Source organism: Streptomyces sp. 378, from assembly GCF_030124145.1.
In the GTDB taxonomy this organism is placed as follows: domain Bacteria; phylum Actinomycetota; class Actinomycetes; order Streptomycetales; family Streptomycetaceae; genus Streptomyces.
Genome location: NZ_JASKMS010000034.1, coordinates 55,745 through 96,226 on the forward strand (window position 1 = coordinate 55,745; position 40,482 = coordinate 96,226).

General features: G+C 71.0%; 38 protein-coding genes, 1 tRNA gene and 3 pseudogenes (1 of these 42 running past the window's edge). 25 read left to right on the plus strand and 17 right to left on the minus strand.

The genetic code is table 11. The annotated features are described in order from the left end of the window. From QNO09_RS33295 to QNO09_RS33310, 4 genes are all read right to left on the minus strand, one after another. Window positions 1–399, minus strand: partial view of an S-methyl-5'-thioadenosine phosphorylase gene (locus tag QNO09_RS33295; RefSeq protein WP_283973954.1) — the 5' portion only. It extends 462 nt beyond the left edge of the window; the window shows 399 of its 861 coding nt (coding positions 1–399); it begins with the start codon at window positions 397–399; the stop codon falls past the left edge of the window. A 78-nt stretch (window positions 400–477) separates the two neighbouring features. Next, window positions 478–798 carry an FmdB family zinc ribbon protein gene (locus QNO09_RS33300; RefSeq protein ID WP_283973955.1) on the minus strand — a complete coding sequence of 107 codons (321 nt, stop codon included), beginning with the start codon at window positions 796–798 and terminating at the stop codon, window positions 478–480. 67 nt (window positions 799–865) lie between these two features. Beyond that, window positions 866–2,158: an MFS transporter gene (locus QNO09_RS33305; RefSeq protein WP_283973956.1), complete on the minus strand. Its 1,293-nt coding sequence runs from the start codon at window positions 2,156–2,158 to the stop codon at window positions 866–868. A 278-nt stretch (window positions 2,159–2,436) separates the two neighbouring features. Further along, window positions 2,437–3,966: a potassium/proton antiporter gene (locus QNO09_RS33310; RefSeq protein WP_283973957.1), complete on the minus strand. Its 1,530-nt coding sequence runs from the start codon at window positions 3,964–3,966 to the stop codon at window positions 2,437–2,439. A gap of 238 nt (window positions 3,967–4,204) precedes the next feature. Between QNO09_RS33310 and QNO09_RS33315 the strand changes: the two genes are divergently transcribed. Continuing rightward, window positions 4,205–7,042 carry a penicillin acylase family protein gene (locus QNO09_RS33315; RefSeq protein ID WP_283973958.1) on the plus strand — a complete coding sequence of 946 codons (2,838 nt, stop codon included), beginning with the start codon at window positions 4,205–4,207 and terminating at the stop codon, window positions 7,040–7,042. 57 nt (window positions 7,043–7,099) lie between these two features. Here the strand turns inward: QNO09_RS33315 and QNO09_RS33320 are convergent, their stop codons facing one another. After that, a complete protein-coding gene (locus QNO09_RS33320; protein ID WP_283973959.1) occupies window positions 7,100–7,723 on the minus strand; it encodes a 5-formyltetrahydrofolate cyclo-ligase in 624 nt (207 codons plus the stop codon). Window positions 7,724–7,816: 93 nt separating this feature from the next. On the opposite strand from QNO09_RS33320, the gene galU reads away from it, so the two are divergent. The 7 genes from galU to QNO09_RS33355 all read left to right on the plus strand — a co-directional run bounded on the left by galU (window position 7,817) and on the right by QNO09_RS33355 (window position 13,344). After that, entirely contained in the window at window positions 7,817–8,719 is a 903-nt protein-coding gene (gene galU, locus QNO09_RS33325; RefSeq protein ID WP_283973960.1) for a UTP--glucose-1-phosphate uridylyltransferase GalU, read from the plus strand. Between the two features lie 4 nt (window positions 8,720–8,723). Beyond that, window positions 8,724–10,061, plus strand: coding sequence for a molybdotransferase-like divisome protein Glp (gene glp / locus QNO09_RS33330; protein ID WP_283973961.1), 1,338 nt, complete (start codon window positions 8,724–8,726; stop codon window positions 10,059–10,061). Window positions 10,062–10,146: 85 nt separating this feature from the next. Continuing rightward, on the plus strand, window positions 10,147–10,656 hold the full coding sequence (gene moaC, locus QNO09_RS33335; protein WP_283973962.1) for a cyclic pyranopterin monophosphate synthase MoaC: 510 nt from the start codon (window positions 10,147–10,149) through the stop codon (window positions 10,654–10,656). Further along, on the plus strand, window positions 10,653–11,153 hold the full coding sequence (locus QNO09_RS33340; protein WP_283973963.1) for a MogA/MoaB family molybdenum cofactor biosynthesis protein: 501 nt from the start codon (window positions 10,653–10,655) through the stop codon (window positions 11,151–11,153). The genes moaC and QNO09_RS33340 overlap by 4 nt, the downstream gene beginning before the upstream one ends. A 26-nt stretch (window positions 11,154–11,179) precedes the next feature. Beyond that, a complete protein-coding gene (locus QNO09_RS33345) occupies window positions 11,180–11,797 on the plus strand; it encodes a GNAT family N-acetyltransferase (protein ID WP_283973992.1) in 618 nt (205 codons plus the stop codon). A 172-nt stretch (window positions 11,798–11,969) separates the two neighbouring features. Next, complete coding sequence (sepX, locus tag QNO09_RS33350; protein ID WP_283973964.1) at window positions 11,970–13,187, plus strand: divisome protein SepX/GlpR; 1,218 nt, start codon at window positions 11,970–11,972, stop codon at window positions 13,185–13,187. Window positions 13,188–13,270: 83 nt separating this feature from the next. Further along, window positions 13,271–13,344: transfer RNA gene (locus QNO09_RS33355), tRNA-Ala, on the plus strand. Window positions 13,345–13,573: 229 nt separating this feature from the next. Here the strand turns inward: QNO09_RS33355 and QNO09_RS33360 are convergent. Next, a complete protein-coding gene (locus tag QNO09_RS33360) occupies window positions 13,574–15,394 on the minus strand; it encodes a hypothetical protein (RefSeq protein WP_283973965.1) in 1,821 nt (606 codons plus the stop codon). Next, a complete protein-coding gene (locus QNO09_RS33365) occupies window positions 15,394–16,317 on the minus strand; it encodes a hypothetical protein (protein WP_283973966.1) in 924 nt (307 codons plus the stop codon). The genes QNO09_RS33360 and QNO09_RS33365 overlap by 1 nt, the downstream gene beginning before the upstream one ends. A gap of 87 nt (window positions 16,318–16,404) precedes the next feature. Here QNO09_RS33365 and QNO09_RS33370 point away from each other — a divergent pair, with 87 nt between their 5' ends. Next, window positions 16,405–16,704 (plus strand): helix-turn-helix domain-containing protein, encoded by a 300-nt coding sequence (locus QNO09_RS33370; RefSeq protein WP_283973967.1) that lies wholly within the window; start codon window positions 16,405–16,407, stop codon window positions 16,702–16,704. 220 nt (window positions 16,705–16,924) lie between these two features. Here the strand turns inward: QNO09_RS33370 and QNO09_RS33375 are convergent, their stop codons facing one another. After that, complete coding sequence (locus tag QNO09_RS33375; protein ID WP_283973968.1) at window positions 16,925–17,563, minus strand: hypothetical protein; 639 nt, start codon at window positions 17,561–17,563, stop codon at window positions 16,925–16,927. Between the two features lie 137 nt (window positions 17,564–17,700). After that, a complete protein-coding gene (locus tag QNO09_RS33380; RefSeq protein ID WP_283973993.1) occupies window positions 17,701–18,669 on the minus strand; it encodes a LysR family transcriptional regulator in 969 nt (322 codons plus the stop codon). 95 nt (window positions 18,670–18,764) lie between these two features. On the opposite strand from QNO09_RS33380, the gene QNO09_RS33385 reads away from it, so the two are divergent. Continuing rightward, complete coding sequence (locus QNO09_RS33385; protein WP_283973969.1) at window positions 18,765–19,922, plus strand: nuclear transport factor 2 family protein; 1,158 nt, start codon at window positions 18,765–18,767, stop codon at window positions 19,920–19,922. Window positions 19,923–19,941: 19 nt separating this feature from the next. Here QNO09_RS33385 and QNO09_RS33390 read toward each other — a convergent pair whose 3' ends face one another. From QNO09_RS33390 to QNO09_RS33400, 3 genes are all read right to left on the minus strand, one after another. Beyond that, on the minus strand, window positions 19,942–20,301 hold the full coding sequence (locus QNO09_RS33390) for a hypothetical protein (protein WP_283973970.1): 360 nt from the start codon (window positions 20,299–20,301) through the stop codon (window positions 19,942–19,944). Next, window positions 20,298–20,777: a hypothetical protein gene (locus QNO09_RS33395; RefSeq protein WP_283973971.1), complete on the minus strand. Its 480-nt coding sequence runs from the start codon at window positions 20,775–20,777 to the stop codon at window positions 20,298–20,300. Before QNO09_RS33395 ends, QNO09_RS33390 begins: the two co-directional genes overlap by 4 nt. A gap of 347 nt (window positions 20,778–21,124) precedes the next feature. Further along, the gene (locus QNO09_RS33400) at window positions 21,125–21,601 is read right to left on the minus strand and encodes a GNAT family N-acetyltransferase (protein ID WP_283973972.1); all 477 of its coding nucleotides are present in this window, start codon (window positions 21,599–21,601) and stop codon (window positions 21,125–21,127) included. A gap of 60 nt (window positions 21,602–21,661) precedes the next feature. Between QNO09_RS33400 and QNO09_RS33405 the strand changes: the two genes are divergently transcribed. Beyond that, window positions 21,662–22,465 carry an exodeoxyribonuclease III gene (locus QNO09_RS33405; RefSeq protein WP_283973973.1) on the plus strand — a complete coding sequence of 268 codons (804 nt, stop codon included), beginning with the start codon at window positions 21,662–21,664 and terminating at the stop codon, window positions 22,463–22,465. Here QNO09_RS33405 and QNO09_RS33410 read toward each other — a convergent pair. After that, on the minus strand, window positions 22,462–23,103 hold the full coding sequence (locus tag QNO09_RS33410) for a MerR family transcriptional regulator (RefSeq protein WP_283973974.1): 642 nt from the start codon (window positions 23,101–23,103) through the stop codon (window positions 22,462–22,464). The genes QNO09_RS33405 and QNO09_RS33410 overlap by 4 nt on opposite strands. Window positions 23,104–23,236: 133 nt before the next feature. Between QNO09_RS33410 and QNO09_RS33415 the strand changes: the two genes are divergently transcribed. From QNO09_RS33415 to QNO09_RS33430, 4 genes are all read left to right on the plus strand, one after another. Further along, entirely contained in the window at window positions 23,237–24,790 is a 1,554-nt protein-coding gene (locus QNO09_RS33415) for a flavin-containing monooxygenase (RefSeq protein WP_283973975.1), read from the plus strand. Further along, entirely contained in the window at window positions 24,787–25,710 is a 924-nt protein-coding gene (locus tag QNO09_RS33420; RefSeq protein ID WP_283973976.1) for an alpha/beta fold hydrolase, read from the plus strand. The genes QNO09_RS33415 and QNO09_RS33420 overlap by 4 nt, the downstream gene beginning before the upstream one ends. Beyond that, complete coding sequence (locus QNO09_RS33425) at window positions 25,707–26,591, plus strand: SDR family oxidoreductase (RefSeq protein WP_283973977.1); 885 nt, start codon at window positions 25,707–25,709, stop codon at window positions 26,589–26,591. The genes QNO09_RS33420 and QNO09_RS33425 overlap by 4 nt, the downstream gene beginning before the upstream one ends. A gap of 76 nt (window positions 26,592–26,667) precedes the next feature. Beyond that, window positions 26,668–26,886, plus strand: a complete 219-nt coding sequence (locus QNO09_RS33430) for a hypothetical protein (protein WP_283973978.1) — start codon at window positions 26,668–26,670, stop codon at window positions 26,884–26,886. A 69-nt stretch (window positions 26,887–26,955) separates the two neighbouring features. Here the strand turns inward: QNO09_RS33430 and QNO09_RS33435 are convergent, their stop codons facing one another. After that, on the minus strand, window positions 26,956–30,186 hold the full coding sequence (locus QNO09_RS33435) for a S41 family peptidase (RefSeq protein ID WP_283973979.1): 3,231 nt from the start codon (window positions 30,184–30,186) through the stop codon (window positions 26,956–26,958). Between the two features lie 154 nt (window positions 30,187–30,340). Between QNO09_RS33435 and QNO09_RS33440 the strand changes: the two genes are divergently transcribed. From QNO09_RS33440 to QNO09_RS33450, 3 genes and pseudogenes are all read left to right on the plus strand, one after another. Next, window positions 30,341–30,943, plus strand: coding sequence for a TetR/AcrR family transcriptional regulator (locus QNO09_RS33440; RefSeq protein WP_283973980.1), 603 nt, complete (start codon window positions 30,341–30,343; stop codon window positions 30,941–30,943). 95 nt (window positions 30,944–31,038) lie between these two features. Next, window positions 31,039–33,240 (plus strand): MMPL family transporter, encoded by a 2,202-nt coding sequence (locus QNO09_RS33445; RefSeq protein ID WP_283973981.1) that lies wholly within the window; start codon window positions 31,039–31,041, stop codon window positions 33,238–33,240. A 131-nt stretch (window positions 33,241–33,371) separates the two neighbouring features. Further along, window positions 33,372–33,729 (plus strand): annotated as a pseudogene (locus QNO09_RS33450) (Scr1 family TA system antitoxin-like transcriptional regulator); the annotation flags it as partial. Here the strand turns inward: QNO09_RS33450 and QNO09_RS33455 are convergent. Further along, complete coding sequence (locus QNO09_RS33455; protein WP_283973982.1) at window positions 33,693–34,835, minus strand: glutathione-independent formaldehyde dehydrogenase; 1,143 nt, start codon at window positions 34,833–34,835, stop codon at window positions 33,693–33,695. The pseudogene QNO09_RS33450 and the gene QNO09_RS33455 sit on opposite strands and share 37 nt — an antisense overlap. An 89-nt stretch (window positions 34,836–34,924) precedes the next feature. Here QNO09_RS33455 and QNO09_RS33460 point away from each other — a divergent pair, with 89 nt between their 5' ends. The 3 genes and pseudogenes from QNO09_RS33460 to QNO09_RS33470 form a co-directional block, all read left to right on the plus strand. Continuing rightward, complete coding sequence (locus tag QNO09_RS33460) at window positions 34,925–35,110, plus strand: hypothetical protein (protein ID WP_107457033.1); 186 nt, start codon at window positions 34,925–34,927, stop codon at window positions 35,108–35,110. A 44-nt stretch (window positions 35,111–35,154) separates the two neighbouring features. After that, window positions 35,155–35,667 (plus strand): YbaK/EbsC family protein, encoded by a 513-nt coding sequence (locus tag QNO09_RS33465; protein WP_283973983.1) that lies wholly within the window; start codon window positions 35,155–35,157, stop codon window positions 35,665–35,667. Then, a pseudogene (locus tag QNO09_RS33470) lies at window positions 35,664–35,874 on the plus strand (EamA family transporter); the annotation flags it as partial. The gene QNO09_RS33465 and the pseudogene QNO09_RS33470, both read left to right, overlap by 4 nt. Window positions 35,875–35,943: 69 nt before the next feature. Here QNO09_RS33470 and QNO09_RS33475 read toward each other — a convergent pair. After that, entirely contained in the window at window positions 35,944–36,087 is a 144-nt protein-coding gene (locus QNO09_RS33475; RefSeq protein WP_283973984.1) for a hypothetical protein, read from the minus strand. A 227-nt stretch (window positions 36,088–36,314) separates the two neighbouring features. Between QNO09_RS33475 and QNO09_RS33480 the strand changes: the two genes are divergently transcribed. The 4 genes and pseudogenes from QNO09_RS33480 to QNO09_RS33495 all read left to right on the plus strand — a co-directional run bounded on the left by QNO09_RS33480 (window position 36,315) and on the right by QNO09_RS33495 (window position 39,198). Then, complete coding sequence (locus QNO09_RS33480; protein ID WP_283973985.1) at window positions 36,315–37,655, plus strand: TrkH family potassium uptake protein; 1,341 nt, start codon at window positions 36,315–36,317, stop codon at window positions 37,653–37,655. After that, entirely contained in the window at window positions 37,648–38,337 is a 690-nt protein-coding gene (locus QNO09_RS33485; protein ID WP_283973986.1) for a potassium channel family protein, read from the plus strand. Before QNO09_RS33480 ends, QNO09_RS33485 begins: the two co-directional genes overlap by 8 nt. A 390-nt stretch (window positions 38,338–38,727) precedes the next feature. Continuing rightward, a pseudogene (locus QNO09_RS33490) lies at window positions 38,728–38,850 on the plus strand (EamA family transporter); the annotation flags it as partial. Between the two features lie 72 nt (window positions 38,851–38,922). Next, complete coding sequence (locus tag QNO09_RS33495) at window positions 38,923–39,198, plus strand: DUF1876 domain-containing protein (RefSeq protein WP_283973987.1); 276 nt, start codon at window positions 38,923–38,925, stop codon at window positions 39,196–39,198. 6 nt (window positions 39,199–39,204) lie between these two features. Here QNO09_RS33495 and QNO09_RS33500 read toward each other — a convergent pair whose 3' ends face one another. Next, window positions 39,205–40,368, minus strand: a complete 1,164-nt coding sequence (locus QNO09_RS33500) for a serine hydrolase domain-containing protein (RefSeq protein WP_283973994.1) — start codon at window positions 40,366–40,368, stop codon at window positions 39,205–39,207. Window positions 40,369–40,482: the final 114 nt, after the last annotated feature.

Genomic DNA, 40,482 nt, shown 5'->3' on the forward strand with positions numbered 1-40,482 from the left:
GTCGGGCAGCGGCAGACCGTCGAAATAGGTGCCCGCGCGGGACTTGGTGCGGTCGACCAGCTGGTCCGGCACGAGCAGCGTGCCCGGCCCGTACTCGGGGCGCAGACCGCCCACGGCGCAGGGGGCGAGGACCTGGCGCACGCCGACCGAGCGCAGCGCCCACAGGTTGGCCCGGTAGTTGATCCGGTGCGGCGGCAGGTGGTGGCCGCGTCCGTGCCGCGGCAGGAAGGCGACCCGCCGACCGGCGACCTCACCGAGGAACAGCGAGTCGCTCGGCGGCCCGTACGGGGTGTCGACCTGGATCTCGGTCACGTCGTCGAGGAAGGAGTAGAACCCCGAGCCGCCGATGACGCCGATCCCGGCGCCACCCCTGTCCGTCACGTTCGCCTTGTTCGCCATGCCCGCACCCTAACCGCACGCGGAAACACCGAGGACCCCGTCGCCCGGAGGGCGACAGGGTTCCGTAAGAATCAGGCCTTACGCGGCGGTGGTGCTGCTGCTGGAGGAGCTGCCGGAGCTCGACGACGTGCTCGAACCGGAGCTCGACGAGCCGGAGTCCGAGGACGACGAGCCGGAAGATCCGCCGCTCGACGACTTCGCCGGGGAGCTGCTCGACGAGGAGCCGCGGCTGTCGTTCCGGTAGAAGCCGGAGCCCTTGAAGACAATGCCGACCGCCGAGAACACCTTCTTCAGGCGGCCCTCGCACTGGGGGCACTCGGTGAGGGCGTCGTCGGTGAACTTCTGCACCGCCTCGAGGCCTTCGCCGCACGCGGTGCACTGGTACTGATAGGTGGGCACTGTCTTCCTCCTGGCACTCTCACTCGATGAGTGCTAACGACGATCCATAGTGACGTATTCCGGCCGCTCAGTCCACTGACACCGGCACGCGGTGACCCACGCCACGTGCGACGGTCCGGCCGTTGCCCCGCGCCGCGAGCCGGGAACGCAGCGCCAGGAGGGTCACCAGGGCCAGCACCGCGCCGCCCATGGGCACCAGGAAACCGGCGCCCGACCAGAACCGGTCCTCCAGTTGTCCGGCCACGGTGACGGCGGCGGCCTGGCCGAGCGCGACCGCTCCGGTCAGCCAGGTGAAGGCCTCGGTGCGGGCGCCGGCAGCGACCAGGCTCTCGACCAGGGTGTAGCCGGTGATCAGGGCGGGCGCGATGCACATGCCGACCAGCAGGCCGAGGCCGGCGAGGACCGGCACCGAGTGGGCGGCCCACAGGCCCGAGGCGGTGAGGGCGAGCGCCGTGTAGCCGACGACCAGGCGGCGCTGCGGGGCCGCCTTCCAGGCGATCGCGCCGCAGACCACGCCGGAGAGCATGTTGCCCGCGGCGAAGACGCCGTAGAGGACGCCGTTCAGGCCCGGCTCGCCGATCGACTCGGTGAACGCGGCCAGCGACACCTGCATGCCGCCGAAGACGGTGCCGATGCCCAGGAAGGTCACGATCAGCACGCGCACCCCGGGGACGCGCAGGGCCGAAACGTGCTCCACGCGCGCGTGCCCGCTCGGGGCGACCGAGGGCTGGGTGCTCTTCTGCGCGGCGAACAGCAGACCGCCGACCAGGGTCAGCGAGGCCTCGGTGACGAGTCCGGCGGCCGGGTCGACGGCCGTGCACAGGGCGGTGGCCAGCAGCGGTCCGACCACGAAGGTCAGTTCGTCGGTGACGGACTCGAAGGCCGCCGCGGTGGTCATCAGCGGCGAGTCCTTGAGCTTCACGCCCCAGCGGGCCCGCACCATCGGGCCGACCTGCGGCACCGAGGCGCCGGTCGGCACGGCCGCCGCGAACACCGCCCACAGGGGCGCGTCCAGCAGCGCGAGCGCGGTGAGCGTCAGCCCGGACAGCGCGTGCAGCAGCACTCCGGGGATCAGCACGATCCGCTGCCCGTAGCGGTCGGCGAGGCGGCCGCTGTAGGGCGCGAACAGGGCCATGGAGACACCGGTGACGGCCGCGGCGGCGCCCGCCGCTCCGTACGAGCCGGTGGTGTGCTGCACCAGCAGCACGATGGAGATGGTCAGCATCGCGAACGGCTGGCGTGCCGCGAAACCGGGGAGCAGGAACGCCCAGGCGCCGCGGGTGCGCAGCAGCCGGCCGTATCCCGGGCGGGCGGAAGCCGACGGGTTCTCCGACGCCTTCGAGGTGACCGTGGACGCCACGGCCCGTGCCTTTCTGCCGCCTGGTAGCGCGGCCCCGTGGGGGGCGGCGCCGAGAGCTGTCCTCTTGCGCGGAACTGCGGTAGATGCCGGGGCCCGGTGAGGAGGGGTGTCCCGACCGCCATACGGTCGCGCCAGCTCTGCGTCAGGCAGAGTTGGTTCGATCTGGGTAACGCCTTCATCGTACAGGGATCAAGGGCTCGCACGCCTGTGAAAGTGAGCACCATGGAGGTGCTCACCCTGTCAATCGCAAACGGTGCGAAATGCCCCCCACCGGCCCCTCACCGGCTCGCCCCGCCCGTCCCCAGCCAGCCGGCCAGCTTGCCGCCGTGCCCCACGGCCCGCAGCCGTTTCTCGGTGGCGTCCCGGACGGGGTCCGTGGCGATGACGAGCAGCTCGTCCTCCCGCTGCAATATCGTCGTCGGCAGCGGGACGAAGGATTCGCCCCCGCGCACGATCAGCGTCACGGCGGCGCCGTGCGGCAACCGCAGTTCGCCCACCTCCACGCCGTGCATCTTCGATCCGTGGGGGATCGCCACGGACAGCAGATGCCCGCGCAGCCGCTCCAGCGGCGCCGACTCGATGCCGAGGTCGGCGGCCTCCGAGCCGTCCCCGAGGCGCAGCTTGCGGCCCAGCCAGGGCAGCGTCGGGCCCTGGACCAGGGTGTAGACGACGACCAGCACGAAGACGATGTTGAAGATCCGGCGGCTGGCGTCGACGCCCTCCACCATCGGGATGGTCGCCAGGATGATGGGCACGGCTCCGCGCAGCCCCGCCCAGGACATCAGTGTCTGCTCCTGCCACGGCACCCGGAACGGCGACAGGCACAGGATCACGCTCAGCGGCCGCGCCACCACGGTCAGCACCAGCCCGATCACGAGGGCGGGCACGATGGTGTCGCCCAGCTCGTGCGGGGTGACCAGCAGGCCGAGCAGGACGAACATGCCGATCTGGGCCATCCAGCCGAGGCCGTCGGCGAAGCCGCGGGTGGCCGGCCAGTGCGGCAGCCGGGCGTTGCCCATCACCATCGCGGCGAGGTACACCGCGAGGAAGCCGCTGCCGTGGGCCAGCGCGCCCGCCGCGTACGCCACCACGGCGATCGCCATGACGGCGATCGGGTAGAGGCCGGAGGCGGGCAGCGCCACGTGCCTGAGCCCCAGGGAGCCCAGCCAGCCCACCGCGAGCCCGATGGCCGCGCCGATGGCCAGCTCCAGCAGGATCACGCCCAGCAGCACGTACCACTGCTCGACCGGGCCCGCCGTGGACAGGGACACCACGAGGATGACCACCGGGGCGTCGTTGAAGCCGGACTCCGCCTCCAGCGTGCCCGTCACGCGTGCGGGCAGGGGGATCTTGCGCAGCACGGAGAACACCGCCGCCGCGTCGGTCGAGGAGACGACCGCCCCGATGATCAGCGCCTGCCGCCACTCCAGCCCGATCAGATAGTGCGCGGCCGACGCCGTGACCCCGACGCTCACCGCGACACCGGCCAGCGCCAGCACGGAGGCCGATGGCAGGACCGGCTTGATCTCCTTCCACTTCGTGCCCAGACCGCCCTCGGCCAGGATCACGACCAGGGCCGCGTATCCGATGACCTGGGTCAGTTCGGCGTTGTCGAAGTGGATGTCGCCCACGCCGTCCTGGCCCATGGCGACGCCGATCCCCAGGTACACGAGCAGGCTGGGGAGCCCGCTGCGCGAGGAGATCCGTACCGCTGCGACGGCGATGAGCAGGACGAGCGAGCAGACGAGCAGGAGCTGGTTGAGGTGGTGAACAGTCAGCGGCCGAATCCTTCCCTGGCCCGCACGCACGCGCGTGTGGGCTCACGTACATCGCACATGAAGCTGTGGCGCATCGCGCCAACTACTTCGTTACCTTACCTAACTCTTGACGATTTCTTGACACTTCTTGGGGCAAGATCGAACGTCCGTCCGCGCCGGTTCCCGACTCCGCGTCAAGGGGCGCAAGGCCCTGCGCCTATCGTTGCTCCAGCGCTCAGTTAAAAGCACAGCCGAACCTGCCGCTCGCGTTAGGACAGCAAGGACAGCGATGCCCCCCAACACCACCGCCTCCACGGGTCAGCAGCCCGGCAAGTCCGGCAGGAGAAAGGGGCGCAAAGCCCGCCTTTTCGTGCTCGTCCTGGTGCTGGCCCTCATCGGGGGCGTGGCCTACGGGTCGTACTGGTCCATCAGTACCGTCCGGGCCTCCTTCCCGCAGACCAAGGGCACCCTCACCCTGAAGGGCCTCTCGGGTCCCGTCGAGGTCAAGCGCGACGACTACGGCATCCCGCAGATCTACGCCTCCTCGGACGCGGACCTGTTCATGGCGCAGGGCTACGTCCAGGCGCAGGACCGGTTCTACGAGATGGACGTCCGCCGCCACATGGCCTCGGGACGGCTGTCGGAGATGTTCGGCACGAGCCAGGTCGACAACGACGAGTTCCTGCGCACCCTCGGCTGGGACCGGGTCGCCAAGCAGGAGTACGACACCAAGCTGTCGGCCACCACGAAGAAGTACCTCCGGGCGTACGCGGAGGGAGTCAACTCCTACCTCCAGGGCAAGGACGGCGAGGACATCTCCCTGGAGTACGCGGCGCTGGGCTTCACCAACGACTACAAGCCGGAGAAGTGGACCCCGGTCGACTCGATCTCCTGGCTGAAGGCGATGGCCTGGGACCTGCGCGGCAACATGCAGGACGAGATCGACCGCGCCCTGCTCACCAGCCGCCTCGGCCCGAAGCAGATCGCCGACCTGTACCCGCGGTACCCGTACAACCGGAACAAGGCCATCGTCCAGGAGGGCCAGTACAACGAGCTGACCCAGGCGTTCGAACAGGGCGGCACGTCCGGCACGAGCGGGACCGGCGGCACCTCCACCGGCACCGCGGGCACGGCGTCCGGCGGCTCCGGGACGTCGGGCGCCGCCTCGGGCACGTCCGGCACGGCCGGCGCGAGCGGCACCGCCTCCGGAGCCTCGGGCACCGCGGGCCTGGACAGCCAGCTCGGCGGCCTGACCCGGGTCCTGGACGACCTCCCGCCGGCCGTCGGCGTGAACGGCGACGGCATCGGCTCCAACTCCTGGGTCGTGGGCGGGAAGTACACCATCACCGGCAAGCCGCTGCTGGCCAACGACCCGCACCTGTCGCCGTCCCTGCCGTCGGTCTGGTACCAGATGGGCCTGCACTGCCGCAGCGTCTCCAGCGCGTGCCAGTACGACGTCAGCGGCTACACCTTCGCCGGCATGCCGGGCGTGATAATCGGTCACAACCAGGACATCGCCTGGGGCATGACCAACTCCGGCGTCGACGTCACGGATCTCTACCTGGAGAAGATCACCGGCAACGGCTACCTCTACGACGGCAAGGTCAAGCCCTTCGAGACCCGCGAGGAGACCATCAAGGTCGCCGGCGGCGAGCCGAAGAAGATCGTCGTCCGCGAGACCAACAACGGGCCCCTGCTGTCCGACCGCGACGAGGAGCTCGTGAAGGTCGGCAAGAAGGCCACCGTCGACACCGCCGCACCCGACAGGGGCGACGGCTACGGCGTCGCGCTGCGCTGGACCGCGCTGCAGCCCGGCACCACCATGGACGCCGTCTTCGCCATGAACAGGGCGAAGGACTGGACCGACTTCCGCAAGGCCGCCGCGCAGTTCGAGGTGCCTTCGCAGAACCTGATCTACGCCGACACCGAGAACAACATCGGCTACACGCTGCCGGGGAAGATCCCCCTGCGCGAGGAGAGCGACAACGGCTCCATCCCGGCGCCCGGCTGGGACCCGAAGTACCGCTGGACCGGCTACATCCCGCAGGGCGCGCTGCCCTACGAGTACAACCCGGACCGCGACTACATCGTCACCGCCAACCAGGCCGTGATCGACCCGGACGAGTACCCGTACACGCTCACCACGGACTGGGGCTACGGCGCGCGCAGCCAGCGGATCACCGACCTGATCCAGTCGAAGATCAAGGACGGCGGCAAGATCTCCACGGACGACATGCGTCAGATGCAGCTGGACAACAGCAGCGAGATCGCCCGGCTGCTGGTGCCCACGCTGCTGAAGATCGACCCCGGGAACAAGGACGTCCGCGAGGCGCAGAAGCTCCTCGAGGGCTGGGACTACACCCAGGACGCCGACTCGGCGGCAGCGGCCTACTTCAACGCCGTCTGGCGCAACATCCTCAAGCTCGCCTTCGGCAACAAGCTGCCCAAGGAGCTGCGGCCCAAGGGCCAGTGCCTGTGGGTCGAGCCGGTCAACATCACCGGCCCCGCCGACGAGGCCGAGAAGGTCCGCGAGTGCGGTCAGCGCGACCCCGAGCGGGCGCAGCCGGACGGCGGCGACCGCTGGTTCGAGGTGGTCCGGGGGCTCATGAGCCAGCCGGACAGCGACTGGTGGAAGACGCCCGAGGTGAGCAAGAGCCGCCCCGGCGCCGACAACCGCGACGACCTCTTCAAGCGGGCCATGATCGACGCACGCTGGGAGCTGACCGCCAAGCTCGGCAAGGACATCGACTCCTGGAGCTGGGGCCGGCTGCACCGCCTGTTCCTGAAGAACCAGACCCTCGGCACCGCGGGTCCCGGCTTCGTCCGGTACGCCCTCAACCGCGGCCCCTGGGAGCTCGGCGGCGGCGAGGCCACGGTCAACGCGACCGGCTGGAACGCGGCCGGCGGCTACGGGGTGGTGTGGGTGCCGTCCATGCGGATGGTGGTGAACCTCGGCGACCTCGACAAGTCCCGCTGGATCAACCTCACCGGCGCCTCCGGGCACGCCTACAACGCCCACTACGTCGACCAGACCGACAAGTGGGCCGACGGCGAGCTGCTGCCCTGGTCGTTCTCGGACCAGGCGGTCGAGAAGAGCACGGCCGACAAGCTGGTGCTCAGACCGTGAGCCGCTGACACCGGCAGCCGTAGGGCCCTCCACGCACGCGTGGAGGGCCCTTTCGCGTCAGGACTCCGGCCGGAACCGCCGCACCCCCGACGGTGTCACCACCGCGTGCACGGGCCGGTCGTGCGGCTCCTCCGGGACGTGCTCGACGACCTCGAAGTCGTACAGCAGCACCACCAGGGCGGGGTGGGCGCCCGCCCGCTCCAGCCGTTCCAGGACCCGGTCGTACGAGCCGCCGCCCCGCCCGAGCCGCATCCCGCGCGCGTCGACCGCGAGCCCCGGCAGCAGCACGGCGTCGGCGGTGGTCACGGCGTCCGGCCCGAGGCGCTCGCCCGCGGGCTCGAACAGGGCCATGCGGCCACCGTGCCGGACACGCGCGAGCGCGCCCTCTCCCTCGTACTCGCCCCAGTCGAGGTCGTTGTCGGGCAGCAGGGCCGGCAGCAGCACGCGCACGCCCCGGGCGCGCAGCGTGTCCAGGAGCGCGAACGTGCCGGGTTCACTCCCCACCGAGACGTACGCCGCCACCGTCCGGGCCCGCGCCAACTCGGGCAGCTCCAGCGCCCGCCCGGCCAGCGCGGCCGACGTTTCCCGCAGGTCACCCGCCGTCAACCTGCTTCTCACCGCGAGGATCTCGCGCCGCAAACTCCGCTTGTCAGGCTCGCCCGGACGTGCGATGGACCTCAATGGTTGCTCCCGTACCGTCGCAATACGCTCATATGAGCGCCTATGAACCGGAGCCGCAGATTCCATCCAAAGGCACCGGTTAGGGTGGCGGACATGACTCAGTCGCACCCTCGGATCAGCAAGGCTGTCATTCCCGCAGCAGGCCTCGGCACCCGGTTTCTGCCGGCCACCAAAGCCACTCCCAAGGAGATGCTGCCGGTCGTGGACAAGCCCGCGATCCAGTACGTGGTCGAGGAGGCCGTCGCGGCGGGTCTCGACGACGTCCTCATGGTGACGGGCCGCAACAAGCGCCCCCTCGAGGACCACTTCGACCGCAACTACGAGCTGGAATCGGCCCTGCAGAAGAAGGGCGACGCCGGCCGTCTCGCCAAGGTGCAGGAGTCCAGCGACCTCGCGACCATGCACTACGTGCGCCAGGGCGACCCCAAGGGTCTCGGCCACGCCGTCCTGTGCGCCGCCCCGCACGTGGGGGAGGAGCCCTTCGCGGTCCTCCTCGGCGACGACCTCATCGACCCCCGCGACCCGCTGCTGCAGCGCATGGTCGAGGTCCAGGAGCAGCGCGGCGGCAGCGTCATCGCGCTCATGGAGGTCGCCCCCGAGCAGATCCACCTCTACGGCTGCGCCGCCGTGGAGACCACCGAGGACAGCGACGTCGTCCGGATCAGCGGCCTCGTTGAGAAGCCCGACCCGGCCGACGCCCCGTCCAACTACGCCATCATCGGCCGCTACGTCCTCGACCCGCACATCTTCGGGATACTGCGCCGGACCGAGCCGGGCCGCGGCGGCGAGATCCAGCTCACCGACGCCCTCCAGCAGCTCGCCGAGGACGAGAAGATCGGCGGCCCCGTGCACGGCGTCGTCTTCAAGGGCCGCCGCTATGACACCGGCGACCGCGGGGACTACCTGCGTGCCATTGTCCGACTCGCATGCGAACGTGAAGACCTGGGCCCGGACTTCCGGACCTGGCTTCGCAGTTACGTAGCCGAGGAGATGTAGCACGTTGAGCAGCGCCGCGCCCCGCGTCACCGGCCAGGACCACTCGGGCCCCGACCACCTGTGGTCGGTGGACGAGCACCTGGAGGACATCCTCGCCACCGTCCGGCCCCTGGAACCCATCGAGCTGAAGCTGCTCGACGCCCAGGGCTGCGTCCTCGTCGAGGACATCACGGTGCCGGTGTCCCTGCCGCCCTTCGACAACAGCTCGATGGACGGCTACGCGGTACGGGTCGCGGACGTGGCGGGCGCGAGCGAGGAGTTCCCGGCGGCCCTGGAGGTCGTCGGGGACGTCGCCGCGGGCCAGGCCGAACTGCTCCACGTGGGCCCCGGCCAGGCCGCCCGCATCATGACCGGCGCCCCGCTGCCGCCCGGCGCCGAGACGGTCGTGCCCGTCGAGTGGACCGACGGCGGGCTCGGCGAGGGCCCGGTGCACGGCATGCGCGCCCGCAGCCTGGGCCCCGAGGGCGCCATGGGGCACGTGCACGTGTACCGCCCGGCCGAGGCCCGCGCGCACGTGCGCGCGAAGGGCAGCGACGTGAAGGCCGGCGACCGCGCCCTGGAGGCCGGCGCGATCCTCGGCCCGCCCCAGATCGCCCTGCTCGCCGCGATCGGCCGCGGCACCGTCCGCGTACACCCGCGCCCGCGCGTGGTGGTGGTCTCCACGGGCAGCGAACTCGTCCAGCCGGACACGGACCTGGGCTCCGGCCAGATCTACGACTCCAACAGCTTCGCCCTCACCGCCGCCGCCCGCGACGCCGGCGCCATCGCCTACCGCGTGGGCGCCGTCGCCGACGACGCCGAGATCCTGCGCTCCACCATCGAGGACCAGCTGGTCCGCGCCGACCTGATGGTCACCACGGGCGGCGTGAGCGTCGGGGCGTACGACGTCGTCAAGGAGGCCCTCTCCCACGTCGGCGACGAGGACGAGGCCGGCAGCGGCATCGACTTCCGCAAGCTCGCCATGCAGCCCGGCAAGCCCCAGGGCTTCGGCTCCATCGGCCCCGACCACACCCCGCTGCTGGCCCTGCCCGGCAACCCGGTCTCGTCGTACGTCTCCTTCGAACTGTTCGTCCGCCCCGCGATCCGCACCCTCATGGGGCTGAAGGACGTCCACCGCCCCACGGTGCGGGCGACCCTGACGGCCGACCGGGCGTTGACCTCCCCGAAGGGCCGCCGCCAGTTCCTGCGCGGCACGTACGCCGACGGCAAGGTCACCCCGGTGGGCGGCGCCGGATCCCATCTGATCGCGGCCCTCGCCCACGCGGACGCCCTGATCGCCGTCCCCGAGGACACCGTCTCCGTCGAGCCCGGCACCGAGGTCGAGGTGGTCCTGCTCGGCTGAGAGGCGCTGGTTGGGGGTACCGTGTCGCGCACAACAGGCCCGTGCGCCGCACCGCGACGGGCCCGGACCGGGAGCGCCACACAGCATGAGCACGCAGGACCCACCCCCGCACGACGGCCGTACGCCGGATCGGCTGACGCACATCGACGAGGCGGGCGCCGCCCGCATGGTCGACGTGTCGCAGAAGGACGTGACCGCGCGCACCGCCCGCGCCAGCGGACGCGTTCTCGTCTCGCCCCGCGTGATCGAGTTGCTGCGCGGCGAGGGCGTCCCCAAGGGCGACGCCCTCGCGACCGCGCGGATCGCCGGGATCATGGGCGCCAAACGCACCCCCGATCTGATCCCGCTCTGCCACCCGCTGTCGGTGTCCGGTGTGAAACTGGACCTGTCGGTCGCGGACGACGCCGTGGAGATCCTGGCCACCGTGAAGACGACGGACCGCACGGGTGTCGAGATGGAAGCCCTCACCGCGGTCTCCGTCGCCGCGCTCACCGTGATCGACATGGTCAAGGCGGTCGACAAGGGAGCGGTCATCACGGACGTACGGGTGGAGGAGAAGACGGGCGGCAAGTCGGGCGACTGGAGCCGGGCATGACCTATCGCGCTCTCGTCGTCACGGCCTCGAACCGGGCCGCCGCCGGGATCTACGAGGACAGGGGCGGCCCTCTGATCTCGGACGGCCTGAAGGGCTTCGGCTTCGAGGTCGACGGCCCCCAGGTCGTCCCCGACGGGGACCCGGTGGAGGCCGCCCTGCGCGCCGGCGTGGACGCCGGCTACGACGTCATCGTCACCACGGGCGGCACGGGCATCTCGCCCACCGACCGCACCCCCGAGGCCACCCGCCGCGTGATCGACCACGAGGTGCCGGGCATCGCCGAGGCGATCAGGGCGTTCGGCCGGGAGAAGGTGCCCACCGCGGCGCTCTCCCGGGGCCTGGCCGGAGTGGCGGGCGGGACACTGATCGTGAATCTGCCCGGCTCCAGCGGCGGTGTGAAGGACGGCCTCGCCGTCCTGGAGCCGCTGCTCGTGCATGCCGTCGAACAGCTCAGGGGCGGCGACCACCCCGGACCGGGCAGTGGGGGTGCCAGCTGAACAGCCCCTCCTGGCCCGTGGAGCTGGTGGACGGCGACATCGTCCTTCGGCCGATAAAGCTGCGCGACCAGCGGGCGTGGCGCGAGGTCAACCGGCGCAACCGCGACTGGCTGCGCCCCTGGGAGGCGACGATCCCGCCGCCCACGCCCGGTGGGCCGATGGCACACCGTCCGACCTTCCGCCAGATGGTCCGCCATCTGAGGTCGGAGGCGAACGCGGGCCGGATGCTGCCCTTCGTCATCGACTACCAGGGGCGGCTGGTCGGGCAGTTGACGGTCGCCGGGATCACCTGGGGCTCGATGTGCTCGGGGCACGTCGGCTACTGGGTGGACGAGTCGGTGGCCGGCCGCGGGGTGATGCCGACGGCGGTGGCGCTCGTGACCGACCACTGTTTCCGCACCGTCGGACTGCATCGCATCGAGATCTGCATTCGCCCCGAGAACGGGCCCAGCCGCCGGGTCGTGGAAAAACTCGGATTCCGCGAGGAAGGGCTGCGGCCGCGCTATCTCCACATCGACGGGGCCTGGCGCGACCATCTCGTCTTCGCCCTCACCGCGGAGGAGGTGCCGGACGGGTTGCTGAGGCGCTGGCAGCGGGCACGATCGCAGAGTAATCCGGGAATGCGGCATCACCCCGGAAATTGAATAAGTGTTCGAAATTGATCGACCGGTGACCATCTCAGGGCAAGGAATTCCCGGCCTGGGCGGTCTGCTGATCGCATCGATCACAAGAAAAGTTCGAAATATCAGCCAGATCGTGCGACACACCGGCCCAATTGGCAGATGGCCTCACGCAAACCCCTCTACGGTGTGAGGCGTGAGCAGCAGCGGCCTCATCTACGCAGTCATTGTCGGGGCCTGGGCCGCCTACTTGGTGCCGATGTGGCTCCGTAGGCAGGACGAGCTGAACGAGGCCCGTCCGACGGAACGCTTCAGCACCGCCATCCGGCTGCTGTCCGGACGGGCGGGAATGGAGCGCCGGTACGCCAAGGACCTGCGGACCCGCTTCGCCGACGAGGGGGAGCAGGGCGCCGACGACCTGGACGCCGTCACCGACTCGGTGGACGTCCGGGCCTTCGCCGTGTCCAAGACCCGTCCGCAGGCCCAGGCGCCCGTCCCGTCGCCCGCCCCCGAGCAGCCGGCCCGCCCGACGGCACCCGAACCCCCGGCCCGCCAGTCGCCCGCACCCCACGCGGCGCGTACCGGGCGTCCCCGGGAGCGGGTCTCCGCAGCCCGGCGCGGCGCCTCGGCGCAGGCGGACCAGGCGGCCGCGGCACGGGCCCGGCGCTCGAAGGTGCTCGCGCGCCGCCGGCGCACCACCATCATGCTGTTCCTCGCCTTCACCCTCGGCGCGGTCGTCGCCGCCGTGGGGGGACTCGCCTTCCTGTGGGCACCCGGCGTGCCCGCGGTCATGCTCAGCGTCTACATCGCCTACCTCCGCTCCCAGGAGCGGCGCCGGTTCACCTATCAGATGGACCGCCGCATGGCCGAGGCCGCGGCCCAGCGCCTGCGGGAGCGCCAGCGCCAGCCCCGCCGGCGTGCCGTCGCCGACGAGGAGATCGACGAACCGGAGGAGGGACCAGGGCCGGCGACCGAGCCCGGTCTGTCGGCCCTCGCGGCGGACCGGCGTGCCCTCGTCGAGCAGACCGACCACGCGGAGTGGGTCGACCAGCAGCGCGAGCGGCAGCGGCGGCCCGGTCAGGGCGGCGACAGCTGGGAGCCGGTGCCGGTGCCCCTGCCGACGTACGTGACGGCTCCGGTCGCCCCGCGGGCCACCAGTGACGTCGACCTCGGCGCCCCCGACACCTGGAGCTCGGCCCGGTCGAGCACCGTCGCCCCGAACGACGACGACGACTCCGGTGCCGCCGACCACCCGGGCGAGCCGGACCACCCCGCCCAGGAGGAGGCGGGCGACGGCGACGGCCGCACCGACGCCCGCCGAGCTGCCTCCGCCCGGCGGGCCCGGGAGCGCGGCCGCACCCCCCTGTTCGATCAGTACGAGGACGGCGAGCGTCCCCGGGCCGCCAACGAGTAGAGCCACGAAGCCGCAGGTGACCGGCGCTCTGGAACGGATTTCCAAGCAGGCCGATCGGGGTGCTAAAGTTTCACTCGTTGCAAGGGCCTGTGGCGCAGTCCGGTAGCGCACCTCGTTCGCATCGAGGGGGCCAGGGGTTCAAATCCCCTCAGGTCCACGCACGGCTGTTCTTGAGTTCGCTCGGGAGCGGTTGACGAGATCCCGCCGATCTTCATGATCGGTCGGGATCTTCGTCGTTTCCGGGGTCTGTTCGAGCCTGTTCGGGGTGATGGATGACGGCGGACGTTGAGCGTGGCCGTGCCGCTGCCCCGCCCTTCCGTCTCGCATGCATCACAGCCGGCCCCGGGGTGCCGGAGCTGGCTGTGGTTGTGTTCGGTTCTTGTGGTTCAGCGGCCTGTGGTGGGTGGAGGCGGCCGTCCGGTCTGTGCGGGTGGTTCAGTCTCAGGCCGTGTCGGCGGCTGGGGATCGGTGTTGTCGAAGACGCTGTCGGTGAGTTGGGTGCCGGTGCGCTGGTAGAGCCAGGTTTCGAGGATGTCGAGGTTTCCGGCGGTGACCAGGAGCGCGACGAGGAACGTCTGGGCGACCTGGCCTGGTGCTGGCCGGTGCTTCGGGTTACCGATGTCGATCTCGTCGCCCTTGAGGCGCCCGTGGATGCCTTCGTTGTGAGAGCGGATGGGCTTGTAGGCGGCGATCCAGTCGTCGGACAGGTAGTGGCTGTCCTGCCGGAACTTGGCGGTCTTGAGGTCGCCGGCGGCGTCGGCGGGGACGGTGATGTCGGACTTGCTGCAGACGCGGGGCAGTTCGTCCGCTGGTGGTGGGCTGAGCCATTCGTTCTGGGGGAGTTGGACGGTGGGCCGGGCGGCGGGATGGGCGGCGCGTTGGCGGCGGTCGCTGAAGTCGACCACTGCAGAGGGCGGGCCCGGTGTGCGGGGTGTGCGGGGGCGGAGGCGGTCGCGGCGTGCGCAGTTCACCGACGGCGATGGTCCGGCGGCCGGGCACTGGAGGCGGATGGCGCCTCGTGCGTCGGGCCCTTGCTTGGTCTTGAGGTAGTGCGGCTCGCGGGCGGTGATGTGTTCGGTGAGCTGCTGGTTGTCGCGGATCTCGCGTACGGCTTTGTCGTCCAGCCCGTGGGTGGCCTGCACGAGTGCGGCAGGCATGTGAGGGCAGGCGAGGGAGCCGTCGACGAGCAGGGCGCCCTGCCAGCTGCCCTGCTGACCACGGTCGTTGACCTTGTAGTCGAGGGCGAGGCGGTAGCCGAGGCGGCGTACGGGGATCTGGAAGTTCTCGGGAGAGCACCCGGTGTAGGCGCGGTCGGCTGCGCAGGTCCCCGCCGGCACTCCGAGTTCGGACAGTTCTTCCAGGGCGAGGACCGCGTTGCGGCCGGTGCGGACGGTGGGGGTGTCCAGGACCAGGCCGACACACATCTGCGGGTAGGCGGTCGGTTTGCCCGCGCTCTCGCCGGGGCGGCGGCGGTGGGCCGCGACGACGAAGGTGGCGCTGTAGCCGAAGGTGCCCTCTCCGGAGCCGCCGCTGTAGTGCCAGCCTGCGGTGATCTCCACCGGCGCGGTCGGGGTGCGGTCGCTGGCAGGGTGGGACAGAACGGGGATGGAGGTGGCATCCACGCCCACGTCCCCGCGCCAGCCGCGCAGGTGACCGTGCTTGTGGGCGAGGCGGACCGGAGTGAGGACCAGTTGGTTGGCCAGCTGTTGGAGCCGTTCGGCGGCTTGCCGGCCGGAGGGGACGTTCCAGGCGTCCGCGTAGGCGTCGGCGATGTCCTGGGGCAGGCGGGAGCGGCGGTCGCAGCGGGCCGGGTCGAGGACGGTGGTGATGCGGTCGAAGCCCCGGTAGAGGCGGCGGCTCGCAGCGATGCACTCCCGCGCCGTCGTCGGTGCCTCGGCCGGGATGCCCAGCCTGGTGCGGGCTTTGGGCTTGAGGCGGAAATGGAGGATGCGCCAGGCTTCGGCGATGGTGGCCCGGCCAGTGTAGTAGGCGGCCAGCAGCAGCCCGGCCAGCACCGTGCGCGGACGCACTCCTGCCGGTCCCGGCCGCCCGGCCAGGAGTTCCTCCAGTTGCTGCGGCACGGCGGAGCGGTCGAGCAGGGTCAGCAGCTGGCCGACCTTGGAGTCCTCGATCTTCGTGATCTTCCCGGGGCGGACGCGGGGCCGCAGGGCGCGTGCGGCCGTCTCGTCCGCCGCCGGGCGGGCCATCACTGGCGGTGTCCGTGCATCAGCCGGATGACCTCCTTCCTCGGCAGCGGTGGGACCCACTGGTGGTAGGGGGAGAGCCCGGCCGGCGAGGACATCCCGGCAGCCGCGGCGACCACGGACGGGCTGATGCCCTCGGCCAGCAGACCCACGATCCACGTCGAGCGCAGGCGGCGGGCCGACAACGGCGGCAGTCCGCCGGACGGCCGGTGGCGGGCTGGCCAGGACGACACCAGGTTCTTCGCTGCCGCGACCTTCCGGCCGGGCCGGAACAGGTAGCCGTCTCCCGCGATGTCGGCCAGCTCTGCCAGTACGGCGCTCCAGCCCGCCCGGCAGGCCACGAGCCGGCCCAGCAGGCCCTCGTCCAGCACCGGAACACCGCTGGCCGTGTCGACGTGGTGGCCGCGCACCTGGCGGAGTTCACCAGATGTGAGACCGCAGCCGGCGCCGAGCGCCAACAGCGCCAGCCCGTCCAGCCGCGCCCGCCCCGGCAGATGCCCGGCCCAGTCCCGGAGCGTGGCCAACTCGCCTTTCTCATAGGGAGGTTGTGGACTGCGCGGAGAAGAGATCCGCACGGGCGGTGCCTCACCGCGCTCGACCCATACGAGTGCTTCTCGGGTGCGGCGCAGCCAGGTCCGGCAGGTCTGCACGGTCGAGCCCTCCAGGCCCGGGCACCCGGCCAGCACGAACGCGTCGATCGTCTCCGTCCGCAGCCACAGTCCTGGATCGCGCGGCAGTCCGCCGCTGTCGGCCCACACGGCCAGCCGTCCGACGGCATACAGAAGCCGCCGCACCTCATAACAAGTGGCCGGGGCGGCGGCTGCCACCGTTGCCCGCACCTGGTCGGCGACCGGCGCCCACCGCCGGTGCGGCAGTCTCGGGCGGTAGTCGCGGATCAGGCCGGAGATTTCCGAGTTCAAGGTCACGGACCAAGCCCACCGGCTGGTCAAGCAGCCAGTGAAGGGGTTGAAGCCGATCTTCACGGAAAGGAGTGCATCTGCATGGTCGGAGGCATGAACCGCCGAAGGCCGCCGCGCGAGCTTGCCGGCGATCCGGAAGCCTGGCCCCACGCCCAGCTCACCGACCCCGGCGCCGCTGTCATCCAGGCCATCGCCCGAGCCCTCGCGAACGCCCTCAAGGCCCAGAAGCGGAGCCTGCGGCAGACCGCCACCGGCTCCGGGGTCAACCGGCAGGCCATCGCCGACCTGCTCGCCGGACGCTGCTGGCCAGACGTCGCCACCATCGCCCGCCTGGAGAACTTCCTTGCCGTGCCGCTGTATCCGCCCCGAAGCGGAACGCATGACGACCACTGAAACCGGCCTTCCCGTCCCCGAATAACAGCAACTGCCGGGGAACGACGAAATAGGCCACGCACCCCCCGAGGCGAGCACGGTTGCTCTAACCTCGGGAGAGCGCGTGAGCCACTACCAATGGGGTCCACGTCGAAGGTTCCGAAGAGGGTCCAAGCTCAACGGAACCCGTCCCCTCCTCCCCGCAACGGGAGGAGGGGGCAGCTCTTGGGAATCGGAGTCGTCAGGTGGCTCCCTTCAGCCCGGCCTCATTACCGGGCCCAGACTGAGTTGCCTGCCCGGTCTCGGAAGCCCGCGTGATCGCGAAGACGGCCGTCTTCACCTCGGAGATCCGCCCGTGCCCGGCAAGCCGCTTACAGGTCGCGCGGATCGTCTCGACTGCCGCCGTCCCGGCCTTGCCCTCCGTCGGACGGCTCAGAGCCGCGGTGAGGTCCCTCACGTGCATTGGCTTCCCCGAGGTGGCCAGCACCTGCTCGATGGCCCGCATCACCTCGCCGGACTTCGCCGAAGTCTTTTTCCCGGGCTGTGAGGCCTTCACTGTGCCCCGCTTGGTTCCCGGCCTCGGGGCGGCAGCCGCAGCAGGCGGCTCGTCGCTCGTGGGCGCGTCGCTCTCACCGGCCGCCTCTGGGTCGGCGTCCTGCTCCTCGTCGACGCCTGGCTGTTGGGTGAGAATCTCGTCGAGGTCCGTGGCCAACTGATCGCGTGTCGTGCAAGCCTTATTCAACTCGGCCTGAACAGCGACGAGTTCCTCTTCCAGGTCGCGCTGACGCCGTTGCAGGAGTTCGGCCTTGCGGACGTAGAAGTCCACGGCCGCACGCAGCCCTGATGCCGCAGTCGGCTCATTCGTGCCAGCGAAGTCCATCTGTCCTCCCCAACCCGACAGCGCCACAGGCGCGACGCCAGACATCGTAGGGAACGCCAGACGTCCCAGACAGCCAAACGCCGAACCACGTCTGGCGGTTGGGAGCCCGGCGGCATCCCGACCGCGCCGATTTCGGCTCACGAGTCCGTGATGGCGTCGTGAAGCTGCGCAGCGGCGTGGTCGTCCGTCGAGCCAGTCCGGTGAGCAGCCTGGGCCGGACGGATCGAGGCGAAGGCTGTGGCGAGTAGTTCGAGCAGGGGCGTTGCGCAGGGGTGGGCGTCGCGGCGCGGTGTGATCGTATAGATGCCGCGGGTCGGGGGATCCACAAGGCCGACTGCGGTGACATCGGCCCGCAGCGCGCTCGTCAGCACTCCGGGGATCAACGCGATGGCATGACCAGTGGCGACCAGGGCCAGCTTGCCGGGCAGGTCGGCCGCGGTGAGGTCGATGCGGGCGCTGACTCCGGCGCGGGCGGCGTGCTGGCGAAGGAGCGCCGCAGAGCCGTCGTTGTCCTCGGCCCAAGTCTGGTCGGCCAGACCCTGAATGCGCACCGGCCCGTGCCCGGCCTGCGGATGGCCGGCGGGCAGGACGACGACCATCTCGTCCAGCCCGAGGAACCGGCGTTCGACCCGCGGGTCGACGGCCAGCCCCGGCGGAGCGTCGGTGACAACGGCGATGTCGAGATCGCCGGCGATCACACGGCTGTGCAGTTGTTCGCTCAGACCGGGGAGCAGGCTCCACCGGATGGATCCGGCCTGTTTCAGCAGACCCTGGACGGCCTCAGGGACGATTCCCGCAGCGAGAGACGGCGTCGCTCCGATGGCCAGGGGCCGATCACACACCCCGTCGCGAACGTCTCGTACAGCGCGAACGGCGCGGTCGGCCTCGTTGAGTGTGGCCAGGGCGTGACGCCGGAACACCTCACCGGCCGGCGTCGGGCGCACACCACGCGCATGGCGCTCCACCAGAGGCACGCCGAGCTGCCGTTCCAGCCCGGCGATCTGCCGGGAGACGGCCGACTGCGTGTGATTGAGCTCGGCTGCCGCCGCCGACAGCGATCCGACCCGGCACACGGTCACGAAGGCTCGCCACACAGTCAAGTCCATGGCGGCAGTATGCCCAGCCAGTATGCGAGCTCCGCAGGGCAGGCATGCACAATCTGCGCTTGTCGCATCCATCGAGGTGCACCACTGTGGCGCGCATGACCACACCGCACACGATCGCCGTCCTCGGTCTGGGGCGCATGGGCGGCGCGATAGCGACACGACTGGCCGCCCAGGACTGGGACGTCGTCGGCTGGACCCGCTCAGGGCGCACATCAGGCACCGTCGAGATGACCGACGACCCGAACGAGGCCGTGGCGCAGGCCGACCTCGTACTCCTGGCACTGTTCGACGGCCCGGCCTGCCAGCAGGTCCTCGACGACGTCCGTGACTCACTGCGAACGGACACGATGGTGCTGAACACCAGCACCATCGCCCCCGCCGAAGCGTCGAATCTGGCCCGGCAACTCGGCCCGTCCTACGTCCACGCGCCCCTGCTCGGCTCGGTGCCGGCTGCCGCCGCCGGTGCCCTGCAGATCCTCGCCGCCGCCGACCAGGACGCACTCGACCGAGTCCGACCGGTCCTGGAAAGGCTGGGCACCATCCGGCACGTGGACGACGCCTCCACCGCCGCCGCGCTCAAGCTGATCGCCAACAACAGCCTCGCCGGCGCCGTCCTCGCGCTGCGTGACTCACTGCGTCAAGCCCACGCCCTCGGCCTGCCCCGTACCCAGACGCTTGACGTCCTCGAACTCGGCCAGCTCGGCGGCCTCGTGGCCCGCAAGCGCCCCTTCCTCCTCGGTGAGCCAACCGCTGCCACGGCCGAATTCACGATCGGCGCGCTGGACAAGGACATGGCTTTGCTGGCCGCCGCGTCGGACACCCCCTTGCGCAGCGCAACGGGCCTGGCCAACGCTCCTGCTGCCCTTGAGGCCGATATCGCCGTCGCTGCCACGGTCCCCGCCGTGGAGGACGCCGTGCTCGAACCGCTCCACGCCTACATTCGCGGACACGCCACCGGCGACCCCACCTACTTCCGCGACGCGTTCCTTCCCACCGCCCACATCGAAGGGATCCGGGACGGCGCTTTCGTCTCCTGGCGCCTGGACGAGTACTGCACCCTCTTCCGGGGCCAGCCGGCACCGGATGAACCGATTCGCTCGCGCCGTATCGACGCGATCGACGTCCACGGCACCGTCGCGACCGCGACCATGACGCTCTCGCACGGCGCAGACACGTTCACTGACATCTTCCTGTTGGTCCGCGCCGACGACAGCTGGCGCATCGCCAACAAGGCGTATCACCGGCACTCTTGAGAGGGCGCCCACTCGGCTGTCAGCGTCGGTCTGTGGCTCGCGGGTGCCCCGTACCTGCGAAGGTGATCCAGCAGGTGTCGCGGGCAGTGTCGAGGAGGTACCAGATGCGGCCGCCGCCGGTCACCTCGATCTGCCACTGCTCGCAGGTCTGTCCCCGGTGGGTGCCATGCGCCAGACCGCCCTTGAGCCGGTGGTGCCGGGGCGTCTCGGTGGCCGGCCTGGGGTTCGTGCGCATGGTGATCCAGGCGCGGTAGGTGTTCTGCCGGGCCTGCTGGGCGAGGCTCTCCCAGCCCTTGGCCGAGGCCGCGTCCGCAAAGCGGACTTCCCAGTGGCCGTCTGGCGCCGGTGGTGCGGCGCGGTCGCCGCGACCCGCGGTCATGCGGCGCCCCGCGGGTCCGGTACCGGGCCGTAATCCTCGCCGTGATCTCGGGTCAGCGCGGCCAGCAGTTCGGGGTCGGAGTAGACCTCGGCGGTGTGCTGCCAGGCGATGAGCAGTTGGGCGACGGACGCGCTGTTGCCGAGCGAGTCGGCGGCACGCATGGTGTCGACCAGTTCGACGGCGAAGGCGTGGAGGTCGGGCTCTGGCAGGAAACGGACCCACGGGAAGGCGTCCGGCAGTATGTCGAGGAGCAGCTCCATGCTGCCGGGCTCCCGGCGCGCCATCGCCGCCAGCATCCGGGTGGCTGCCGACACCACGGTCTGGTCCTGCTCGGCCCGCGCCGCGGTGGTGAGGACCAGGTCCTCGCCGTCTCTGCGGTGCAGGAGCAGTCTCGGCGATTCCTGGAGTCGGGCAAGTGTCTGCTTGTTCTTGTTCACCAGCTCGGAGAAGTTCACGGCGGCGCTCTCGGTAGCCATGACTTTGAAACTACTTCGAAACTATCCTCGGCGCCATCGCCCAAAAGAGGGACGCGGTGCAGCGCGAGCGGCCTTGAGTGCCTCGCGAGTGCACGTCCGCCGGCAACCCGTCGTGTCCCCCCAGCTGGGGAACGATCTCCAGCTGATCGGGGAACGATCTTCACGAGCCCTCATCGGTGCACGTCAGCCCTACTCGTGAACACCCCACGCAGCTCAGAGCCCCGGTCGGGAATCCCGACCGGGGCTCTGACGTGTGTTCAGCGCCACAGGGCGTTTCACGGATCTTCCGCAGCCCGGGACAAGCGCCCCGGGCGCGGCTGCCGCTGAGCCCTTGTCAGCCGGGTGGATCAGAGCCGCTTCGCGAAGCAGCGGCTGGCGTCGTGGAAGCGGTAGTAGCCGAACTTGGCGCACGGCTCGTAGCCGCTGGACGTGTACAGGGCTATGGCCTCCGGCTGCTTGGTGCCGGTCTCCAGGACCATGCGGACGCGGCCCGCCGCGCGGGCGTCCTCCTCCAAGGCGGCCAGGATGCGGCGGGCCAGCCCCCGGCCCCGCATGCCGTCGATCACGTACATGCGCTTGAGCTCGGCGTCGCCGTCGAGGTTGCCCTCGGCGTTGGCGTCCTGGGCGCGCCAGCCCCCCGAGGCGACGGGGGTGTCGTGCTCGTCGTACGCGATCAGGTAGACGCCGTTTGGCGGGGCGAAGTCCGCGGCGGCCAGGGGCGTGGCGTCGCCGTCGTCCCCGTAGCGGACGGCGTACTCGGCCTGGACCTGGTCGTTCAGCTTCATGGCGTCGGGGTGGTCGAAGGAGACCCGGCGTATGCGCATGGCCGCTACCGTATTCGATCCGGAACTGGATCCCGTCCAGTGTGCCGGTATCGTGCCGGGGTGCTCACTGTGACCTCTGTGAATGTGAATGGGCTGCGTGCCGCCGCGAAGAAGGGTTTCGTGGAGTGGCTCGCACAGACCGAAGCCGACGTGCTGTGCCTCCAGGAGGTGCGCGCCGAGCCGGAGCAGCTGCCCGGGCACGTCCGGGAGCCCGAGGGGTGGCACGTGGTGCACGCGCCGGCCGCCGCCAAGGGACGGGCCGGGGTGTCCCTGTACAGCCGCCGCGAGCCCGATCGGGTGCGCATCGGGTTCGGCTCGGAAGAGTTCGACGGCAGCGGGCGGTACGTGGAGATCGATCTGCCGGGGGTCACCGTCGCGTCCCTCTACCTGCCCTCCGGCGAGGTCGGCACGGAGCGGCAGGACGAGAAGGAACGCTTCATGGGCGAGTTCCTCACCTACCTGAAGGGGCTGCGCGAGCGTGCCGCCGCCGAGGGCCGGGAGGTGCTGGTCTGCGGCGACTGGAACATCGCCCACCAGCGGGCCGACCTGAAGAACTGGCGCGGCAACCAGAAGAGCTCCGGGTTCCTGCCGGAGGAGCGGGAGTGGCTCGGGCGGGTGCTCGACCCGGCGGACGGCGGTTACGTCGACGTCGTACGCGCCCTGCACCCGGACACCGAGGGGCCGTACTCCTGGTGGTCGTACCGCGGGCGGGCGTTCGACAACGATTCAGGGTGGCGCATCGACTACCACGTGGCCACCCCGGGGCTGGCCGAGCGGGCGGTCAAGGGGTTCGTGGAGCGCGCCGCGACGCACGCGGAGCGGTGGTCCGACCACGCGCCGGTGACCGTCGTCTACGACCGTTAGGGCTGGTGCATCCTCCGGTCCAAGGCCAGTGAGAGCTCAGCCTCCACCACGCTTCGGGCCAGCGGGCGCAGGCGGGGCAGGTCCTGCGCGGAGGCGTGCCGCAGGACCAGGTCCGCGAAGAGGCCGGCCAGGGCGTCCGCGTGGGCCCGGACCTGCTTGGCCGCGCCGAGGACCTCCGCGAGGGGGATGCCCTCGCGGACCAGGGCCGCGGAGACGTCCAGGAGGCGGCGGCTGATGTGGACGATCTCCTCGCCGTCGGTGCCGAGGTAGCCGAGTTCCATCGCGGCGGCGAGGTTCTCCGGAGTGGCCTCGCCGGCGAAGTGGTCGGCGAGTTCCTCGGGGGTGAGGTGGACCGGCTCCTCCTCGGTGGGGCCGCCGACGCCGAGCAGGTCGCCCACGTCCCGGCCGTGGTCGAAGGCCTCGGCCAGTTCCGCGATGCCGCTGAGGGTGTGGCCGCGCTCCAGCAGGGCCGTGATCGTGCGCAGCCGGGCCAGGTGGTGGTCGCCGTACCAGGCGATGCGGCCCTCGCGGCGGGGTGGCGGGATCAGTTTGCGTTCGCGGTAGAAGCGCAGGGTGCGCACCGTGATCCCGGCGAGGCGGGCCAGCTCTTCCATGCGGTATTCACGCTTCTCGGCCACCTGGGCACCTTAAGGCGTACCGCGGGTAACTTTCCTGGCCCCGCCCCCTACCCATCGGTACGTCACTGCCCTACTCTCCCATTGCGCCAGTGTTCACTGGCATGGTTCTCGTGGTGTGTGTGGAGGTGTCGGCATGGGCGAGCGCGAACACGAGCATGTGCGGGTCGCGGTGGTCGGGTCCGGGTTCGGCGGGCTCGGGGCCGCCGTGCGGCTGCGCCGCGAAGGTGTCACCGACTTCGTCGTCCTGGAGCGGGCGAGCAGTGTCGGCGGCACCTGGCGGGACAACAGCTACCCGGGGTGCGCGTGCGACGTGCCGTCCCACCTGTACTCGTTCTCCTTCGCGCCCCACCCCGACTGGCCGCGCACCTTCTCGGGGCAGGAGCACATCCGCGCCTATCTGGAGCACGTGACGGACGTGTTCCGGCTGCGGCCGCACATCCGCTTCGACTCGGAGGTGAAGCGGATGAGCTGGAACGGCGAGCAGCTGTGCTGGGACATCGAGACCAGCAGCGGGAACCTGTCGGCGGACCTGGTCGTGTCGGCCACCGGGCCCCTGTCCGACCCGAAGGTGCCGGACATCCCCGGCCTGGAGTCGTTCCCCGGCCGGGTGTTCCACTCCGCCCGCTGGGACCACGACTACGACCTGCGCGGCAAGCGCGTCGCCATGGTGGGCACCGGCGCCTCGGCCATCCAGATCGTGCCGGCCATCCAGCCCGACGTCTCCCGGCTCACCCTCTTCCAGCGCACCCCGCCGTGGGTGATGCCCCGCATGGACCGGGCCATCAGCGGCGCCGAGCGCTGGCTCCACCGGCAGTTGCCCTTCACCTCGCAGGTCAGGCGGGGACTGCTGTGGGGCATCCGGGAGTTGCAGGTCCAGGCGTTCACCAAGCACCCGAACGAGCTCGGCTTCGTCGAGCAGTTGGCCAAGCGCAACATGGCCCGCGCCATCAAGGACCCGGCGCTGCGGGCGAAGCTCACCCCGGACTACCGCATCGGCTGCAAGCGGATCCTGCTGTCCAGCGAGTACTACCCGGCGATCGCACAGCCGAATGTGGACGTCGTCGCCAGCGGCCTCGCCGAGGTGCGCGGCTCCACCCTGGTGGCCGCCGACGGCAGTGAGGCCGAGGCCGACGCGATCGTCTTCGGCACCGGCTTCCACGTCACCGACATGCCCATCGCCGAGCGGGTCGTGGGCGCCGACGGGCGGAGTCTCGCCGAGACCTGGAAGGGCGGCATGGAGGCGCTGCGCGGCGCCTCGGCGGCCGGCTTCCCCAACTGGATGACGGTCATCGGGCCCAACACCGGCCTCGGGAACTCCTCGATGATCCTCATGATCGAGTCCCAGCTGAACTACCTCGCCGACTATCTCCGCCAGCTCGACGTCCTGGGGGTCCCCCCAGGCCCTTCGGGCTCTGGGGGAGGCCGGGTCGCCCTCGACGCCCGCCCCGACGCCGTGCGCACCTGGAACCACCGGGTGCAGGAGCGCATGAAGCGCACCGTGTGGAACACCGGCGGCTGCACCAGCTGGTACCTCGACGCGAGCGGCCGCAACACCACCATCTGGCCGGGGACGACGGCGGAGTTCCGGCGGGCGACGCGGCGGGTGGACCTCGCCGAGTACGACGTCCTGCGGGCGCCCACGGCGAAGCGGGCCGCCGCGGCGGAGCAGGCGGAGGTGGACGCGTGAGCCGCCTCCCGGCCGTCGACTCCGGCCCCTACGCCCCGCCCGCCCCGGCACGCGAGCTGACCGTCGTCTCCGCCGACGGTGCCCGGCTGCACGTCGAGCTCCACGGGCCCGAGTTCGGCCCCGCCGTCGTCCTCGCCCACGGCTGGACCTGCTCCACCGCCTTCTGGGCGGCGCAGATCCGCGACCTGGCCGCCGATCACCGGGTCATCGCCTACGACCAGCGCGGCCACGGCCGCAGTCCCGCGCACCCCGCGTGCAGCGCCGACGCGCTCGCCGACGATCTGGAAGCCGTGCTCGAAGCCACCCTGGCGCCCGGTGAACAGGCCGTGATCGCCGGGCACTCCATGGGCGGGATGACCGTGATGGCGGCCTCCGGGAGAGCCGCCTTCCGTGCGCACGCGGCGGCCGTCCTGCTGTGCAGCACGGGCAGTTCGCAACTGGTCGCGGCGGCCACCGTCGTCCCCCTGCGGGCCGGGCGGGTGCGGACCTGGCTGACCCGGCGGATCCTCGGCTCCCGCGCCCCGCTCGGGCCGGTCACGCCGCTCGCCCGCCGCGTCCTCAAGTACGGCACGATGGGCCCCGGTTCGGACCGGCACATGATCGAGGCGTGCGCCCGGATCGTGCACGCCTGCCCCCGCAGGATCCGCCACTCCTGGTCGCGGGTGCTGGATCTGCTCGATCTCGACCACGCCGTGCGGGAACTGGACGTGCCCACGGCCGTGATCGTCGGTACGGCGGACCGGCTGACGCCGCCGGCGCAGGCCCGGGCCCTGTGCGAAGCGCTGCCGCGGTGCACCGGTTTCACCGAGCTGTCCGGCATCGGCCACATGACGCCCGTCGAGGCGCCCGAGCCGGTCACCGCGACGATACGTGAGCTCGTCACCACACACATCCAGGTCGTATCCGAGGAGAGCGCATGAGCAGGGTGAGCCTCGAAGGCAAGGTCGCCGTGGTGACCGGGGCGGCGCGCGGCGTCGGGGAGTTGCTGGCCCGCAAGCTCTCCGCGCGCGGGGTGCGGGTGGCGCTGGTCGGCCTGGAACCGGACGCGCTGAAGCAGGTCTCCGGACGGCTGCACAGCGACAGCGACCACTGGCACGCCGACGTCACCGACCACGAGGCGATGGCCCGTGTCGCGGCCGAGGTCAAGGAACGCTTCGGCCGGGTCGACATCGTCGTCGCCAACGCCGGTGTCGCCACCGGCGGGCCGTTCGCCGACTCCGACCCGGAGTCCTGGCGGCGGGTGATCGAGGTCAACCTGATCGGCTCGGCGGTGACCGCCCGCGCCTTCCTGCCGCTGCTGACGGAGAGCCGGGGCTATCTGCTCCAGATCGCCTCCCTCGCCGCGATCACCCCGGCGCCGATGATGACCGCGTACTGCGCGTCCAAGTCGGGTGTGGAGGCGTACGCGCACAGCCTGCGTGCCGAGGTCGGGCACCGGGGCGTGAAGGTGGGGGTCGGGTATCTGTCGTGGACCGACACCGACATGGTGCGCGGGGCCGACCAGGACGACGTCATGCGGGAGTTGAGGCAGCGCCTGCCCTGGCCGTCCAACAAGACCTACCCGCTCGGTCCTGCCGTGGACCGGCTGGTGGAGGGGATCGAGCGCCGGTCGAGCCATGTGTACGGGCAGTGGTGGCTGCGCGGGATGCAGGGCGTGCGCGGTTATCTGCCCGCGATCATCGGGACGGTGGGGCAGCGCGAGATGCGGCGCTTCTCGGACCGGCTGACCGGCATGCGCACGGGCCTGGTCGGGGCCGGTGGGGCGGCCGACGAGCAGCAGCGGAACACGCTCCGTAAGTGATCGACATGCGCAGCGTCACGGCCCGTGTGAATCTGATCGAGCCAGATCCCCTCACCCCCAACGGGAGTGAACCCACATGGGTATGAAGGACCAGTTCCAGGAGAAGTCCGAGCAGTGGCAGAACCAGGCTCGCCAGAAGGCGGACCAGGCTCGCGAGCAGGTGCCGGGCCGCGATCGCCGGCGCGACGAGGACATGGACCCCTCGCAGCCGCAGCGTGACCGTGAGCGCTCGCAGCCGCAGCGCGAGCGTGAGCGCGAGCAGGAGGACCGCTTCGACCAGGACTTCGACGCCTGACGTTGCGTGCCGAGCGGACTGGGGCGTCCCCGTGCGGGACGCCCCTTTCCCGTATGCGAGCCAGGGCCTTCACGTCCTGGGCGGCAGCTTCGGGCGGGAGCGGTCCGGTACGTCGCTGTAGGTCGGTGGCGTCGCCGGCGGGTTGGTCTCCAGCAGCCCGAGCGCCAGTTCCACCGCGTCGGCCAGCTGGGCGTGCCGCCCCTCGGCCCAGTCCAGCGGGGTGCGCAGGACGTCGATGTCGGGGGCGACGCCCTTGTTCTCCACCGACCAGCCGTAGGCGTCGAACCAGGCGGCGTTCATCGGCACCGTGATCACCGTGCCGTCGCCCAGCTCGTGGCGGCCGGTCATGCCGACCACCCCGCCCCAGGTGCGCTGCCCCACGACCGGGCCGAGCTTCAGCAGCCGGAACGCGGCGGTGATCATGTCGCCGTCCGAGGAGGTCGCCTCGTCCGCCAGGGCCACCACCGGGCCGCGCGGCGCGTTCGCGGTGTACGACACCGCCTGGGCGTCGCGGGTCAGGTCCCAGCCGAGGACGGTCCGGCTCAGCGTCTCGACGACCAGCTCGCTGATGTGGCCGCCCGCGTTGCCGCGCACGTCCACGATCAGCGCCGGGCGGGACACCTCCATGCGCAGGTCGCGGTTGAACTGCGCCCAGCCCGAGCCGCCCATGTCCGGGATGTGCAGATAGCCGCAGCGTCCGCCGCTCAACTCGCGTACCACCGCCCGGCGTTTGGCCACCCAGTCCTGGTAGCGCAGTGGCCGCTCGTCGACGAGCGGGACGACGGCGACCCGCCGGGGCGGGCCCTCGCCCTCCGCGGGGCGGAAGGTCAGCTCCACCGTCGTGCCGCCCGCACCGGCCAGCAGCGGATACGGGCCCGCGTCCGGATCCACCGGGCGGCCGTCGACATGGGTGAGGAGCGCGCCCTCCCGGATGCCGGTGCCGGCCAGCGGGGAGCGGGCCTTGGAGTCGGAGGAGTCACCGGGCAGGATCCGTCTGACGGCCCAGCCGCCGTCCCGGCGTGTGAAGTTGGCGCCCAGCAGGCCCTGCCGGCGCTGGTAGTGCGCGGGGCCCTCGTTGCGTCGGGCGGCGGTGACATAGGCGTGGGAGGTGCCGAGTTCGCCGAGCACCTCACGCAGCAGGTCGGCGAACTCGTCGGGGGAGGCGACCCGCTCGACCAGCGGGCGGTACTGGTCCAGCACCGCGTCCCAGTCGATGCCGCACATGCCCGGGTCCCAGAAGTAGGCCCGGATCAGCCGCCCGGCCTCCTCGTACGACTGCCGCCACTCCGCCGCCGGGTCGGCCACGTGCAGGATGCGCCGCGCGTCGATCCACACCGTGGAGTCGCTGTCACCCGGTTCGCCGGCCGGTGCCGCGCGCAGCTCGCCCTCGTCGACGATCACCAGCCGGGTGCCGTCGCCGCTGACCGCGAACCAGTCGAGGTGCTGGGCGAGTTCGGACCTCTTGGCCTTGGTGATGCCGAAGTGCTCCAGGGTCGGCCGTCCGCTGGTGTCGTCCGGGTTGGCGAACGTCTCGCCGAGGGCGCCCGAGATCGGCCAGCGCAGCCACACCAGTCCGCCGCCGGCCACCGGATAGAGCGCCGAGTACTTGGAGGCGGCCACCGGGAACGGCGTGACCCGGCTCTCCAGCCCCTCGGCCTCGACGGTCACGGCCCCGTTGTCCCCGTTGTCGTCGTCCTCCAGCGGGTCGAGGCCCCCGGCGGCCGGACGGCCCTCCGGGTTCACCGCGAACGGGGAGGGTGTCGCGGAGGACAGCGGCACCAGGTACGGGCGGCAGCCCAGCGGGAAGGACAGGTCGCCGGTGTGCACGTCGTAGACCGGGTCGAAGCCGCGCCAGGACAGGAAGGCGAGGTAGCGGCCGTCGCGGGTGAAGACCGGGTTCTCGTCCTCGAAGCGGCCGTCGGTGACGTCGACGATGTACGTGTCCGAGATGCGGGCCATCTTGATCTGGCGCAGGGCCCGCCCGATGCCCGGGTGCGACCAGGTGAGCCACGCCCCGTCCGGCGAGAACGCGAGGTCGCGCACGGGCCCGTTGACCGACCGGATCAGCTCGGTGACCTCGCCGTCGGAGTCCTCCGCCACGTCGAGGAGGAGGAGCCGGCCGTCGTGCGAGGCGACCGCCAGCCGCTCGCCCTCCGGGTCCGAGACCAGCTCGTGCACCCGGCCCAGCGCGCCGGGGGCCAGACGCCGGGGCGCACGGTCGCCGCTCGCCCGGGGCAGGGACGCGATCTCGACGGCGTCCTCGCCCTCGGCGTCCGTCACGTACGCCACCCGTCCGCTGCCGCCGAGCATCTCCGGCAGCCGTACCCGGACGCCCGGGGTGTCGGTGAGGGTGCGGGCCGGGCCGTCCCGGTGGGTCAGCCAGTACAGGCTGCCGCGCACGACGACGGCGCTCGCCCGCCCGGTCTCGTCGACCGAGAGCCCGTCGACGTGCCGGGACGCCGCCACCTGGTAGGGGCGGCGGCCCGCGCGCGGCCCGCTCAGCCGTACGTCCAGCCGGCGCGGCTCGGAATCCGGGGACAGGTCGTCGACCAGCCACAGGTCGCCCCCGCACTGGTACACCACCCGGGTGCCGTCGCTCGCCGCGTGCCGGGCGTAGAAGGCGTCGTGGTCGGTGTGCCGGCGCAGGCCGGAGCCGTCGTGGGCGCACGAGTAGAGGTTGCCGACGCCCTCGTGGTCGGAGAGGAACGCGATGCGGCCGCCGACGAACATGGGGGAGTGCAGATGGCCGCCCAGGCCCTCCAGCAGCCGTTCGCCGTGCAGCCAGAGCCTGCCCATGGCCCCGCCGCGGTAGCGCTTCCAGGAGGCCGGTTCGTGCGGCGGGGTGCCGGTCAGCAGCAGGGACCTGCGCTCCCCGTCCACGTCGGCGACCTGGATGTCGGAGACCGGCCCCCAGGGCAGTTTGCGGCCCGGGTCGCCGCCGGGGGAGACCTTGTAGGCCCAGGTGTAGAAGGAGAAGGGCTCGCCGTGCGAGGCCACGGCCAGGATCTCCCCCTCCGGGGTCCAGCCGCAGACCCGGGTGTCGGCGCTGCCCCAGTGGCTCACCTGGCGGCCCGGGCCGCCGTCCACCGGAACGACGTGGACCTCGGGCACCAGGGTGCGCCAGCTGGTGTAGGCGAGGAGGCGGCCGTCGGGCGAGAAGCGCGGGTGGCCGGCCTTGGTGCGGTCGACGGTGAGCCGCCAGGCCCGGCCGGGGGCGTCGAGCGGGGCGAGCCAGAGGTCGTCCTCGGCCACGAAGCACAGCAGGTCGTCATGGAGGTGCGGCAGACGCAGATAGGTCACCACCTCATGCTTTGCCGGGGGACGTACCGGGGCAACTCAGCGCATCGCGCGACCGCGAGCCAGCACACGTACGAAACGGTTTCGTTTTCATAGTGGGGTGCGCTACATTCGTGGCGTACGAAACCGTGCCGTTCGGAGCAGGAAGGCGGAAGAGATGGCTGAGGTCGCCGCCGCGCGTCGCAGTCGGATCACCCCCGAGCGCGAGGCCGAGCTCTACACGGCCGTGCTCGACCTGCTCCGCGAAGTCGGCTACGACGCCCTCACCATGGACGCCGTGGCCGCGCGCACCCGCTCCAGCAAGGCCACCCTCTACCGCCAGTGGGGCGGCAAGGCCCAGCTGGTCGTCAAGGCGCTGCGGCACAACAAGCCGGTGAAGAACCTCGACGCGGTCGACACCGGCTCGCTGCGCGGCGACTTCCACGCCCTCATGGAGCGCGCGGACGACGCCGAGATGGAGCAGAGCGGCGCGCTGATGCGTGGCCTGGCCACGGCGATGCACGCCAATCCGGACCTCCACCGCGAGTTCAAGAGCCAGATCATCGAGCCGGAGATCGCGGACTCGCGCCGTGTCCTCCAGCGCGCCGTCGACCGCGGCGAGGTCCGTCCCGACTGCCCCGCGCTGGACTTCGTGGTGCACATGATGCTCGGCGCCTTCGTCACCTGCGCGGTCCTGGAGGACAGACCGCCCACGGCGGCCTTCCTCACCTCGTACATCGACGCCGTGGTCCTCCCCGCCCTCGGCGTGCCCACCGACTAGTCCCCGGACAAGCCCCTACCTGACGTCTCCGCTCACGTCGTCGGGCTGATCACCCCTGCCCTGAAGACCCCACGACTGACCGGGAGTACGCCCTCGTGGCCACTTTCCTCTACAAACTCGGCCGGCTCTCGTTCCGGCGGCGGCACCTCGTCGCCCTGATATGGGTGGCCCTGCTGACCCTCGCCGGTGTCGGCGCGGCCGGCGCCCCCGCCGCGGGCAACGGCTCGTTCTCCATCCCCGGCACCGAGGCGCAGAAGGCCTTCGACCTGCTGGAGCAGCGCTTCCCCGGCACCAGTGCCGACGGCGCCACCGCACGCGTCGTCTTCAAGGCGCCGAGCGGCGAGAAGATGACCGACCCCGGCAACAGGGCGACGGTCGAGGACACGGTGAAGGAGCTGTCCGACGGCTCCGAGGTCGTCCGCGTCACCGACCCGTACCAGGCCAAGGCCGTCAGCAAGGACGGCACCATCGCCTACGCGCAGGTGTCGTACAAGGTCTCCGGCATGGAGCTGGACGACGCGGCCAAGGACGCCCTGAAGGACAGCGCGCAGGACGCGCGGGAGGCCGGGCTGACCGTCGAGATCGGCGGTGACGCGCTCCAGGCCGTTCCGCACACCGGCTCCAGCGAGATCATCGGCATCGCGGTCGCCGCGGTCGTCCTGGTCATCACCTTCGGCTCGCTCGTCGCGGCCGGACTGCCGCTGCTGACGGCGCTCATCGGCGTGGGCATCGGCGTCTCCGCGATCACCGGCCTGGCCAGTGCGCTGGACCTGGGCACGACCACCTCCACCCTCGCGATGATGATCGGCCTGGCCGTCGGCATCGACTACGCGCTGTTCATCGTCTCCCGTTACCGCGCCGAACTGGCCGAGGGCCGCGAGCGCGAGGAAGCGGCGGGCCGGGCCGTCGGCACGGCGGGCTCCGCGGTGGTCTTCGCCGGTCTGACCGTGGTGATCGCACTGGTGGGCCTGTCCGTCGTCAACATCCCGATGCTGACGAAGATGGGCATCGCGGCGGCCGGCACGGTGGCCATCGCGGTGCTGATCGCCCTGACGATGATCCCCGCACTGCTCGGATACGCCGGCCGGAAGGTCAGGCCGATGGGGGAGAAGGGCAAGCTGCCCGGCCGCACCTCGAAGACGCCGGGGCGCCCCAACCTGGGCACCCGCTGGGCGAGTTTCGTCGTGCGCCGCCCGCTCGCGGTCCTGCTCCTCGGCGTCATCGGCCTCGGCGCGGCGGCCGTCCCGGCGGCCTCCCTCGAACTGGGCCTGCCCGACGACGGCTCCCAGCCCGTCTCCACCACCCAGCGCCGCGCCTACGACCTGCTGTCCGAGGGCTTCGGGCCGGGCTTCAACGGTCCGCTGCTGGTCGTCGTGGACGCGAAGGACAGCGCCGACCCGAAGGCGGTCTTCGCCGAGACCGGCGACGCGATCAAGGGCCTGAAGGACGTCGTGACGGTCACGCCGGCGCAGCCCAACAAGGCCGGTGACACCGCCACCATCACCGTGATCCCCGGCTCCAAGCCGTCCTCCGTCACAACGGAGAATTTGGTGCACGGCATCCGGGACGCGGGCGCGGACATCAAGGCCGACACGGACGCCGACGTCCTGGTCACCGGCAGCACGGCGATGAACATCGACGTCAGCCAGAAGCTCAACGACGCGCTGGTGCCGTATCTGATCCTGGTCGTCGGTCTGGCCTTCCTCCTGCTGATCGTGGTCTTCCGCTCGATCCTCGTCCCGCTGAAGGCGGCCCTCGGCTTCCTGCTGTCGGTGATGGCGGCCCTCGGCGCGGTCGTCGCGGTCTTCCAGTGGGGCTGGCTGGCGGACCTGATGGGCGTGGAGCAGACCGGGCCGGTCATGTCGATGATGCCGATCTTCATGGTCGGCGTGGTCTTCGGCCTGGCGATGGACTACGAGGTGTTCCTCGTGACCCGGATGCGGGAGGCCTACGTGCACGGTGAGAAGCCGGCGCAGGCCGTGGTCACCGGCTTCCGGCACGGCGCGCGGGTCGTCTCCGCCGCCGCGGTGATCATGATGGCCGTCTTCGCCGGCTTCATCGGCTCGTCCGAGTCGATGGTCAAGATGATCGGCTTCGGCCTCGCGATCGCGGTGTTCTTCGACGCGTTCGTCGTCCGCATGGCCGTCGTCCCGGCCGTCCTGGCCCTCCTCGGCCGCAAGGCCTGGTGGCTGCCGAAGTGGCTCGACCGCGCGCTGCCCAACGTCGACGTCGAGGGCGAGGGCCTGCGCGCCGCCTCCGGCGACGATGACGGCGACAGGAACCTGGTCCGCGTCTGACAGCCCGCGAGAGACCGGCCGGTGAGGGCACCGCGGGGACGGTGCGCCCTCACCGGCCTTTCACCCGGGCACGTCGACTTCGGCCCACACCGTCTTGCGCGGGCGCGGACCCGGGGTCACGCGCCAACCCGGTGTTGCGCCGCCAACTCGAACATCTGCTGGAGATGGCCAAGTTGCGAAGTGTGTCGCTTCACGTCATGCCGACCGATCAGGAAGAGCACGCGGGTACGCGGGACCTGATCGAGGTGCTGAAGTTCGCCGACGGCACGGCCATCGGACGATCAGGGCGCGTTCAACGGTCGCCCGGTCTCAAGTCCCCGTGACCTGCGGGTCCTTGAACTGCGCTATGGACTCCAAGGCCCGGGGGACTCCCCACGTGACGGTCGCCTCCGCCACGTGGGAGTCGTTCCTCGGGTACGTCACCGAGTGACGGTCGGTCCGGCCCGGGCTTTCTACGCTGCCTGCGGGTGGAGGACCACCTTCGTGTAGCCCTCGACGCGCTTGTCGAACTTCTCGTACGCCGACGAAGCCTCGTCGAGCGGCAGCTCGTGCGAGACGACGAAGCTGGGCTTCGCGCGATCCTCGATGATCATGTCCCGCAGGTGGCGGTTGTACCGCTTGACGTTGCACTGCCCGGTGCCCAGGCGGAGCCCCTTCTCGAAGAGGCGCCCGACGGACACCATCAGCATGCCCTTCTTGGCCTGCTCGTCGGGACCGCCCGGGTCGCTCGGGACGTAGAGGCCGGGGATGCCGAGCGCGCCCGTCGGGCGGACCGTCTCGACCAGCGAGTTCAGCACGATCGCCGGCTCCTCGCGGTCCTCGCCCTGCGCCTGGGCCTGGTAGCCCACCGCGTCGATGCCCTTGTCGGTCCCCTCGCCGCCGGTCTGCTCCTTGATCTGTTCCGCCGGGTTGCCCTGGGAGAAGTCGATCGGGACCGCGCCGATCTCCTCGGCCTTCTGGAGACGTTCCGCCACCCGGTCGACCACGAACACCTTGCTCGCGCCGCGCAGCATCGCGGAGTAGGCGGCCATCAGCCCGACCGGACCGGCGCCGTACACGGCGACCGTGTCACCGGGGCGCACGTCGGCCAGTTCGTTGCCGTGGTAGCCCGTCGGGAAGATGTCCGCGAGCAGGACGAAGTCGGTCTCCTTCTCGGTGCCCTCCGGGAGCTTGAGGCAGTTGAAGTCGGCGTACGGGACCCGTACGTACTCCGCCTGCCCTCCGGTGTAGGGCCCCATCGCGACGTAGCCGTAGGCGCCGCCGGCGAAGCCCGGGTTCACCGTCAGGCAGAAGCCCGTGAAGCCCGCCGAGCAGTTCTTGCAGAACCCGCAGGCCACGTTGAACGGCATGACCACCCGGTCGCCCTTGCTGAGGTTGGTGACCCCCTCTCCTGTCTCCTCGACGACCCCGAGGTTCTCGTGGCCGAACACGATGCCCGGCTCCGCGGCCGTGCGGCCCTCATACATGTGCAGGTCGGAGCCGCAGATGGCCGTTGACGTGACCCGGACGAGCACATCGTTCGGGTGCTGAATCCGTGGATCCTCCACTTGCTCGATCGCTACCTCGAAGGGCCCTTTGTAGACGACAGCCCTCATGTCAAGCACCTCCGTATGTGCCGTGGCTCATATACCAGGCTGGTGCATGATGAGACGATTTGCACCTAGAGGAGAAAGGAAGTAGTGCTTTGTCTCGTCGTATCGGAACCCTTCTCGTGGCGGTCTCCGGACTGTCCGGCACCACCTATCCGGTCGGGACCCGCGTGGCCATCCAGGGCACCGGCGGATCCGTCGACGGCTTCGTCGACGGCGACTGGCTGCCGCTCGCCTGGTGGGAGTTCGCCGATGTCCGGCCTGAGGAGGCCACCGGCTGAAACGGCCTCGCGTGCCTGCTACACGTACCGCTAGCGTGCACGCCATGACGACAGCCGCCACTGACGCCGATGGCTCCGGAGCTCATCCCCGATTCGCCGAGGCCCTGCGGGAGCTCGGGCTCGGGGATCTCGTGAGCCGCGTACGCCGCTTCCCCGACGCCACCCGTACGGCCGCCGAGGCCGCCGCCGCGATCGGGTGTGAGCTGAGCCAGATCTGCAAGTCGCTGATCTTCGCCGCGGACGGAGTGCCGGTTCTGGTGCTCATGGACGGGTCCTCCAGGGTCGATCTCGAACTCGTTCGCAAGGAGGTCGGCGCCGACAAGGTCACGCGGGCCAAGGTGGACGTCGTGCGGGAGACCACCGGGTACGCCATCGGCGGCGTGCCGCCCTTCGGGCACCGCACCAGAACCCGCGTGCTCGCCGACCGGTCCCTGCTGGAGCACGACGTCGTCTGGGCCGCGGCCGGGACGCCGTACACCGTGTTCCCCATGGCCCCCGCGGACCTCGTCACCCACGCCGAAGGCACCCTGGTGGACGTGCGCGAGCGCACCCCGTGACACCCCTGGTCACCACGGCCGTCCTGCTCGCCGCCGTCACCCACGCCGGCTGGAACGCCCTCGCCCACAAGATCACCGACAAGCTGGCCGGCTTCGCGCTGATCTCGGGCGGGCGTCGCCATCGGGCTGGCACTCGCGCCCTTCGTGGCCTTTCCGGCGGCCGGGGCCTGGCCGTATCTGCTCATCGCCACCGCCGTCCACCTTGCTTGCCGGGCATTCACCCCGGCCCTTCAACGGTGAGGGGCGGGCGACGTGTGCGCCGGCCATCGGGGTCGGTCAGGGCCGGTAGATCATTTCGATCGGACCGGCGGCGATCAGAGCCCATGCCCCGATGCCGATCAGCCACAGCAAGCCACTGAAAGCACCAGCGGTGACCAGAACCGGGGCGGCCAGAAACAGCGCGTACTCGATGCGCCGCATGTCCCGGGCGAGGGCGGGCCAGAGTCTTTCACCCGGTCGCCTGCGAACCCGGTACGGACCAGCGAGGGAGGCTCGGTTTGGTGCTGCACGGAGGTCGCATGGCGCAAGCCCAGAGGCGGCGCAGGGCCCACGGCGGAGTCCGGTGCCGAGAACGGCGGTGGGGTTGTCTATCGTCTTCCAGTGCGAAGAATCGTGGTGCCTGTCCGCGCGGCGGAGGGCTTGGAGTGGTGACGCGTCGGTGGCCGCGTCTTCGGCATCCGGCGCAGGCGGTCGTGGCCGGATTCGCCGCGGCGGTCGCGGCCGGGACCGGTCTGCTGATGCTGCCGATGGCCAAGGCCGGGCCCGGTGGTGCCGGTGCGATGGAGGCGCTGTTCACCTCTACCTCCGCGGTGTGCGTGACCGGGCTGGTCGTGGTGGACACCCCTGGCTACTGGAGCGGCTTCGGGCAGGCGGTGATCCTGGCGCTCATCCAGGTAGGCGGCTTCGGCATCATGACCTTCGCCTCCCTGCTGGTCCTGCTGGTCTCTCACCGCATCGGCCTGAAAGCACGCATGACGGCCGCCGCGGAAACCAAGACCCTGGGACTGGGTGATGTCCGCTCGGTCGTGACCGGTGTGGTCAAGGTCAGCCTGCTGCTGGAAGCGGTCACCGCTCTGGTACTCACCCTGCGGTTCGCCACCGCCTACGACGAGTCCTGGCCGCGTGCGGCGTGGCTGGGCGTCTTCCACGCCGTCTCGGCGTTCAACAACGCCGGCTTCGCCCTGTACTCCGACAGCCTGATGGGCTTCGTCACCGACCCGTGGATCTGCCTGCCCATCGCGCTGGCGGTCATCACCGGCGGACTGGGCTTTCCCGTCCTGTTCGAGCTGCGCCGCCGCTGGCGCCGGCCGTGGGCCTGGTCCCTCCACACCAAGATCGTGCTGTGGGCCTCCGCGGTCTTCCTGGCCGGGGGCAGCGTCTTCATCACCGCCCTCGAATGGTCCAACCCCGCCACTTTGGGTGCCCTGGACACACCGGGGAAGCTGCTGGCCGGGTTCTTCCAGGGCGTCATGCCGCGCACCGCCGGGTTCAACAGCATCGACACCTCCCAGATGAACCCCGCCAGCTGGCTGGGCACGGACGTGCTGATGTTCATCGGCGGCGCCAGCGCCGGCACCGCCGGCGGCATCAAGGTCACCACCTTCGCCGTGCTGTTCTTCGTCATATATGCCGAGATCCGCGGCGAGGGCGCGGTGAACATCTTCCACCGCCGTCTGCACGGCGACCTCCAGCGCCAGGCCCTGACCGTGGTACTGCTCTCCGTCGCCGCCGTCGCCACCGCCACCGTGGCCTTCATGGTCTTCACCGACCACACCCTCGACCAGTCACTGTTCGAAGTCACCTCCGCCTTCGCCACCGTCGGCCTGTCCACCGGCATCACCGCCGACCTGCACCCCGGCCTGCAACTACTGCTGATCGCGTTGATGTTCATCGGCCGACTCGGCCCCATCACCGTCGCCTCCGCACTCGCCCTGCGCACCCGCCACCGCCTGTACGACCTTCCAGAGGAGCGACCCGTCATTGGCTAGGAAACCCGCCCCCAAGAAACGCCGCACCGGGACGCAGGGCTCCGTCGTCGTCATCGGCCTGGGCCGCTTCGGTCGCGCCCTGGCCATGGAACTCGCCGACGAAGAGACCGAGGTCCTCGGCATCGACGAGAACGCCGAAGTCGTCCAGGCCCTCTCCGGCTCCCTCACCCACGTCGTGCGGGCCGACTCCACCAAAGAGGACGCCCTGCGTCAGCTCGGCGTGCACGAGTTCGACCGCGCCGTCGTCGCCATCGGCACCGACCTGGAAGCCAGCATCCTCACCGCCTCGCTGCTGATCTCCTTCGGCATCGAGAACGTCTGGGCCAAGGCCATCAGCGAAGCCCACGGCCGTATCCTCACCCAGCTCGGCGTCCACCACGTCGTCTACCCCGAACACGACATGGGCCAGCGCGTCGCCCACCTCGTGCGCGGCCGTATGCTCGACTACATCGAGTTCGAAGACGACTTCGCCATGGTCAAAACCAACCCGCCCGCCGACATCGTCGGCCTGCCCCTGGCCAACAGCGCCGTCCGCACCCGCTACGGCATCACCGTCGTCGCCATCAAACGCCCCGGCGAAGGCTTCACCTACGCCACCCCCGAAACCGTCGTAGAGGCAGACGACACCATCATCGTCGCCGGACGCACCCGAGCAACCGAACGCTTCAGCGAACTCCAGTAGAACCAGACGGTTCTCACAAACGGTCCTTTGCGCGAGCAAGATCCACAATCGGCCGTCGGCCCCCGCTCACCCCCCCATCGGTTCACAGAACCCGTTCTCACTCAGAAGCGGGCCTGACCCCGTTGTGAGACTTGCGTTGCGCGAAAACCCGGGCCGGCGGTCCGGGCCGCGCATCTGGCGGTGGCGACGGGTACTGCGACTCCTCCCGCGGCAGACTGCTCAGATCCAGGACATCGGGCGCCGGTGGGGGCTGGATGTCCACACGGTCGTTGAAGCCACTGAACTCACCGGGCATGCGCTCTGCGTCTTCGGCAAGGTCGAGGCCGTCTCTGGCACACGTCGGGGTCGTTCACCCCAGCCGTGCGCTGGTTGATCGCCTGCGTTCAAGGGAGCTCGGTCATCATGGGCGCGGCGATCGGGGCCGTCTTCTTCAAGGAGCGGTTCGGGGCTCCGAGGGTCGTGGCGGCCGGGTTGCTGGTTGTCGGGATCGGGCTGATGCTGCACGCCGGATAGGGGCCCGCCGGACGGGTGCGTCCGGCCGGTGCGAGGAGCACCCTGGAACTAAGCGTTCCGGAGGTGATCGTCATGATGCACACCACAGTCGGGTGGCACGTCGAGTTGGAGTTCACGGAGGACGACCAGCACACGCGAGCCGCCGCGCTGGTCCGCCTGCCCGACGGCGCCGAGGTACGGGCGCACGGGCACGCCAGCCGGCACCGGACCGACGCCAATCAGCCGAGGGTCGGGGAGGAGATCGCCGGGGCCCGGGCGCTCAACGAACTCGCCATGGCGTTGCTGAGCAAGGCGCACGAGGAGATCGACCAGGCGTCCGGGCGGACCTCCCACCCCATCCACGTCTAGGGGCGTTCAGAGGTCCAGCACTCGCCGCACCGCCCGCACCAGCCCCTGCGCCCGCAGGTCCGCCGTCACCGTCTTGCGGAAGCCGTTGGTGACGTAGCCGAAGGCGATTCCCGTCTCCGGGTCGGCGAACCCGAGGGCGCCGCCGCGGCCCGGGTGGCCGAAGGAACCCGGGGTGAGGAACGGCGAGGCGCTGCCGTGCAGCATGTAACCGAGGCCGAAGCGGGTGCCGACCACCAGGACGCGGTCGGGGCCTGCCGACTCCTCGGCCCGGGCCGCTTCCACCGTCTCCGGCGTGAAGAGGCGTGCGGCGCCGGCCGTGTCGCCGATCAGGGTCGCGTAGAAGCGGGCCAGTCCGTCCGCCGTCGCCATGGCGTTGGTCGCGGGGAGGGCGGACGCGCGGTGGGCGGGGTCGTTCTGGTCCGGGAACGGGGAGATCGCGGCGAAGGCCCGGCGTGTCAGAGAGGCGGGGTCTTCGTAGGCCTCGGTGACCGAGCGCTTCGGGCGGGCGCGCAGGCCCCCGGTCGGCTCGGCCCCCTCCACGCGGCCCACGCGCCCGACCCGGCCGGCCTCCGACTCCGGCAGACCGAGCCAGAGGTCCAGGCCCAGTGGACCGGTGACCTGCGACGCGAGCCACTCCCCGGTGCCCTGCCCGGTGACGCGCCGCACCAGTTCGTCGAGCAGCCAGCCGTAGGTGAGCGCGTGGTAGCCGTGGTCGGTGCCGGGCTCCCAGACGGGCGCCTGCGCGGCGACCGCCTCCGGGCCGCGCAGCGGGTCGAGGGCCTCCTCGGGGGTGAGCGGCCGGTCCAGGACCGGCAGCCCGGCGCGGTGGTTCAGCACGTGCCGGACCAGGACGCGCTCCTTGCCCCGGGCCTTGAACTCGGGCCAGTAGTGCCCCACCGGCGCGTCCAGGTCGAGCTGCCCGCGCTGGTGCAGCAGCAGGAGTACGGCGGCGGCCACCCCCTTGGTCGCCGAGCGCACCACCTGGGCGGTGCCGCGCTCCCAGGGAGCCGCGCCGTCCACGTCCTTGGTGCCGCCCCACAGGTCGACGACCTTCCGCCCGCCCCGGTAGACGGCGACAGCGGCGCCCCGGTCGCCGAGTGTTGCGAAGTTCCGTACGAACGCGTCCCTCACCGGCTCGAAGCCCTCGGCCACTGTGCCGTGCACGTCCACGCCCGTACTCCTCGTCTCGCCGCTGTGCCCGTGGTGGTCCCCTCTAGGCCCCTTCTGATGGATCTCCGCGGCGTCGCGACGCCCGGCACGCTCCCCCGTTCTCGGCTTCGCTCG

Coding starts and splice junctions, on each gene's coding strand:
- QNO09_RS33415 (WP_283973975.1), top strand. CDS start 23,237: ATGGGCGAGCGCGAACACGAGCATGTGCGGGTCGCGGTGGTCGGGTCC.
- moaC (WP_283973962.1), top strand. CDS start 10,147: ATGAGCACGCAGGACCCACCCCCGCACGACGGCCGTACGCCGGATCGG.
- QNO09_RS33400 (WP_283973972.1), bottom strand. CDS start 21,601: ATGCGCATACGCCGGGTCTCCTTCGACCACCCCGACGCCATGAAGCTG.
- QNO09_RS33395 (WP_283973971.1), bottom strand. CDS start 20,777: ATGGCTACCGAGAGCGCCGCCGTGAACTTCTCCGAGCTGGTGAACAAG.
- QNO09_RS33380 (WP_283973993.1), bottom strand. CDS start 18,669: ATGGACTTGACTGTGTGGCGAGCCTTCGTGACCGTGTGCCGGGTCGGA.
- QNO09_RS33430 (WP_283973978.1), top strand. CDS start 26,668: ATGGGTATGAAGGACCAGTTCCAGGAGAAGTCCGAGCAGTGGCAGAAC.
- QNO09_RS33390 (WP_283973970.1), bottom strand. CDS start 20,301: ATGACCGCGGGTCGCGGCGACCGCGCCGCACCACCGGCGCCAGACGGC.
- QNO09_RS33465 (WP_283973983.1), top strand. CDS start 35,155: ATGACGACAGCCGCCACTGACGCCGATGGCTCCGGAGCTCATCCCCGA.
- QNO09_RS33370 (WP_283973967.1), top strand. CDS start 16,405: ATGAACCGCCGAAGGCCGCCGCGCGAGCTTGCCGGCGATCCGGAAGCC.
- galU (WP_283973960.1), top strand. CDS start 7,817: ATGACTCAGTCGCACCCTCGGATCAGCAAGGCTGTCATTCCCGCAGCA.
- QNO09_RS33360 (WP_283973965.1), bottom strand. CDS start 15,394: ATGGCCCGCCCGGCGGCGGACGAGACGGCCGCACGCGCCCTGCGGCCC.
- QNO09_RS33385 (WP_283973969.1), top strand. CDS start 18,765: ATGACCACACCGCACACGATCGCCGTCCTCGGTCTGGGGCGCATGGGC.
- QNO09_RS33315 (WP_283973958.1), top strand. CDS start 4,205: ATGCCCCCCAACACCACCGCCTCCACGGGTCAGCAGCCCGGCAAGTCC.
- QNO09_RS33455 (WP_283973982.1), bottom strand. CDS start 34,835: ATGAGGGCTGTCGTCTACAAAGGGCCCTTCGAGGTAGCGATCGAGCAA.
- QNO09_RS33425 (WP_283973977.1), top strand. CDS start 25,707: ATGAGCAGGGTGAGCCTCGAAGGCAAGGTCGCCGTGGTGACCGGGGCG.
- QNO09_RS33495 (WP_283973987.1), top strand. CDS start 38,923: ATGATGCACACCACAGTCGGGTGGCACGTCGAGTTGGAGTTCACGGAG.
- QNO09_RS33440 (WP_283973980.1), top strand. CDS start 30,341: ATGGCTGAGGTCGCCGCCGCGCGTCGCAGTCGGATCACCCCCGAGCGC.
- QNO09_RS33340 (WP_283973963.1), top strand. CDS start 10,653: ATGACCTATCGCGCTCTCGTCGTCACGGCCTCGAACCGGGCCGCCGCC.
- QNO09_RS33475 (WP_283973984.1), bottom strand. CDS start 36,087: ATGCGGCGCATCGAGTACGCGCTGTTTCTGGCCGCCCCGGTTCTGGTC.
- QNO09_RS33375 (WP_283973968.1), bottom strand. CDS start 17,563: ATGGACTTCGCTGGCACGAATGAGCCGACTGCGGCATCAGGGCTGCGT.